Origin of the sequence: Pseudomonas sp. FSL W5-0299, from assembly GCF_005930655.1 — a bacterium.
GTDB classification, from domain to species: domain Bacteria; phylum Pseudomonadota; class Gammaproteobacteria; order Pseudomonadales; family Pseudomonadaceae; genus Aquipseudomonas; species Aquipseudomonas mandelii.
Genome location: NZ_RXHX01000033.1, coordinates 1 through 57,671, shown reverse-complemented (window position 1 = coordinate 57,671; position 57,671 = coordinate 1). Strand labels below are relative to the sequence as shown.

General features: G+C 59.2%; 40 protein-coding genes and 2 pseudogenes. 18 read left to right on the top strand and 24 right to left on the bottom strand.

The annotated features are described in order from the left end of the window. Nucleotides 1–38: 38 nt before the first annotated feature. Nucleotides 39–704 carry a DsbA family oxidoreductase gene (locus FHL16_RS27280; protein ID WP_077749831.1) on the bottom strand — a complete coding sequence of 222 codons (666 nt, stop codon included), beginning with the start codon at nucleotides 702–704 and terminating at the stop codon, nucleotides 39–41. A gap of 534 nt (nucleotides 705–1,238) precedes the next feature. Here FHL16_RS27280 and FHL16_RS27275 point away from each other — a divergent pair. After that, a pseudogene (locus tag FHL16_RS27275) lies at nucleotides 1,239–1,605 on the top strand (DUF6124 family protein). A gap of 140 nt (nucleotides 1,606–1,745) precedes the next feature. On the opposite strand, the gene FHL16_RS27270 reads toward FHL16_RS27275, so the two are convergent. Both FHL16_RS27270 and metE read right to left on the bottom strand, forming a co-directional pair. Continuing rightward, the gene (locus FHL16_RS27270) at nucleotides 1,746–2,765 is read right to left on the bottom strand and encodes an alpha/beta fold hydrolase (protein WP_010457723.1); all 1,020 of its coding nucleotides are present in this window, start codon (nucleotides 2,763–2,765) and stop codon (nucleotides 1,746–1,748) included. 247 nt (nucleotides 2,766–3,012) lie between these two features. Continuing rightward, a complete protein-coding gene (gene metE, locus FHL16_RS27265; protein WP_077749829.1) occupies nucleotides 3,013–5,325 on the bottom strand; it encodes a 5-methyltetrahydropteroyltriglutamate--homocysteine S-methyltransferase in 2,313 nt (770 codons plus the stop codon). Between the two features lie 107 nt (nucleotides 5,326–5,432). On the opposite strand from metE, the gene metR reads away from it, so the two are divergent. Beyond that, nucleotides 5,433–6,350: a transcriptional regulator MetR gene (metR, locus tag FHL16_RS27260; RefSeq protein WP_010457725.1), complete on the top strand. Its 918-nt coding sequence runs from the start codon at nucleotides 5,433–5,435 to the stop codon at nucleotides 6,348–6,350. Nucleotides 6,351–6,471: 121 nt separating this feature from the next. On the opposite strand, the gene FHL16_RS27255 is transcribed toward metR, so the two are convergent. The 4 genes from FHL16_RS27255 to FHL16_RS27240 all read right to left on the bottom strand — a co-directional run bounded on the left by FHL16_RS27255 (nucleotide 6,472) and on the right by FHL16_RS27240 (nucleotide 9,656). Beyond that, nucleotides 6,472–6,969, bottom strand: coding sequence for a GNAT family N-acetyltransferase (locus FHL16_RS27255; protein ID WP_010457726.1), 498 nt, complete (start codon nucleotides 6,967–6,969; stop codon nucleotides 6,472–6,474). A gap of 2 nt (nucleotides 6,970–6,971) precedes the next feature. Further along, nucleotides 6,972–7,610, bottom strand: a complete 639-nt coding sequence (locus FHL16_RS27250; protein WP_010457727.1) for a LysE family translocator — start codon at nucleotides 7,608–7,610, stop codon at nucleotides 6,972–6,974. A 24-nt stretch (nucleotides 7,611–7,634) separates the two neighbouring features. Further along, the gene (locus tag FHL16_RS27245) at nucleotides 7,635–8,069 is read right to left on the bottom strand and encodes an NUDIX hydrolase (protein WP_077749828.1); all 435 of its coding nucleotides are present in this window, start codon (nucleotides 8,067–8,069) and stop codon (nucleotides 7,635–7,637) included. A gap of 207 nt (nucleotides 8,070–8,276) precedes the next feature. After that, a complete protein-coding gene (locus FHL16_RS27240; RefSeq protein ID WP_077749827.1) occupies nucleotides 8,277–9,656 on the bottom strand; it encodes an HD domain-containing phosphohydrolase in 1,380 nt (459 codons plus the stop codon). A gap of 259 nt (nucleotides 9,657–9,915) precedes the next feature. Here FHL16_RS27240 and FHL16_RS27235 point away from each other — a divergent pair, with 259 nt between their 5' ends. From FHL16_RS27235 to FHL16_RS27215, 5 genes are read left to right on the top strand one after another with little or no spacing between them, the layout of a single operon-like run. Further along, nucleotides 9,916–12,210, top strand: a complete 2,295-nt coding sequence (locus FHL16_RS27235; protein ID WP_042932615.1) for a putative bifunctional diguanylate cyclase/phosphodiesterase — start codon at nucleotides 9,916–9,918, stop codon at nucleotides 12,208–12,210. Then, entirely contained in the window at nucleotides 12,210–14,084 is a 1,875-nt protein-coding gene (locus FHL16_RS27230) for a putative bifunctional diguanylate cyclase/phosphodiesterase (protein WP_077749826.1), read from the top strand. The genes FHL16_RS27235 and FHL16_RS27230 overlap by 1 nt, the downstream gene beginning before the upstream one ends. Before the next feature lie 44 nt (nucleotides 14,085–14,128). Beyond that, nucleotides 14,129–15,088, top strand: coding sequence for a cytochrome-c peroxidase (locus FHL16_RS27225; RefSeq protein ID WP_077749825.1), 960 nt, complete (start codon nucleotides 14,129–14,131; stop codon nucleotides 15,086–15,088). Next, nucleotides 15,085–16,896: a DAHL domain-containing protein gene (locus FHL16_RS27220; protein WP_077749824.1), complete on the top strand. Its 1,812-nt coding sequence runs from the start codon at nucleotides 15,085–15,087 to the stop codon at nucleotides 16,894–16,896. Before FHL16_RS27225 ends, FHL16_RS27220 begins: the two co-directional genes overlap by 4 nt. After that, nucleotides 16,893–18,299: an ATP-binding protein gene (locus FHL16_RS27215; protein WP_077749823.1), complete on the top strand. Its 1,407-nt coding sequence runs from the start codon at nucleotides 16,893–16,895 to the stop codon at nucleotides 18,297–18,299. Before FHL16_RS27220 ends, FHL16_RS27215 begins: the two co-directional genes overlap by 4 nt. 126 nt (nucleotides 18,300–18,425) lie before the next feature. Here the strand turns inward: FHL16_RS27215 and FHL16_RS27210 are convergent, their stop codons facing one another. Together FHL16_RS27210 and FHL16_RS27200 are read right to left on the bottom strand one after the other, a co-directional pair. Continuing rightward, nucleotides 18,426–19,751, bottom strand: a complete 1,326-nt coding sequence (locus tag FHL16_RS27210; protein ID WP_077749822.1) for an APC family permease — start codon at nucleotides 19,749–19,751, stop codon at nucleotides 18,426–18,428. Nucleotides 19,752–19,974: 223 nt separating this feature from the next. After that, on the bottom strand, nucleotides 19,975–20,796 hold the full coding sequence (locus tag FHL16_RS27200; RefSeq protein WP_077749821.1) for a carbon-nitrogen hydrolase family protein: 822 nt from the start codon (nucleotides 20,794–20,796) through the stop codon (nucleotides 19,975–19,977). A 124-nt stretch (nucleotides 20,797–20,920) separates the two neighbouring features. Between FHL16_RS27200 and FHL16_RS27195 the strand changes: the two genes are divergently transcribed. Next, complete coding sequence (locus FHL16_RS27195; protein WP_059406091.1) at nucleotides 20,921–21,721, top strand: helix-turn-helix transcriptional regulator; 801 nt, start codon at nucleotides 20,921–20,923, stop codon at nucleotides 21,719–21,721. 177 nt (nucleotides 21,722–21,898) lie between these two features. Next, nucleotides 21,899–23,518, top strand: coding sequence for an FMN-binding glutamate synthase family protein (locus FHL16_RS27190; RefSeq protein WP_077749820.1), 1,620 nt, complete (start codon nucleotides 21,899–21,901; stop codon nucleotides 23,516–23,518). A 54-nt stretch (nucleotides 23,519–23,572) separates the two neighbouring features. Here the strand turns inward: FHL16_RS27190 and FHL16_RS27185 are convergent, their stop codons facing one another. The 7 genes from FHL16_RS27185 to FHL16_RS27155 all read right to left on the bottom strand — a co-directional run bounded on the left by FHL16_RS27185 (nucleotide 23,573) and on the right by FHL16_RS27155 (nucleotide 31,537). Beyond that, nucleotides 23,573–24,994 (bottom strand): glycosyltransferase family 39 protein, encoded by a 1,422-nt coding sequence (locus FHL16_RS27185; RefSeq protein ID WP_077749819.1) that lies wholly within the window; start codon nucleotides 24,992–24,994, stop codon nucleotides 23,573–23,575. Further along, nucleotides 24,984–25,952, bottom strand: coding sequence for a lysylphosphatidylglycerol synthase transmembrane domain-containing protein (locus FHL16_RS27180; RefSeq protein ID WP_077749818.1), 969 nt, complete (start codon nucleotides 25,950–25,952; stop codon nucleotides 24,984–24,986). Before FHL16_RS27180 ends, FHL16_RS27185 begins: the two co-directional genes overlap by 11 nt. Then, nucleotides 25,949–26,689, bottom strand: a complete 741-nt coding sequence (locus FHL16_RS27175; protein ID WP_077749817.1) for an SDR family oxidoreductase — start codon at nucleotides 26,687–26,689, stop codon at nucleotides 25,949–25,951. Before FHL16_RS27175 ends, FHL16_RS27180 begins: the two co-directional genes overlap by 4 nt. Further along, nucleotides 26,686–28,002, bottom strand: a complete 1,317-nt coding sequence (locus tag FHL16_RS27170) for an FAD-binding oxidoreductase (RefSeq protein WP_077749816.1) — start codon at nucleotides 28,000–28,002, stop codon at nucleotides 26,686–26,688. Before FHL16_RS27170 ends, FHL16_RS27175 begins: the two co-directional genes overlap by 4 nt. Nucleotides 28,003–28,071: 69 nt before the next feature. Next, nucleotides 28,072–29,511, bottom strand: coding sequence for a UbiA family prenyltransferase (locus FHL16_RS27165; protein ID WP_077749836.1), 1,440 nt, complete (start codon nucleotides 29,509–29,511; stop codon nucleotides 28,072–28,074). A gap of 26 nt (nucleotides 29,512–29,537) precedes the next feature. Next, complete coding sequence (locus FHL16_RS27160; protein ID WP_077749815.1) at nucleotides 29,538–29,912, bottom strand: GtrA family protein; 375 nt, start codon at nucleotides 29,910–29,912, stop codon at nucleotides 29,538–29,540. 119 nt (nucleotides 29,913–30,031) lie between these two features. After that, entirely contained in the window at nucleotides 30,032–31,537 is a 1,506-nt protein-coding gene (locus FHL16_RS27155; protein WP_077749814.1) for a glucosyltransferase domain-containing protein, read from the bottom strand. 249 nt (nucleotides 31,538–31,786) lie between these two features. Here FHL16_RS27155 and FHL16_RS27150 point away from each other — a divergent pair, with 249 nt between their 5' ends. After that, nucleotides 31,787–32,914: an OpgC family protein gene (locus tag FHL16_RS27150; RefSeq protein WP_010457751.1), complete on the top strand. Its 1,128-nt coding sequence runs from the start codon at nucleotides 31,787–31,789 to the stop codon at nucleotides 32,912–32,914. Nucleotides 32,915–33,026: 112 nt separating this feature from the next. Here FHL16_RS27150 and FHL16_RS27145 read toward each other — a convergent pair whose 3' ends face one another. Continuing rightward, a complete protein-coding gene (locus tag FHL16_RS27145; RefSeq protein WP_010457753.1) occupies nucleotides 33,027–34,448 on the bottom strand; it encodes an amino acid permease in 1,422 nt (473 codons plus the stop codon). A gap of 624 nt (nucleotides 34,449–35,072) precedes the next feature. Here FHL16_RS27145 and FHL16_RS27140 point away from each other — a divergent pair. The 3 genes from FHL16_RS27140 to FHL16_RS27125 all read left to right on the top strand — a co-directional run bounded on the left by FHL16_RS27140 (nucleotide 35,073) and on the right by FHL16_RS27125 (nucleotide 44,141). Beyond that, on the top strand, nucleotides 35,073–35,531 hold the full coding sequence (locus tag FHL16_RS27140) for an REP-associated tyrosine transposase (RefSeq protein WP_077749813.1): 459 nt from the start codon (nucleotides 35,073–35,075) through the stop codon (nucleotides 35,529–35,531). A gap of 270 nt (nucleotides 35,532–35,801) precedes the next feature. Then, complete coding sequence (locus FHL16_RS27130; RefSeq protein ID WP_077749812.1) at nucleotides 35,802–38,918, top strand: transglycosylase domain-containing protein; 3,117 nt, start codon at nucleotides 35,802–35,804, stop codon at nucleotides 38,916–38,918. Between the two features lie 150 nt (nucleotides 38,919–39,068). Next, complete coding sequence (locus tag FHL16_RS27125; protein WP_077749811.1) at nucleotides 39,069–44,141, top strand: NEL-type E3 ubiquitin ligase domain-containing protein; 5,073 nt, start codon at nucleotides 39,069–39,071, stop codon at nucleotides 44,139–44,141. 43 nt (nucleotides 44,142–44,184) lie between these two features. Here FHL16_RS27125 and FHL16_RS27120 read toward each other — a convergent pair whose 3' ends face one another. The 5 genes from FHL16_RS27120 to FHL16_RS27100 all read right to left on the bottom strand — a co-directional run bounded on the left by FHL16_RS27120 (nucleotide 44,185) and on the right by FHL16_RS27100 (nucleotide 49,848). Next, a complete protein-coding gene (locus tag FHL16_RS27120) occupies nucleotides 44,185–45,450 on the bottom strand; it encodes a hypothetical protein (RefSeq protein WP_077749810.1) in 1,266 nt (421 codons plus the stop codon). Beyond that, a complete protein-coding gene (locus FHL16_RS27115) occupies nucleotides 45,447–45,935 on the bottom strand; it encodes a CS1 type fimbrial major subunit (protein WP_042933024.1) in 489 nt (162 codons plus the stop codon). The genes FHL16_RS27120 and FHL16_RS27115 overlap by 4 nt, the downstream gene beginning before the upstream one ends. A gap of 5 nt (nucleotides 45,936–45,940) precedes the next feature. Continuing rightward, nucleotides 45,941–46,681: a hypothetical protein gene (locus FHL16_RS27110; protein WP_010457763.1), complete on the bottom strand. Its 741-nt coding sequence runs from the start codon at nucleotides 46,679–46,681 to the stop codon at nucleotides 45,941–45,943. Between the two features lie 38 nt (nucleotides 46,682–46,719). Further along, a complete protein-coding gene (locus FHL16_RS27105; RefSeq protein WP_077749809.1) occupies nucleotides 46,720–49,242 on the bottom strand; it encodes a TcfC E-set like domain-containing protein in 2,523 nt (840 codons plus the stop codon). 114 nt (nucleotides 49,243–49,356) lie between these two features. Further along, nucleotides 49,357–49,848 (bottom strand): CS1 type fimbrial major subunit, encoded by a 492-nt coding sequence (locus tag FHL16_RS27100; protein WP_010457768.1) that lies wholly within the window; start codon nucleotides 49,846–49,848, stop codon nucleotides 49,357–49,359. Between the two features lie 517 nt (nucleotides 49,849–50,365). Here FHL16_RS27100 and FHL16_RS27095 point away from each other — a divergent pair. Together FHL16_RS27095 and FHL16_RS27090 are read left to right on the top strand one after the other, a co-directional pair. Continuing rightward, the gene (locus FHL16_RS27095) at nucleotides 50,366–50,944 is read left to right on the top strand and encodes a PadR family transcriptional regulator (protein WP_010457769.1); all 579 of its coding nucleotides are present in this window, start codon (nucleotides 50,366–50,368) and stop codon (nucleotides 50,942–50,944) included. Next, entirely contained in the window at nucleotides 50,941–51,723 is a 783-nt protein-coding gene (locus FHL16_RS27090) for a siderophore-interacting protein (protein ID WP_077749808.1), read from the top strand. The genes FHL16_RS27095 and FHL16_RS27090 overlap by 4 nt, the downstream gene beginning before the upstream one ends. 173 nt (nucleotides 51,724–51,896) lie before the next feature. Here the strand turns inward: FHL16_RS27090 and FHL16_RS27085 are convergent, their stop codons facing one another. Both FHL16_RS27085 and FHL16_RS27080 read right to left on the bottom strand, forming a co-directional pair. Next, the gene (locus tag FHL16_RS27085) at nucleotides 51,897–52,547 is read right to left on the bottom strand and encodes a Pr6Pr family membrane protein (protein ID WP_077749807.1); all 651 of its coding nucleotides are present in this window, start codon (nucleotides 52,545–52,547) and stop codon (nucleotides 51,897–51,899) included. Nucleotides 52,548–52,549: 2 nt separating this feature from the next. Then, complete coding sequence (locus tag FHL16_RS27080; RefSeq protein ID WP_007903672.1) at nucleotides 52,550–52,780, bottom strand: VF530 family protein; 231 nt, start codon at nucleotides 52,778–52,780, stop codon at nucleotides 52,550–52,552. A gap of 283 nt (nucleotides 52,781–53,063) precedes the next feature. On the opposite strand from FHL16_RS27080, the gene FHL16_RS27075 reads away from it, so the two are divergent. From FHL16_RS27075 to FHL16_RS35120, 3 genes and pseudogenes are all read left to right on the top strand, one after another. Beyond that, a complete protein-coding gene (locus FHL16_RS27075; RefSeq protein ID WP_077749806.1) occupies nucleotides 53,064–54,446 on the top strand; it encodes a carbohydrate porin in 1,383 nt (460 codons plus the stop codon). Between the two features lie 210 nt (nucleotides 54,447–54,656). Beyond that, nucleotides 54,657–57,068 carry a glucose/quinate/shikimate family membrane-bound PQQ-dependent dehydrogenase gene (locus FHL16_RS27070; RefSeq protein ID WP_010457782.1) on the top strand — a complete coding sequence of 804 codons (2,412 nt, stop codon included), beginning with the start codon at nucleotides 54,657–54,659 and terminating at the stop codon, nucleotides 57,066–57,068. Between the two features lie 487 nt (nucleotides 57,069–57,555). Next, nucleotides 57,556–57,671 (top strand): annotated as a pseudogene (locus tag FHL16_RS35120) (DUF6124 family protein); the annotation flags it as partial.

Below are 57,671 nucleotides of genomic sequence, written 5' to 3'. Positions count from 1 at the left end.
GGGAGCAAGCTCCCTCGCCACAGACGCACTCCCGGTAATTAGCTCACGGTCCCGCCCTTCGATTCGCTCATGATCTGCCGAATCGCCCCGACAAAGGTTTCGACCGGCTGCCCGCCCGTCACCGCGTACTGCCCGTTGAACACCACCGTCGGCACCGAACTCACCCCGCGCGCCAGCCACAACTTCTCTTCTTCGAGCACCTCTTTGGCAAATTCATCGGACGCCAGAATCGCCTCCGCCCGCTGCCGATCCAGCCCCACGCTTTCAGCCATCAGCGCCAACTGCTTGCGATCCGACGGATTGCCGCCCTCAGTGAAATACGCCTTGAACAGCGCTTCCTTCAGATTGAACTGCAACCCTTCCAACCCCGCCCAAAACAACAACCGATGCGCATCAAAGGTGTTGTAGATGCGGCTGTTGCCATCAGTGCGAAACGCGAACCCGACCTCGGCGCCACGGGCGCGGATCATCTCGCGGTTCTTCTGCGACTGCTCCGGGGTCGAGCCGTACTTTTCAGTGATGTGTTCGGTGATGTTCTGCCCTTCCGGCCCCATTTTCGGGTTCAGTTCGAACGGCTGGAAACGGATCTCGGCCTGGACCTCATCGCCCAGCAAATCCAGGGCCCGGGTCAGGCCATACAGACCGACCACGCACCATGGGCAGGACACGTCGCTGACGAAATCGATTTTCAGGGGGGTACTCATCATTCACCTCGCAGGCTTGGATCGCGCGGAAAGCTGGAACAATACACCCGAAGACTGGCGCGCGCAGGTCCCTTGTAGGAGTGAGCCTGCTCGCGATTGCGGTCTGACATTCAACATTGATGTTGACTGATACACCGCCATCGCGAGCAGGCTCACTCCTACAGGGATCGGGGGTGTTTGGGAGGGGGTGTTTAGTTCTGTTTAAGGTTACTTCCTGAAAGCTACAGCGCCTTGCGCCGTCGCCTACAACAACGTCAGAATCCGCTGGCTTGTGCGCCTGGGTGGCCGTCGGTAACTTGGTTCGTGTCACTGATTCCCAGTGATCGGGTTTAGTAGCCCGGCTAATACGCTTACGGTTGCACAAGTGTCATCCCGTCAGGTTTTCACCTGCACTTGATGGTAGCTGTGCGCATGGCGCCCTCGGGCGCGCCGGGTTTTGGGCGTATTTTACCGGTCTACTAACTTGCGCACAGCTGCCACCCCTCCGTTTAGTAGCGAGACAGGTTGCGGCTCTACTATTAGGAAAAATACCCCATGTTCAAAATTACTCCGAACCCACCGGAATCCGACGACGTCTCCCCCTACGAAACCCCGGACTCCAAAAAACTCAACGAAGCCGCCGACCGCGCCCTCGATTACTACCTCAAACCGGTCATCCCCAAAGACACCCCGCGCCGGCCCAGCACCATCTACACCATCGCCCCCGACATCGATCAAGAAACCCTGCTGGCCAACGCCTGTGAATCCCTGGCGTCAGCGAGCGTGATGCTGAGTGATTTCGCCGGGTTGCTGGAAGGCCCGCAGCGCAACACTGTGCTCGGCATTCAGCAGTGTCATGCTGGGTGAACTGGCGGTGAACCGGATGCTGGATAACTTCGTTCCACCAAGCGCCGCGACCTGATTGGCTGACAAGGTTCCACTAACGAAGAAGATCCAACTGTGGGAGCGAGCCTGCTCGCGATGGCGGTGTGACATTCAGCATTGATGTTGACTGACACACAGCCATCGCGAGCAGGCTCGCTCCCACATTGGTACTGGGTACTACAGGAGGTTCGGAGTGGGCACCGGATCGATCTGTGCCCAATGCGAAGTGTCTTCGCGGTGGGCCTGCAAATACGGCAACACCGCCGCCAGCAACGGCGCCTTGAACGCCTCCTGGAACCGATGCGCCAACCCCGGAATCAGCTTCAACTGACTGCCACGAATATGCGCCGCCAGATGGACGCCATGCATCACCGGCAACAGCGGATCCGCCGTGCCGTGAACCACCAGCGTCGGCACGCGCAACTGGTTAAGCAGCGCCACGCGGCTGCGCTCGGCGAGGATCGCCATGATCTGGCGCTTCACGCCCTCCGGGTTGAACGCCCGGTCATAGGACAACGCCGCCTGATGCAGCAACGCTTGCCGATCATCACTGACGGTCGGGCTGCCCAGCGCTGCCAGCAAATCGGCCTGCTGTTCCAGCGCCACTTCGCGATTCGGCGCGCTGCGCCGCGACAACAACTGCACCAACGCCGCACTCGGCGCCGGCAAGCCTTCGGCCCCGGAACTGGTCATGATCAGGGTCAGGCTCTCGACCCGTTGCGGCGCCATCGCCGCCATGTGCTGGGCAATCATCCCGCCCATGCTCGCGCCCAAGACGTGAAACTGCTCAACCTTCAACGCATCCATCAGGCCAAAGGCGTCGTCCGCCATGTCGGTCAGGGTGTACGGCGCCGCCACCGGCAGACCGAGTTTGTAGCGCAGCACTTCAAACGTCAGGTTGGCGTCGGCGGGCGTTTGCCGCCAGGTCGAGAGGCCGACGTCGCGATTGTCATAACGAATCACCCTAAAACCCTGCTGACACAGCGCGACCACCACCTCGTCCGGCCAGTGAATCAACTGCCCGCCCAGGCCCATCACCAGCAACAACGCCGGGTCGGACGCACGGCCGATGCTCTGGTACGCCAGGCTCACCTGCGCCAGATCGGCCTGTTGGGTGGGAACATTGACATCGCAACGAGACGCCGCCAAAGACGGCAGGCCAAACAACAGCAAGGCCAGAAAAATGAATGCACGCATGAAAAAACACCGAAACGCAGAACCCCAGTAGAGCGCGAGTCTGATGAAGTTTGATCAAGCGCGCTGCCACAGTTACGTGACAGTTTGATGAAGATTGCCGAGCGGTCATTTTCGGGACCGCGTTATCGTTCATCGCGAGCAGGCTCACTCCCACAGGATCGATGTCGTACACAATATTTGTGATCGACCTAGATCCAATGTGGGAGCGAGCCTGCTCGCGATGGCGTCCGAACAGACGCTACATCGGCTAAGCCAACTGACTGCGCAACTGCCGCGCCGCCGCCACCATGTTCACCAGCGCCGCCTCAGTCTCCGGCCACGCCCGGGTCTTCAGCCCGCAATCCGGATTCACCCACAACCGCTCCGCCGGAATGCGCTTCACGGCTTTACTCATCAACTTGACCATCTCAGCCGTGTCCGGCACCCGTGGCGAGTGGATGTCGTAGACGCCCGGCCCGATGTCGTTCGGGTAGTCGAACGCTTCGAAGGCTTCCAGCAATTCCATGTCCGAACGCGAGGTCTCGATGGTGATCACGTCGGCATCCATCGCCGCGATGGACTCGATCACGTCGTTGAATTCGCTGTAGCACATGTGGGTATGGATCTGGGTTTCGTCGCGCACGCCGGAAGCGCTCAAGCGGAAGGCTTCCACCGCCCAGTCCAGGTATTCCTGCCATTGCGCCCGACGCAGCGGCAAGCCTTCGCGGAACGCGGCTTCGTCGATCTGCACGATCTTGATGCCGGCACTTTCCAGGTCGACCACTTCATCACGCAGGGCCAACGCCAACTGCTGCGCCTGGATTTTGCGCGAGACATCTTCACGCGGGAACGACCACATCAGCATGGTCACGGGACCGGTGAGCATGCCTTTCATGACCTTGTCGGTCAGGCTTTGCGCATAGGTGATCCAGTCGACGGTCATGGCGTTCGGACGGCTCAGGTCGCCGTAGATGATCGCCGGTTTGACGCAGCGCGAACCGTAGCTCTGCACCCAGCCGAAACGGGTGAACAGGTAGCCGTCCAGTTGCTCGGCGAAGTACTCGACCATGTCGTTGCGCTCGGCTTCACCGTGCACCAGCACGTCCAGGCCCAGGCGTTCCTGGACTTGCACCGCGTGACGGATTTCGCTGTGCATGGCATCGGTGTAATCGTTGGCCGACAGCTTGCCTTGCTTGAACGCCTGGCGGGCCAGACGGATCGAACCGGTCTGCGAAAACGAGCCGATGGTGGTGGTCGGGAATGCCGGCAGTTTCAGCCGAGCGCGTTGCTGCTCGATGCGCTTGGCGAACGGCGAGTGACGTTGGCTGTCCGCTGCGCTGATCGCATTGATGCGTGCCTGCACGTGGGCTTTATGGATACGCGGCGACTCGGCGCGGCTCGTCTGAATCACTCGGCTCTGGGCCAGAGCCGCTTGTACTTTGGGCGATTGCGGGTCGTTCAGGGCATCGCGCAGTACGGCGATTTCACCGCACTTCTGCACGGCGAAGGCCAGCCAGCTTTTCAGTTCAGGATCGAGTTTGTCTTCCCGTTCCAGGTCCACCGGGCTGTGCAGCAGCGAGCAGGAACTGCTAACCCACAGGTTGTCGCCAAAGCGCTCTTGCGCCGGTTGCAGTTGCGCGAGCACTTGCTCCAGTTCGCAACGCCAGACGTTGCGACCGTTGACCAGGCCCACCGAAAGAATCTTGTAGGTCGGCAGACGGTCCAGCACCTGACCGAGTTGATCCGGCGCCCGCACTGCGTCGATGTGCAGGCCTTGCACCGGCAGGCCGACTGCCAGGCCGAGGTTGTCTTCCAGGCCACTGAAGTAGGTCGCCACGAGCTTTTTCAGCGGCGAGTATTGAAGGATGTGGTAAGCGCGCTCGAAGGCGTTTTTCCAGGCTTGTGGCAGGTCGAGGGTCAGGATCGGTTCGTCGATCTGCACCCATTCCACGCCTTGGGCGGCGAGGCGGCCGAGGATTTCACCGTAGATCGGCAGCAGGCGTTCGAGCAGGTCGAGCTTGTCGAAGTCGTTGCCTTTGGCCTTGCCCAGCCACAGGTAAGTCAGCGGGCCGATGATGACGGGTTTGACGTTGTGGCCGAGGGCCTTGGCTTCGTCGACCTCGTCGAACAACTGTTCCCAGCTCAGTTTGAACTGTTGGTCAGCTGTGAATTCCGGGACCAGGTAGTGGTAGTTGGTGTCGAACCACTTGGTCAGCTCCTGGGCATATTGGGCCTGGGTGTGTTCGCCACCGCAGCAGGCCGCCGAGGCGCCTCGGGCCATGGCGAACAGGGTGTCGAGGGTCGGCAGGCCGCGCGCATCCTTGGCGCTGTCGAAACGCTCGGGGATCACGCCGAAGGTCAGGGAATGGGTCAGCACCTGGTCGTACCAGGCGAAGTCGCCGACGGGCAGCAGGTCGATGCCGGCGTCTTTCTGCAACTGCCAGTGGGTGGCGCGCAGTTGGCGGCCGACGCTTTTCAGCGCGTCCTGATCGAGGTCGCCCTTCCAGTAGGATTCGAGGGCTTTTTTCAGTTCGCGGTCAGTGCCGATGCGCGGAAAACCAAGTGTGTGGGCCAGAGCCATGGTGAATTTCTCCCTGTAAAAGATGGCGCTATTGTCGACAGCCAACCCAACATGAGACAAACTCAACCTTTTCGTGTTGATCACAAGTTTTCCTCATGGAGCCCCCGGTGCTTGAAATCCGCCACCTGAAGACCCTGCACGCCTTGCGCGAAGCCGACAGCCTGGTCGATGCCGCCGACCGTCTGCACCTGACCCAATCGGCCCTGTCCCACCAGTTCAAGGAACTGGAGGAGCGCATGGGCATGCCGTTGTTCGTGCGCAAGACCAAACCGGTGCGGTTCACCAGCGCCGGGTTGCGCCTGCTGCAACTGGCCGACGCCACCCTGCCGCTGTTGCGCGGTGCCGAACGCGATATCGCGCGGTTGGCGGGCGGCACCGCGGGCCGTTTGCACATGGCAATCGAGTGCCACAGTTGCTTCCAGTGGCTGATGCCGACCATCGATCAGTTCCGCGATGCCTGGCCGGAAGTCGAGCTGGACCTGGCTTCGGGTTTCTCCTTCGCCCCGCTGCCGGCCCTGGCCCGTGGCGATCTGGATTTGGTGGTGACCTCCGATCCGCTGGAACTGGCCGGGATCACCTACGTGCCGTTGTTCACCTATGAAGCGATGCTCGCGGTGGCCAATCAGCACCGTTTGGCGAACAAGGCCTACATCGTGCCGGAAGACCTGCTCACGGAAACGCTGATCACCTACCCGGTGGAACGCGACCGGCTGGACATCTTCACCCGTTTCCTGGAACCGGCCGACATCGAACCGGCGCAGGTCCGCACCTCGGAACTGACGGTGATGATGATGCAGTTGGTCGCCAGCGGACGCGGCGTCTGCGGCATGCCCCATTGGGCGCTGCATGAATACAGCTCGCGGGGTTACGTGAAGGCCAAGCGGCTGGGCGAGAAAGGATTGTTTGCGACGCTGTATGCGGGGATTCGTGCGGACATGCTGGATGCGCCGTACATGCGCGACTTCTTGCTGACGGCCAAGGACACATCGTTCTCGACACTCGACGGCGTCAGCGCAGTCCGCTGACACACCGCAACCGCTGTAGGAGCGAGGCTTGCCCGCGAAAGCGGTGTATCAGCCAAGTAGATATCGACTGTCACGACGCCTTCGCGGGCAAGCCTCGCTCCTACAGGGGTCTGTGGTGGGTTTAGAGCTCGCGCCACATGTGGATTTTGTCGAAGTAGTCTTCGCCGACGCGCACCGCCATGGGTTCGAGGCCGAACTGTACGAAGCCGCAACGCTGGTACAGGTTGAACGCCGCCTCATTGCCGGCGGTGACGGTCAGCTGGATCAGCCGCAGGCCTTTATGGTTCTGCGCTTCATCCAGCGCGGCTTGCACCAGTTGCTGACCCAACCCGCGCTGCCGGACTTTGCCGGACACATACATGCCAAACAGCGTCGCCTTGTGCCGGGCCTTTTCCCGGGGTTCGAAGGCCAGGCCGACGATGCCTGACAACGCGCCGTCCTCGAACGCCCCGAACACCACATCCAGCTTGCTGGTCAGGCGCGACTCCCACCAACTCAGCGGCATTGTTGCGCGTTCGCGCACACTCGAAGTGAAGGCCTGCGGGTGCAGGTCGTAGGCTTCCAGCATCAGCGCCCGATAGTCCAGCGCATGGCTGGCATCCAGTCGTTCAATCCACATGGTCAAGCCGTCCGTCGTTGCTCAAGCATCAGCCGTACCGCCAGCGCGGACAGGACAAACCCCATGAAATAACGCTGCAGCGCCAGCCAGGTCGGGTTGTTGACGAACCACGACGCGATGCCTGCCGCGAAGATCGCGATCAGCAGGTTGACGCAGAAACTGACGCTGATCTGGGTCAGGCCCAGCACGATGCTCTGGGTGAACACCGAGCCATGCTCAGGCGTGATGAACTGTGGAAACACCGACAGGTAAAACACCGCGATCTTCGGGTTCAGCGCGCTGGTGAGAAACCCCATGGTGATCAGTTTTCGCGACGAGTCCGGCGGCAACTGCTGCGCTTCGAAGGGTGAACGTGCGCCGGGTTTGACCGCCTGCCAGGCCAGCCACAACAGATACAGCGCGCCGGCCCATTTCAACACTTCGTAGGCCATCGGCACGGCCAGAAAGACCGCGGTCAAACCGGCCGCAGCGGCGAACAAGTGCACGAAGAATCCCGCCACCACGCCGAGCAACGAAGTCACGCCGGCCTTGCGCCCCTGGCAGATCGAACGGGAGATCAGGTAGATCATGTTCGGCCCCGGCGTCAGCACCATCAGCAACGCGGCAGCGGCGAAAATCAGCAAGTCTTGAAGTGGGATCATGGGGCAGTCCTAGTCCGTGGATGATCAGGCGATTGCAGTCAGCGAAGCTCGATAAAACGGCAGGATCACGTCCCGTGTCAATGGCGCCAACGAGAGATCGCCGTCGGTGGCCGGATCGATCCAGCGCACCTCTTCAATCTCCGCGGCGGGCGAGACGTCTGAATCGATGGTCAGCAGAAAGAGTTCAGCCTGGACGACAAAACCCGGCTCGTTGGCCGCCGGTGCCGAAAAGGGCCCCAGGTAGGTGGCGTGCGCGGGGTCGATGACCAGTCCAAGCTCTTCTTCCAGCTCACGGGCCAGGGCGTGAACCGGTTGTTCATGGGCCTCGATCTTGCCGCCGGGTTGCATGAAGGCTTCGGTGCCGCGTTTGCGGACCAACAGCGTGCGACCGTCAGGGCCGATCAGCAGGGCGGCGGCGATGCGGATGGTGCGGGGGGAAGGGGCGGATGAAAGTGTCATGGATCTGAGTGTGCCTTGAGTGAAAGGCGCAAAGGATCACATGGGTGTCGCGCCGGCGTCACGGGGGAAAATAGCGATCTAGCCCTTTGTGGGAGCGAGCCTGCTCGCGATAGCGGTCTTTCAGTCGACATCCATGGTGAATGTCAGGCCGTCTTCGCGAGCAGGCTCGCTCCCACAGGGGTCAGTGTTGAGTCTTCCAAAGGGGGATCAGGGCTGAGTTTGAACCACCAGCGGCGCTTCGAGGATTGCGGCTTCCACCTCATCCGGCACTTTCACAAAAACGCTGTATTTCGCCCCTTCCATCGCCTCGAACGCGATCAGTTTCTCCACCAGCGGCCCGCTCAGCACCTTCCCCGCATTGAGCAACAGCATGCCGTTATCGGCATTGAGGTTGCGCGCCAGAATCATGCCGGCCGCCAGGTCCCGGGTGGTCAGTACCTTGACCGTCGGATCGGCCAGTGACACATCGCTCTGGTAGGCGGCGCAGACCTGAATGAAGTCCTCCACCAGATCAGGATCGTAGAGACGACCGGCGTACTGGCGGATATAGACCAGGGCTTCATCGCTGTTCATCTGGCGCTCAAGGATCAGCCCACGCTGCAACTCGATGAAATCCACCGCCAGTTTCAGCCACCGCGACCCGAGCGGAATCGCCTCGCCCTTGAGCCGGTCGGGGAAACCGGTGCCATCCCAGCGCTCCTGATGGTGAAGGATCAGGCGCGCCGCATCCTTCATCGGATCGAGGGTCATCAGCAACGATTCGCTCTGCTTCGGATAACCGCGATAGCGTTCCTGATCGTTGTGGTGCAGCAAATCCGCAGGCGCGGTCATCATGCTGTCGGTCCAGCTCAGCTTGCCGATGTTGTAAAGCGCCGCGGCCATGGTCAGGTCGCGGGTACTGCCCTCGTCCACGCCATGGAGTTTGCAGTACACCCGCACCAGTTCGATGATCTGCCGGTTCGTCTGCTTGGCCGGTGGCAAACGCAGGTTGGCCAGCAGCGAGAACACCTCGGTGCCGGTGACATAGCTGTGTTTGAGCTCTTCGTAGGCCAGGTCGAGCATGTCGGCCGTCTGCTGCAGCTCGGCGGTGCGGGACGCGACGTGTTTCTCCAGGGTCGCGTTGAGCAACCTCAATTCTTCGTTTTGCTCCCAGGTCTCCTGCACCAGATGCAGGCGTTCGCGCTCGGAACGCTGGTAGGCGAGGGATTGTCGCAACGTCAGCAGCAATTCCTCATCGTGCCAGGGTTTGCTGATGTATCGGTCAATCTGCCCGTCGTTGATTGCTTTGACGATCATCGTCAGGTCGGCATAACCGGTCAGCAAAATGCGCAGCGTGTCGGGATGGCGCTGGTGAATGTGCGCCAGCAGCGTGGCGCCGTCCATGTTAGGCATGCGCGCATCGCTCATCACCAGGTCGACGGGCTGTTTCGCCATGATATCCAGGGCTTGCTCCCCGCTGGTGGCCAGCAATACTTCGTAGGGCTGGCCGCGCAAGAGCCGGCGCAGACTGTTGAGGATAGACTCCTCGTCGTCGACCAGCAGAATCGTGGGTTTATCGGCAAAAGTAGTGGGGAGTTGCTCTTCCATGGCATTACCTCAAGCAAAACGGGCGTCGTCGCGTCAATCATCAGCCAGAACATTCCGTTTCTGGCGCTGCCTGAGCTACAGGCTAGATGATTTCCAGCGACGCCCCTGGAAATGATTCGTTTCAGGCGACCGGGCGAAGTGCTGCACAGGCGACTATGCTCAGTTCACTCGGATCCACTTTATGCGCTTGGCCACGTGATCAGGGAAAGGATGCCCCTATGAGCACACCGCACCACCACATTGCCACCGCTCCCGGCGTATGCCTATGAATACGCTGCTGGCACGAACCAACCGTCGGATACTTATCGTCGACGACACCGCGTCTATTCATGCGGACTTCATCAAGATCCTCAGCCCGCCATCGCCCGAAGACGACGACCTGATCAGCGCCGAAAAAGCCCTGTTCGGGACGCAAGCGACGGCAACCCTGCAAAGTTTCATGCTCGATTCGGCGTTTCAGGGGCTGGAAGCACTGGACAAGGTTGAACGAGCGCTGGCCAACGACCTGCCCTATGCGATGGCTTTCATCGACATGCGCATGCCGCCGGGCTGGGACGGCCTGGAAACCATCGAACGGCTGTGGCAGGTCGATCCCAAGCTGCAAGTGGCGCTCTGTACCGCTTATTCCGACTATTCCTGGGAAGACATCGATGAACGCCTGGAACTGGGCGATCGCCTGCTGATCCTGAAAAAACCGTTTGATGCCATCGAAATCCGTCAGCTGGCCAGCGCCCTGACCGCCAAATGGCAAATGACCGAAGACGCCGAACTGAAGATGTCGTTGCTGGAACAGGCCGTGGAAGAACGCACCCGGGAGCTGTCCGACGCCAACATCATCGTGCAGAACAGCCCGACCATTCTGTATCGCCTGCGGGGCGAACCGTCGTTTCCGCTGATGTACATCTCCCACAACATCACCAAGTACGGTCATGTCGCGGCGAATCTGGTCGCCTCGGCCAACTGGGCCCGGGAGTTGATCCATCCCGACGACCAGCCGAAAGTCGACACGGCCATGGCCCGAGTGCTGGATCGCCATGCGGGCGGCGCGTCCATCGAGTTTCGGATGCGCACCGGCGACGGTGCCTGGCGCTGGGTCGAAAACCGCTATATTCCGGTGCGAGACGCCGAAGGACGTTTACTGGAAGTCGAAGGCATCATCATCGACGTCACTGAACGCAAGGTCGCCGAGGAGAAAATCGCCCTGCTGGCCCGCACCGACGGGCTGACGGGGCTGGCCAACCGTGCCACCTTGATCGAGCGCCTGCATCAGGCCTTCGCCGCTGCGCGCCGGGGTGCAACACCGTTCGCGATGTTCTACCTGGACCTTGACCACTTCAAACGCATCAACGATACCCTCGGTCATCCGGTGGGCGATCTGTTGCTGCAGGAAGTGGCCCGGCGCATCAAAGCCTGTGTGCGCGAAAACGACGTGGTCGCCCGCCTCGGCGGCGACGAGTTTGCCATCCTGCAACTGGACGTCAGCGACCCGACCCAGTCCGCGTCCCTGGCGGCTAAGGTCCGCGATGCACTGGTGCTGCCCTACTCCCTGGACGGCAATGACGTGCGGGTGTCGGTCAGCATCGGCATCAGCAGCTATTCGCCGCGCATCACCAGCGCCGACGGCTTGCTCAGCCAGGCTGACATGGCGCTGTATCGCTCCAAGGAAAAGGGCCGCAATCAGTATCACTTCCACTCCGAGGAGATCAATCAGGAGGTGGTCGAGCGCATGACCATCGCCAGCGAACTGCGCACGGCCATCGACCATGAAGAACTCGAACTCAGATACTGGCCGGAAGTCGACCTGAGCAGCGGCAAGATCCTCGGCATGGAAGCTCAGGTCTGCTGGAACCACCCCGAGCGAGGCCTGCTGGAAGCGTCGGCGTTCCTGCCGGCCGCGGAAAAAACCGGCGCCATCATCCCCCTCGGGCACTGGGTGCTGGATCGCGCCTGCCAGCAAATGCGTCTGTGGCGCGACGAAGGCATGGCGCCCCCGGTGATTGCCATCAAACTGTCCCTGGCCCAACTGAAAAGCGGACCCGAACTGATCTATGACGTACTGCGCACCACCGCGCGCTGGGAATTGTGCGCCTGGGACCTGCGCTTCGATGTCACCGAAGCCACCCTGGCCCAGACCAAATGGACCCACAACGACGTGCTGCCACGCCTGCGCGAGCTGGGGGTGAAGATCGCCATCGACGACTTCGGCACCGAATACTCCTCGTTCGACTACCTCAAGACCTACCAGGTCAATCACCTGAAACTCGCCCAGGCTTTCATCGACACCGCTGCCCGCGACCCGGCAAGTGCCAACACGTTGCGCGCAATCATCAATTTCGCTCGAGAAGTAGGGATCGGAATCATCGCCGAAGGTGTCGAAACCCAGGAACAGCGTAGTTCGCTGATGGCCACAGGCTCGCCAATGAACGCACAGGGTTACTTTTTCAGTAAAGCGGTCAGCAGCCAACAAGCCGCCCAGTTGCTCAAAGCCGGCAGCATCGTGCCCGCAAGCCACGGACCGATCCTGGACAACCCGCACGCCACGGAGGACAAGTGATGAAAACGTCGTCCGTCCGGACCAACCGGCGCATCCTGATCATCGACGACACGCCTTCGATTCATGAGGATTTTCGCAAGATCCTCGGCCCTGACTCTGAAGATGAGCAGACCCTGGCCGGCACGGAAGAGGCGCTGTTCGGCACGCAACAGCCGGCTCGGCTGACCTTCCAGCTCGATTCCGCCTACCAGGGCCAGGAAGCCCTTGAGCTGGTCCAGCGGGCCCAGGCCGAAGGTCGCCCCTACGCCATGGCGTTCACCGACATGCGCATGCCGCCGGGTTGGGACGGGCTGGAAACCATCGAACAGCTCTGGAAGATCGACCCGCACCTGCAAATCGCGCTGTGCACCGCCTATTCGGATTACAGCTGGGAGGACATGGCTGAACGGCTGGAGTTCGGCGACCAGTTACTGGTGTTGAAAAAACCCTTCGACAGTCTGGAAATCCGCCAGATGGCCAGCGCCCTGACCTGGAAATGGCAGATGACCCAGGACGCGGAGACAAAAGTGCAAAGCCTGGAGCAAACCATCGAGGCGCGGGTCCACGAACTGCTCAAGGTGTCCCACCTGTTGCAATACGACGTCTTGACCGAGCTGCCCAACAGCACGTTGCTCGGAGATCGACTGAACCAGTCCCTGGCGTTGTCGCGCCGCCATGACAAGCAGCTGGCAGTGATGTTCCTGGGCCTTGATCGCTTCAAGCGCATCAACAATGCCCTGGGCCATCCGGCCGGTGACGAGATGCTTAAACGGGTCGGGCAAAGCCTGGTGTCCACGGTGCGCGAATCCGATTCGGTGTTTCGCTACGGCGCTGATGAGTTCGTGGTGATCCTCGCTGACATCCGCCATCCCCAGCAGACCAAAGGCATCGCCGAAAAACTCTTGAACGCCATTGGCACGACCCAGCACATCGCCGGCCATGACCTGAGCGTAACCGCCAGCCTGGGCATCAGCATCTACCCCGATGATGGCTTCGATGCGATCGCGCTGATCAAGAAAGCCGAAACCGCGATGCGTCACGTCAAGGAAAGCGGCCCCAACGACTTCCGCTTTTTCATTGAAGAAATGAACCAGCGCGCCCGGGACCAGCAGACCATCGAGTCGGGCATTCGCCTGGCATTGGAGCGGGACGAATTTGTCCTGCATTACCAGCCCAAGCTCGACCTGGGCACCGGTGAGGTAGTCGGCGCAGAGGCCTTGATTCGCTGGCAGAAACCGGGGCATGGCTGGGTCTACCCGTCGGACTTCATTGGCGTGGCCGAAGACAGCGGCTTGATCGTACCGTTGAGCAAATGGGTGCTGGCCCAGGCCTGTCGGCAAGCCTGCGCCTGGCAGGCGGCGGGGCTGCCGAGGCTGTGCATGTCGGTGAATGTGTCGGCCATCGACTTTCGCCAACGAGGCTTTGTCGAAGGCATTGAACAGGTCCTGAAACAAACCGGTCTGGACCCGTCATTGCTGGAGCTGGAAATCACCGAAGGCGTGCTGATGCAGAACGTCGATGCCACGGTCACCGCCCTGAACCGGATCAAGGCCATGGGGGTGCGGCTTGCCATCGACGACTTCGGCACCGGTTATTCCAGCCTGAGTTACCTGCGGCGTTTTCCCATCGACGTGCTGAAAATCGATCAGTCGTTCATTCGTGGCCTGAGCCGTGACATCAACGACGCAGCGCTGGTCAGCGCCATCATCAGCCTGGGCAAGAGCCTGAAACTGACCATCATCGCCGAAGGGGTGGAAACCCTCGAACAACTGGATTTCCTCAAGGCCCATCAGTGCGAGGAAGGCCAGGGCTACTACTTCAGCAAAGCCGTGGCGCCGGATGACTTCGTGCACTACCTGACGTCGGTGAAATCCCCTCCCCCTGCCGCCACATGACCGATAAGCAGCGACACACGGGCTATCCGCCAAGGAATTACAGGATGTCGCCATTTCTCTACAGCTTGCTCTTGATGCCTCTGCTCGGAGTCTGTCTGACGGCCAGCGGCGCGCCACTGGACGAACCACTCAAACCGCTGCCGGCCGTGCCGCAGCAAAACCCTCTGCGTGTCGAACTCGGTCGCCAGTTGTTCAACGAGCCACGTTTGTCGGTCAACGGCAGCCTCTCGTGTGCCAGTTGCCATCGCCTGGAAAGCGGTGGCGCCGATAACAAGGCGTTTTCCATCGGTTTCAACGGCCAGCCAGTGGCAGTCAATACTCCGAGCGTGTTCAACGCCAGCCTGAACTTCCGGCAATTCTGGAACGGCCGCGCCGACACCCTGGAAACCCAGGTCAACGCCGTGGTGCAAAGCCCCAGTGAAATGGGCAGCAACTGGGAACACGTGGTGCAGACGCTGTCCGCCGACGCCGCTTATCGAACCGCGTTCGGCAACGCCTACCCGGATGGCGTGACCATGATCAATGTGCAAAACGCCCTGGCAACCTACGAGCGCACGTTGATCAGTGCCAACTCGCGTTTCGACCAATACCTGCTGGGCGACACCGACATTCTCACCCGCGAGGAGAAATACGGTTACCAACGCTTCAAGGATTACGGCTGTATCGCCTGCCATCAGGGAATCAATATCGGCGGCAACATGTTCCAGAAATTCGGGGTGATGGGCGATTACTTCAAGACACGAGGCAATCCGACCGACACCGACCTGGGCCGCTACCTGCTGACCAAGGACGAAGAGGACCGCAACGTGTTCAAGGTCCCGAGCCTGCGTAACGTCGCTGTGACGGCGCCGTACTTTCACGACGGCTCGGCCAAAACCCTCGAAGACGCCGTGGAGGTGATGTTCTCATTTCAACTGGGACGCATCCCCTCTGTCGAGGACAAGGTGCTGATCATCAAATTCCTCAAGACCCTGACCGGTGAATGGGAGGGCAAACCATTATGAAAATATCCCGCCGACGCAGTGTGGCACTCCTCGGCATCATGGCCCTGATACTGGCCTCGACACTGCTGTTTCTGTACCTCAAATCCAACTCCAATCAGACGTCGACCTACACCGAATCCCGGGATCTGATTTCCCGGATGAAACAGCTGAATGCGCAGTGGGAAACGGAAATCCTCAAGGCCAGGATTGCGATCAACCACAACTACGATCCGCTGGTCACACCGCTGACCGAGATGACGCGCCTGTGGGAACGGTTCGACACAATGTCGTCGAATCACAGCCGCAACACCTCGCCCGTCTGGTTGACCAGCCATGATGCGTACCTGAGCGCCTTCGAGGAAAAGATCCGGCTGGTTGAGCAGTTCAAGTCTCACAATGCTGTGTTGCGCAACTCACTGGCGTTTCTGCCGACCGCCGAAGACGACATTCAGGAACCCCTCGCCCAGTTGCAGGACGGCGACAAACTGCAACTGCAGAACATCGCCAACGACACCTATGACCTGGTACTCAGCACCATGGAGTTCGCCATGGTTACCTCTGACGACAAGGCCGCCGAAATCCTGGTGGGATTGAGCAAACTGAAAGTGAACAAACTGCGACTGCCGGAGGAGTTCCACAGTCCGCTGGATGTGCTCAATAACCATATTGAGCTCATTCTGCGTGAGCAACCGGTGGTCAACCGCTTGCTGGAAAACATCGAGGCGATTCCCGTGGCCGAGCGGCTCGACGGCATCACCGATCTGCTGAACAACGATCAGCAGCGCACCGATGCGGTCGACCAGCGTTATCACTTTTACATGCTGGTGTTTTCGGTGCTGCTGGTGCTGTTGCTGGTGTACCTGGCAATTCACTTGATGCGCAGTTTCACCGTAATCAATCGCGTCAACAAGGCCCTGAAAACCGCCAATGATGACCTCGAAAAACGGGTCGAAGAACGCACCCGCGAACTCAAGGATACCCAGAGCGAACTGCTGGACACCGCGCGCCAGGCCGGCATGGCGGAAATCGCCACCAATGTGTTGCACAACGTCGGCAACGTACTCAACAGCGTGAACATCTCCGCAGACCTGGTCAGCCGCAAACTGCGCAGCAGCAAGGCCCAGGGGCTGGGCAAGGCGATGCAGCTGATTAACGAGCATCAAGGCGACCTCGGAGCCTTTCTGACCCAGGACGCGAAAGGCAAATTGCTGCCCGGCTATCTGAATCAACTGGTCGACGCCATCGCGCTCGAACAACAAAGCATGACCGACGAACTCGCCCAACTGACCAAAAGCGTCGACCACATCAAGGACATCGTCGCCACCCAGCAGTCCTACGCTGGCGCCAACAGCCTGATGGAACCGCTGCACATCAGTGAACTGCTGGAAGACGCCCTGCGCATGAACTCCGGTGCCCTGACCCGGCACCACGTCACCGTGGTCAAGGAGTACAACGAGGTGCCGCAGGTCATGGGCGACAAACACCGGTTGCTGCTGATCCTGATCAACCTCATCAGCAATGCCAAATACGCCATGTCCGACCTCAGCAATCGTCCGCGACAAATGACCCTGGGTGTGAAAATCGTCGAAGACTCCACCCTGCAAATCAGCGTCAAGGATGATGGCGAAGGCATCGCGCCGGAGAACATGACGCGCATCTTTGCCCACGGTTTTACCACCCGCAAGGAAGGCCACGGTTTTGGTCTGCACAGCTGCGCACTCGCGGCGATAGAAATGAACGGCCATCTCAGCGCCCACAGTGACGGGCCCGGCAAGGGCGCGCAGTTCACCTTGCAGATTCCGCTGAAAACCGTCCCGGAGGAGGCATGAGTGAGCATTCGAACCGACGCATTCTGTTGATCGACGACACACCGTCGATTCATGACGACTTTCGCAAGATCCTCACCCCGGTTCCGGTGGAGCACCTGGAACTGGACGAGATGGAAGCCACGCTGTTTGGCCGTGAAATCAAAACCACCACGGCCCTGTTCGAACTGGATTCGGCGTATGGCGGCCAGGAAGGCCTGGGCAAACTCACTCAGGCCTTGCAGGAAAGCCGGCCCTACGCCCTCGCGTTCGTCGACATGCGCATGCCTGAAGGCTGGGACGGCGCGCAAACCATCGAACATCTGTGGCAGGAAGATCCGCACCTGCAAGTGGTGGTGTGTACCGCGTATTCCGACTATTCCTGGGATGAGCTGTTGGACCGACTGCAAGCCCATGATCGGTTGCTGATCCTGAAAAAACCGTTCGACAACATCGAAGTCCAGCAGATGGCCAACACCCTGCTGACCAAATGGGAGATGACCGAACGCGCCTCCGTGCAGATGAGCCATCTGGAGCATCTGGTGGACCAGCGCACCACGCAGTTCAAACAGGCCAGCGAGGCGTTGCAGCGGGAAATCGACGAGCGCAAACAGCTTGAATCGCAACTGGTGCAATCGGAAAAACTCGCGTCCCTGGGGCAATTGGCGGCCGGGGTCGCCCATGAAATCAACAACCCCATCGGCTTCATTTCTTCCAACCTTGGCAGTCTTGATGGCTACTTCAAGCAACTGCAAGACATGCTCGATGCCTATCGCGAGGCCGAAGAGGCGATTGCTTCAAATGAGGTGATCGAGCGGCTTGGTCAGTTACGGGAACGCATCGAACTGGAATTTCTGCGCGAGGACATTCCATTGCTGATCAAGGAATCCAAGGAGGGCATCAACCGGGTGGGGCAGATCGTCAAGGACCTGAAGGACTTCTCCCGGGTGGACTCCAACCAGGAATGGCAGTGGACCAATCTGCAACAGGGCATCGAATCGACCTTGAACATCGTCGCCAATGAACTCAAGTACAAGGCCGATGTGCTGAAGGAGTATCAGCCATTGCCCGACATCGAGTGCCTGCCATCGCAAATCAACCAGGTGATCATGAACCTGATCGTCAACGCGTCCCAGGCGATGGGCCCACAGCGGGGCACCATCACCCTGCGCACCGGGTTTGAGGGTGAACGGGTGTGGATTGAGGTGGCCGACACCGGCTCCGGTATCGCGCCGGACAGCCTGCAGAAAATCTTTGATCCGTTCTTCACCACCAAACCGGTGGGCCAGGGGACAGGGCTTGGGTTGTCCTTGTCCTATGGCATCGTCAAGAAGCACCGGGGGGATATTACGGTGCGCAGTGAAGTGGGCGTGGGCAGCACGTTCCGAGTCGAACTGCCCGTGCACCAGACACACTCAGCCACCTGAACTCCGTAATAAATGCAGGAGTGAGCCTGCTCGCGATGGCGGTATGTCAGTCGCCCTTGATGTTGACTGACATGGCCCTATCGCGAACAGGCTCACTCCTACAGGGGGTTTTGCAGGGATCCGAGGTCAGGTGGCTTCCTGGAAATCCATCTCCGGTGGCTGGCGGCGGAAGCCACCGGTCAGCACCGCCAGGTACACCACGCCAATCGCCAGCCAGCTCAGGCCCAGGTAGATCGCCAGGTGATCGAGGCTGACCATCAGCCACAAATCTGCCGCCAGGCCAATGAACGGGAATAACAGGAACAGCACGAACTCGCGCAGCCCTTTCTTTTCCCCTCCTATCCAGTAATGAAAGATCACCGACAAATTCACCAGACTGAACGCCAGGAACGCGCCGAAGTTGATGAACGAGGTCGAGGTGGTGACGTCCAGTTTCAGCGCCAGCAACGCGACCACGGCGCACAACAGGATGCTGTTGACCGGTGTGCCAAAGCGCTCATGCAAGCTGCCGAAAAATGATTTAGGCAGCACGCCGTCGCGGCCCATGGCGAACAACAGACGCGAACCACTGGCCTGAGCCGACAGGCCCGAGGCGAACTGGCCGACGATCAGGCCGATCAGGAAGATCGTCACGAACAGGTCGCCACCGATGTTGCGGGCGATTTCATAAGCGGCCGAGTCGACGCTGTCGAACTGGAACGAGGGATGGGCGATCTGCACGAAGTACGAGACGCTGACGAAGATCAGGCCGCCGATCAGGGTAATCAACATGATCGCCCGCGGAATGGTACGACGTGGGTCGCGGGTTTCTTCGGTCAGGGTGCTGACCGCGTCGAACCCGAGGAACGAGTAACAGGCGATGGCCGCGCCACTCATGATCAGCGGCATCTGCATGTCGCCGTTGAAGAACGGCTTGATCGACCACAACGGCGTGCTCGCATCGCCCCCGACGTAGTGGATGCACAGCGCGACGAAGGCGATCAGCACCAGGAACTGCACCAGCATCAGCAAGGCATTGATGCCGTTGGCCAGTTTCAGGCCGACGATGTTGATCGCGCTGGTGATGCCGATGAACGCCAGCACCCAGATCCACTGCGGCACGGCCGGGAACGCGGAATTGAGGTAGGCCGCACCGATCAGCCAGATCGCCATCGGCAGGAACAGATAGTCGAGCAGCACCGCCCAACCGGCGATGAACCCCAGCTTCGGGCTGATGGCCTTGCGGACATAGCTGTAGGCGGAACCGGCGACGGGGAATGCCGAGGCCATTCGGCCGTAGCTCATCGCGGTGAAAAACATCGCCACCAACGCCGCCAGATACGCGGCCGGGACCATGCCGGCGGTGGATTGAGCGAGAATGCCAAAGGTGCCGAGCACAATGATCGGCGTCATGTAGGCGATGCCGAACAGCACCACCGAACCCAATGACAGGGTGCGTTGCAAACGAGCCATGAGCGACTACTCCGAATTTATTAGATTTATGGCAGAGCCGAGTTCGGCGCTAAATATCGGGTGTTTCGTTGTTGTTTTGGGTGATCGGTCAAACAGGTGTGTTGTCTGTCAGGACCTCTTCGCGAGCAGGCTCGCTCCCACAGGGGTTCTGCAGTGGACACAAATCCAATGTGGGAGCGAGCCTGCTCGCGAAAGGGCCACTCGGAGCAATGCAACATCCGGATCAGCGCGAAGGAATCAGCAACTCCCGCACACCAGAAGCCTGCTCGACAATCTCACCCGGCAACTTCAGCCGCTGGTCATCCAGATACCGGTAATCCTTGCGTGCCGCCTCCAGCCGGCTGAAATCCAGCTCAACCGCAAACTGCCCTTCATCGCGTCCGGCCTCGAACAACAGGGTGCCGAGCGGATCCACCAGCGCACTGCCACCGGCAAACACCAATCCGTCATCACTCTCTTTGACCCGATTGACCATCAGCGCAAAGGCCTGGTTTTCCTGGGCCCGGGCCATGATCGCGGTGCGGTGAGTGGGGCCGTAAGGGTCCATGTTGCCGTTGGTGACGATCAGCAATTCGGCGCCCAGTTGCGCCAGGGCGCGGGCAGTTTCCGGGAATTCGATGTCGTAGCAGATCAGCAGACCGACCCGCACGCCGTTCCACTCGCAAGTGGCGTAACGGTCGCCCGCCTCGAACACGCCGCGATCCGACGCCCACAGGTGCGTCTTGCGGTATTTCAGGGCGATGCCTTCGGGGGTAATCAGCAGCGTGGTGTTGTAGAAGCGGCCGTTGTCGTTCTCGGCCATGCCGATCACCACGGCGATGTTGCGTTCGCGGGCAGCCGCCACGACGGCGCTGACCGTCGGCCCGTCCAGCGGTTCGGCGGTCTGGGCCACGGTGTCGGCAGTCGGAAAGCCCATCAGGTGGGTTTCCGGGAAGACGATCAGTTGCGTATCCGCGTGGCAGGCAGCGATGGCCGCCAAGGCGCGTTCGAGGTTGTACGCTGTGCCGTTGTCACGGCCCGCCAACTGGGCGAGTTCGACTTTCATGGGTATTCCTTGTTTTGGGCCGAGCGGCAGAAAGATTGCCCGGTCTGTGTCTGTGCGCCAGTATGCGCAGCAAGCCACCGGCCGGGGAATCACGCCGCTGGGGTAACCCGATAGGGGTAGAGGCATGACACTTTCGTTAGACGACATCGCGTGGCACCGCTCGGTCGGGCAACTGATCGACGCCCTCGACAAGCCCAACTTCTGGACGCAGCTGGTGCGCCTGCTGGATCAGTACGTGACCTTCGACAGTTGGGTGGCACTGCTTTTCAGCGCTGACCAGCACCCGCAGGTCTTCGCCGAGTGCCCGGGCGAGGACGGCAGCCCCGATCAGTTGTTTCAGGATTACCTGCGCGGGCTCTATCTGCTTGATCCGTTCTACATCGCCTGCCGCGAGCAATCGCGCACCGGCCTCTATCGGCTGTCGGAAGTGGCACCGGAGCACTTCGAGCTGACCGAGTATTACCAACGATACTTTCGTCTGAATGTGGTGGCCGACGAAATCCAGTTCAATTGCCAGCTCGAAGGGGACCGCACCTTGTGCCTGTCATTGGGCAGCAAGCAGCGTTTCAGCGGTCAGCAGATTGCCTTGCTGTCGCTGATCCAGCCGTGGGTGCTCGGCCTGTTGCGCCAGCGCCTGCCCTACGAAATCAACGAAGTCGTGGCTCTCGCACCAGCACCGATCCAGGGCGATTGGCGCGTGCAGCTGGAAGCCTCGGTGCAACAACTCAAGGGCGCGCAGTTGACCGCCCGGGAACTGGATGTCGGGCGCTTGATGCTCAGCGGTTGCTCCAGTAAAGAAATCGCCCGTAAGCTGGAAATCTCCGTCGAAACCGTGAAAGTCCATAAGAAACACATGTACAGCAAGCTGGGGATCAAATCCCAGTCCGAGCTGTTTTCGATATTTCTCCAGGCGCAAAACGCCTGATTGCAACGCGGAGTGCTTTTTACTGTGGGAGCGAGCCTGCTCGCGATTGCGGTCTTTCATTCAGCATTGATGTCGACTGAACCACCGTAATCGCGAGCAGGCTCACTCCCACAGGGATCTGTGTGTATCCATGCACCTGCCGCGTTGAAATTATTGAGTCCGAACCAAGGAACCCGTATGAGCCTGTCACTCCTGAGCCGCTACGCCTTCTTTGCTGCCTGTGTGATTTTCACCCTCGCCAGCTTGCCCTTCCTGGAACACGACTGGCTCTGGCCAATCACCGCCGTGACGGGCGTCCTGAGTCTGGTGGGCCTGTTCGATCTGCTGCAAAGCCCTCACGCAGTGCGGCGCAACTACCCGATCCTGGGCAATATTCGCTATCTGGTGGAGGGCATTCGCCCGGAGATCCGCCAGTACCTGCTCGAATCCGACAGCGACGCCCTGCCCTTCTCCCGGGCCCAGCGCTCGCTGGTCTATTCCCGGGCCAAGAATGAAAGCGCCGACAAACCCTTCGGCACGCTGATCGATGTATACCAATCGGGTTTCGAATTCATCGGCCACTCGATGCGCCCGGCGCCGTTGAGCGACCCGAGCAATTTCCGCGTCATCGTCGGCGGCCCACAGTGCACCCAGCCGTACTCGGCCTCGGTGTTCAACATCTCGGCCATGAGCTTCGGCTCGCTGAGCGCCAACGCCATTCGCGCGTTGAACCAGGGTGCCAAACTCGGCAACTTTGCCCACGATACCGGCGAAGGCAGCATCAGCGCGTATCACCGGGAAAACGGCGGCGACCTGACCTGGGAACTGGGCAGTGGCTACTTTGGTTGCCGTACCGCTGATGGGCGCTTCGATCCTGAACGCTTCGCCGCACAAGCGCAGACGCCGCAAGTGCGGATGATCGAAATCAAGATGTCGCAAGGGGCTAAACCCGGGCATGGCGGCATCCTGCCCAAGCACAAAGTCACCAAGGAAATCGCCGAAACCCGCGGCATCCTGATGGGCGAAGACTGCATCTCGCCGTCTCGGCACAGCGCATTTTCCACGCCGATCGAACTGATGCAGTTCATCCAGCAGTTGCGTGAACTGTCCGGCGGCAAACCGGTGGGCTTCAAGTTCTGCCTCGGTCACCCGTGGGAATTCATGGGTATCGCCAAGGCCATGCTGGAAACCGGCATCCTCCCGGACTTCATCGTGGTCGACGGCAAAGAAGGCGGCACCGGCGCCGCGCCCGTAGAGTTCACCGACCACATCGGCGTGCCGATGCGCGAGGGCCTGCTGTTCGTGCACAACACCCTGGTGGGCCTGAACCTGCGGGACAAAATCAAACTCGGTGCCAGCGGCAAGATCGTCAGTGCCTTCGACATCGCCAGCGTCCTGGCCATCGGCGCCGACTGGGCCAACTCGGCGCGCGGCTTCATGTTTGCCATCGGCTGCATCCAGTCGCAAAGCTGCCACACCAACAAATGCCCGACCGGCGTCGCCACTCAAGACACCCTGCGCCAGCGTGCGCTGGTGGTCCCGGACAAAGCCCAGCGGGTCTTCAACTTTCACCGCAACACACTCAAGGCCCTGGCGGAAATGCTCGCGGCTGCCGGCCTCGATCACCCATCGCAGTTGTCGGCCAAACACCTGGTGCGGCGCATGTCGGCGACCGAGATCAAGTTGTTCTCGCAGTTGCATGTGTTCTTGAAGCCGGGGGAATTGCTCACCGGTGAAGTGAATGGCGAGTTTTATTCACGGATGTGGCAGATGGCGCGGGCGGACAGTTTTGAGCCTAATGAGGTGGTTGCTGCGTAAATCACACGCTGTCAGCCGCGTCGCTAAAGCGGCTGTCAGCTTCTCCCTACTTTTTCATAGACAAGGAGGATTGGACCGAAATTCAAGTATGACCGAATCACCTTTTTTTGTTTCCTTCAGTAAATCAACGCAGTATTCCTTCATAAACCTTTCGCCAGGAAGTTGTACCTCACGCGTTCCGAGAAAATAAAACACGGCCGGACGATCTGGCGACAGCAAGTCGCTTTCCAGCTGCTTGAAACTTCTGACTGTTGTTGACGAGCCTAATAATCTGAAGTACTGATCAAACTCTATAAACTGGCTTGCATAGAGTGGCTCACGGATCTGCTGTTCGATCACATCCTTAACCAGATCACGCATTTGACTGACGGGCTTTAACTGATTTTCAAGCGTAAATATGGGTCTCTCATGGGTATACAACGGCGTCATCGAAAAACATAACACGACAACTCCAACTGCCACCTGAGCCCATTGATCTTTAAAAAGACTGATGGCAAACGCGAGCACTATCAATAGCGCCGGCAGCAAGATTATCAAGCTTCGCATGGTCAAAACAGGTTGAACATAAAGGGAACGCACATAAGGAATGACGGTACACGTCACGAGCCAGAAAATAATTAGTCGAAGTACTTCACGGTGTCGTTCTGCCTTCATCAGGCACACACTGCCTATCATTAACAGCGCGGCACACATCACAGACAAAGGTAAACTTCCAAAATACAGGTTGAAGAGATCGATAAAAAACCGGTTATTGGGTGGTGGGACCCAAAATCCCTGACGGTGAAAATTTAAATAAACATACGAAACATGCGGTGCGATGCTCAGCAATATAAACAAACCTGCCAAGCCAAAGCGATACAAAAGCCTTTTATCGAATGACGTCTCAACCCATCTTGATAACACCAATAACGCTTGGGCGGTCACCACCAAAAATCCGAAATAGTGCGTATTGACAAGCAGTGCCGCCGATAGCGCATAAATAGCGACGTGACGTCCATCAAGGCCTCCAATCGCCTTGATGAAAGTGACGAACGAAACTGTGGTCAATAAAGCCAACAATTCGTAAGAGCGTGTCTCTTGAGAATACGTAATCAAATAGAAATTAACTGCCACAAGCCAGGCAGCAATCAACCCTACTCGACAATTGAACATTTGCCTTCCAAGAAGGAATGCAACCGGGATCAACAGGATCCCGAAAATAACCGACAGGTACCTTCCAACCATCTCGCCAAAACCAAACAACTTGTAAAAAAACCATAAAAACAACTGATAAAAAGGTGGATGCACGTCCACCAGTGATCGTTGATAGACCTCAAGAAAACTGTTATCGGGATGACTGGTGGCAACACTGAAAACCTCATCAAGCCACAGAGCATCAACCGTAATATTACGCAATCGTAAGTAACCACCAAAAATAATGGCCACTACCAAAATCATGTAAACCGTCAAACTTTCCCTGTTCAATCTAAGCTTCATCCGATAGGCGCCTATTGTTATTGTTGATATTGATTAACACCACACTCCCCAACCCCACCGCAAACCACAACGTCGCCAACCGCAGCAAAACAGTCGCCGCAATCGCATCAGCCACCGCGACATCACTGGACACCAACAACGTCACCATCACCGCTTCGGCACTGCCAAGCCCGCCCGGCATAAAACTCAAGGCGCCAGCCAGCATCGAAACCGCATAAACGAACATCGCGAACGTCAGCGGAACATCGACGCCCATCGCATTCAATATCCAGTAAAACGCCAGCGCTTCGAGGCTCCAGGCCGACAGGCTCAACACCACTGTGCCAATCAAACGCTGAGGGCTGTGGCAACGTTGGGATTGGCGCAGCACGTAAATAACGTTGTGCAACAGCCGAAACATCCATCCGCGTCCCCGGGAAATACGCCGTTCAACAGCGTCAATCAGTTGTTGTCGAGAGACGAGCAACAAACCGCAGGTCACCATCACCAGACAGGCGACAATCATCGAAAGCCACTCGGGATAGCGGCTAAGACCCAGCAAGGCCAATAACACCATGGCCATCAGGTCCGAAAGACGCTCACTGACAAACGCGGCGAAACTGCTGCCGTAAGGAACGTCCCAGCGCTTGAGCAACACCCCGCGCAGAGCTTCGCCGGCTTTGCCCGGTGTGGTCGTCAAGGCAAACCCCGCGAGGTAGATTTTCAGGCCAGGTCGCCACGGCAAAGGATGCCCCAGAGCATTCAGGTAAACCTGCCAACGCAAGAAGCGCAGGCCATAGCTGATCAGGATGAGTGCGGCAATCTGCGCCCCACCGAGCCACCCGACTCGGCTCACGGCACCGCCCACCGCCTGCCATCCGCCCCAAAGGGAAATGCCCAGGTAAGCCAGTGCCGAAAAGGCCACCGAACCGATCAAGACCCGATAGCGCCACCCGGAGAGGAACAGCACCTGGCTCACAGGTTCAACCTCTTAAACAATGGCTGTGGCAATCGGCAAATCAGCCACATGACCCAGGCCCAGAACCCCGGCACATACAGAACCGACACCCGACGCTCGATGCCCCCGACAATGCGCTGTGCGACCACCTCTGGTTGCGCAACCAGCAATGTCGGCAACGCCAGCCCCTGGGTCATCGGTGTATCGACAAAGCCGGGCTTGATGGTCATCACGTGCACACCCAACTTGAACATCTGTGCACGCAAGCCTTCGCAAAAGGTCGAGACGGCCGCCTTGGCTGAACCATACAAGTAGTTGGAAGGACGCCCTCGATCACCCGCGACGGAAGAAATAACTGCCAGAGTACCGCTACGCTGAACGGCCATTTGCCTGGCCAACACCGTCAATAGCGCAATCACCGAAGTGCCGTTGTTGGCAAACTCCGTCAGTGCCAGTTCGACGTTTTGTTCGCAAGCGGATTGATCCGGCAAGGTACCGTGAGCGATCAGGCAGATGTCGATCGATTGCAAGGCATCCAGACAGCATTCCAGCATGACGGCATGCGCGGCAGTGTCGGTGGCGTCCAACAAATAGGACGTCACCCCGCTCGCGCCTCGAGTCAACAGGTCGGCGCTGGTATGCTGCAGTTTTTGCGGATCGCGCGCGACCAGAAAAAACTCGCCGTGGTCTGCCGCCCAAAGTCGCGCGCAAGCGGTCGCGATGGCTGAAGTAGCCCCCACAATCAGTATTTTTTTCATCGGGTGACTCGCTCCCAAAAGCGAGAAATGAGGGCTGGATCGCGCATCGTCTCCAACTGCTCCCAAGCCGGATAGGCCCGGCGAAAATCGCTGCCGCTCATGTGCGCATCCTTGGCCGGATAGAGCCGGCCACCCGCCTCCCGAACGATGGCATCAAGACGAGGCAGCAGTGTGTTCGTCAGCACGCTGTTCTGTGGAAAATCCAGCGCCAGCGACGTCCCCGGCATCGGAAATGAAAGCAGCCCCGGCGAAACAAAATCGCCACAGCGCTTGAGTACCGCGAGAAAAGATCCCGTGCCGCTGGCGGCAATGGATTTGAGCAACTGAGCCAAGGCGACTTCGGCAACTGATTCAGGCAATACGCACTGAAACTGCTGAAAACCTTTGCGCCCGTAGACTCGATTCCAGCGCTCGATACGATCCAGCGGATAGAAAAACGAACTATACGGAGTGGTTTGGCGTTCTCGCCCCGCCGGCTGCAGATGCCAATAACTGCGATTGAAGATATTCAGAGAAAGCGGGTTGACCAGGGACAATGGCGGCCTGATCGGGATTCGCAACGAGCGGGACGACTCGACTTGGAGCGGCCCCTGTTCGCTATGCGTGCCAACGGTAAAGACACCACGCCCTTGTTCGCGTCCCTTTGCCAGGCAATCGATCCAGGCCACGCTGTACTCGTGCACAGGATCCAGTTCAGCGGACAGCGCGAAAAACTCGCCCAAATGATCAAACCGCATCCGAATCGTATCGATAAGACTGGATTCGATTTTGCGCAGACGGATGCTCACCCAACTGATGATGCCCGTCAGGCCCAATCCGCCGATCGTGGCGGCAAACCACTGCGGGTTTTCCACGGGTGAGCACACCATGGGCGGTTGCGCGGAACGATGCAGGCCAAAGCTCAGCACCGAGGAGGCAAACGTTCCGCGCCGGTGATGATTCTTGCCATGAACGTCATTGGCCAGAGCGCCTCCGAGCGTGACATGGCGCGTCCCCGGCGTGACGTCCAGAAACCACCCACGGGGGATCGACAGTTGCAAAATTTCACCGAGCGTGACCCCCGCTTCGGCACAAATCTCTCCTGTTTGCCAGTCCGCTTCGACAAAACGGTTCAAGGAGCGCAGGTGCAGCACGTGATCGCTGCTGGCCAGGCAGCTGTCACCGTAACTGCGACCATTACCAAACGGCAACGTCGTGCCGTAGGTATCGTTCAACCGTTGCAGGTGTTGTTCCAGATCACTTCGCCATGCGCATGAATGGCCTGTTTGCGGTGCCGAAGGGTAATGCCCCCACGAGGTCAATTGATCATTCATCGTTCGAACCGGCATCGGTAAAAATGGAAACCGCCGCCGAGCAAGCGCGCATACGCCCAAAGCAGCGCTTCATGCCGCTAACCAGAAAATCAGGCCAAACATCGCGCCCATCGCCAGACTCAGGCGATCCCTAAGCGCAAAGATCACAGGGTCGTCGTTCATCCTGCCGCGATGAGTCAGCATCCAGATACGGGTGATCCAGAACAGCAACAATGGACAGGCGAACCAGATCATCCGCGGAAAGGCATAGAGCGCGATTGTGGCGTTGTCATGGATGTACAACGCAAGAACCATCACCGACAGGTATCCCGACGCGGCCCCTAATGAGGAAAGCATCGCCAGGTCGGCAGGATAGTAATCACGGCCACCGGTTTTCCCGGTAATGCCATTACGCAGTGCCGCCTGGAGTTCGGCATAACGCTTGACCAGTGCCAGGCTCAAAAACATGAACATCGAAAACGCCAGCATCCAGACCGTCAGCTCCAGTTCGAGCGCCGCACCGCCGGCAATGATCCGCAGGGTATAAAGCAAGGCCAGAGCAATCACATCCAACGCCATGATCCGTTTCAACACCAGCGAATAGATCAGCGTCAACACGTAGTAAGTGGCCAGTACGGCGGCAAACTGCCGGGGCAGCCACCACCAGGCGCCAGCAAAAGAGATAAACAATAAACAGGGGAATGCGACCAGGCCGGACTTGATCGACAACCGTCCACTGGCAAAGGGTCGATTGCGTTTGCTCGGATGTCTTCGATCATCCTCCAGGTCCAGCAGGTCATTCAGAACATACACCCCGGAGGCGCATAACCCGAAAAATACGAAAGCCAACAAACTGTGCAAGAGCAGGAGCGGATTGCTGATCTGATGCGCGGCCAGCAGCGGTACAAATATCAGGGCATTTTTCGCCCATTGATGAATGCGAATCGCCTTGTACCAATCCCTGAAATTCGTCGCGCCTGAACGAACCACTTCAACGACGTTGTCCAGACTCTCGATGGCCAGCCCGACGCCTGGCAGAGGATTGACGACATAGGCCCGTTCTGCCGAACGCCATATCGGCAGATCATCAAGAGCATTGCCAACGTAATCAAAACCGCTCTCACCGTACAACGCGACCAGCAAATCACGCTTGTGCGTGCCCGATAGATTGCACTCCAGGCTCGTAGCCAGGACGTCATCAAACACCTTCAAGTGCTCGGCGATACGCATCGCCAGTAAATGATGACTGGCTGTGGCCAACACAATTATCCGCCCTTGCTTGCGCTGCTCCTCGATCATGGCCAGCACTTCAGGATCGAAGGGCAGCAAGGTGACGTCGATATCCGTCGCCTCGGCCAACTGTTCTTTCAAAAACGCTTTGCCGCGACATAGCCAAACCAGAGGTTTCAAGCAGTGCCAGGGATTGCTACGAACAAAAGCCATGGCGCTTTCGAACAGAAGATCGGACCTTAGGAGTGTTCCATCCAGATCGACAACAAACGGTCGGGGCGGCACGGTGAGTCGATTCATTGGGTGCGCCGCGCGCTGAAAACCGTTCACGCTTCGCGCTCGCCATACAGGACAAATCTCGAAAAAAAGAGCCCGCAGATCAGACTCAACAGCGAGAACGACCCTACGGTCACCAGCCCGTGGATTTTCCAGACATCAGCGTAATGTCCGACGACGAAACTCATGCCCCCCATGAAAAACACATACAGCAGATAACGAAGTACCGACGCCCCGGCCTCAAACGTGTAGAGCGCATGCACATAGAATGAGAACGTCGCGGCCACACAAAACGCCGAAAAATTACTGGCAGCCTGACTCAGCTCGGCCGCGATGGTGAGTACGTAAAATATCTGCCAATGGATCAACGTATTGGCTACGCCAACAACCGCATACGTGGAGAACTCTTTCCATAAGGCTTTCATGTTCGGTCCTTGAACTGTCGTTGTTTCAGGTGCGGTTCAAACCTAAAGTCGAGTACGGGTGCGCGTCTACTGTAAGAACTAACAGGTAGCGCGGCATTCCAGACCAATGGTCACGGGGTTCACCACTGGAGAGAGCGGACCCGGGCGGGTTCTTTCATGACAATAAAGCCGTAGTCCCCCAGCAGATAAATCCGATAAAACAGACTGTCCACCAGCGGTGGATACCCCTGATAACCCACCAGCGTCGCGTTACGCCGTTCCTTTTCCCTGACCACATTGGTGATGCCTGTTTTCGGCAGATTTTCCGCGAGCATGTAGAAATCGATGTTCAACAAGTAATGCAAAACCGGCATCTGCTTGAACGACCCGGCGGCCCCCACCAGCCAGTGATCGGAGTACGTCACCGACATATAAATGCGCTTGGCTTCGCGCAACGCCGGGCGCGAAGCAATGTCGGCACTCAAGGCGTACAGCGCATTCGTCGCGAAGGTTTTTTGTAACGTCAGCACCCGTCCATACGCGAAGGAAAGCGAAAGCATCGCCAACAATGGGACCAGCAACAGCAGCGGCAGCTTTCCGTGGACCGACGCCAGCGCCAGATGGCTCAGGTAGAACAGCAATACGAGCACGACAGCAAAGCCCATCAAGGTGCGGGCGCCTTCATTGAAGTCGCGGAAAAACAATGAGACGCCCGGCACCAGCACCATCAGGACGGGCAAGATCAACAGGCACAGCAGGCCGATCATGGTTTTGTTCAGCCCAGTACCCGCACGCTCCAGCACGCGCTGTCCCACGCGCACGGCACCGAACAGGGCGCACAGCAACAGCGCGGCGAATACCCAGGCAAAGCCGCCATGGAACAGCAGCACGATTTTTTCCAGCACCCAGCCCGCGCTGGTTTCAATTTGCTGCAACGGCGCTGCTGCCCCGTTCAACAATGAGGTGCGCTTCTGAGTCATGAAGGAATAGGCGGTGGCGTAATAGATCAACCCTGCCAGACCCACCTGTACAACTTTGCAGCCGATCAATCGCCACCACGCAGGCCATGCCAATGGGTCGTCCGTGCGCCGCAGCAACTCCATACAACACAGACCGAGAAACACATTAAAGCTGACCTGATAAAGCCCGATGGCCAAGGCGATCAGCGCGGCCGGTATCAGCAGGTGCTGAACACGCGAAGGGCTTTGAAAGGTGATCGCGTAGATCACCGCCACCAGGCTGAGCGCCATGCTCGGTCCGTCGTATTGGTACGACAGGTTTTGCAGGAAGAACGGGTTGTACCAAAGCGGCAGCACCACCAGGCAATGGGCGAACGTCGGTTCGGGGAAATAGTGAAACGTCAGCCGGGTCAGGGCCCAGCTCATCGCCAGCGTGGCGATCAACAGCGGCAGCGGGAAGATGTTCGGCGCGGCGCCGCTGAAGGTCAGCAGGTTGTAGAACCACTGCGCGAACAGCCGGCCGTCCTCCGCCCAGCCGGTACCCGCGGCCAGGGCACGCCAGTTGTCATCGATGTAGGGATAATCCGCGAGGATCAGCGGCAGGATGTACACCAGCGTCGCAAAAAGAAACAACAACCAGACTTGGCGGCCGGTGAGTTCTTTGTCGAGCCATTCGCTGATCTGCATGCCGGCGCCTCAAGGGAATTCCGCCTTCAATCAATAAAGCTTTGAACCTCGACGGTCGTCAGAGATCGCCGACCTGCGTGTCTTTTAGACAGGCGGTTGTCGCCTCGGCAGTGCACAGAGACACTCCGTAATATCCGCACTTTGCAATTGCCGCCGAATCCCTGCACCCTGCGCGCCGCCAATGTGCAGCGCGCAACCTTTTGTGTCGCCGGCGCTCCTACTTCAAACCCCGTTCCAGAGCCCGCAGCCATGACGACTGAACGCGATCACCGGATCGACTTTTTCCGAGGCCTGGCGCTGATCTTCATTTTCTGGGATCACGTGCCCCACAACCCGCTGGGTCAAATCACTCTGCGTAACGTCGGCTTCAGCGATGCCGCCGAAGTCTTCGTGTTCCTCGCCGGTTACGCGGCGGTCCTGGCCTACGGCAAGATCCTGGCCCGCGACGGTTACCTGATTGCCTGCGTGAAAATCCTGCGCCGCGCCTGGGTGCTGTATGTGGTGCATATTTTCCTGCTGGCGATGCTGATGGGCATCGTGTTCTTCGCCAACAGCCATGTGGAGACCCGAGATCTGGTGGAGGAGATGGGCATGCACCACTTCATCAGCAATCCGCAGCAAGCCTTGATCGATGAGTTGCTGTTGCGCTTCAAACCGAACCTGATGGACCCATTGCCGCTCTACATCGTGCTACTGGCCGGTTTGCCGCTGGTGCTGCCGATATTTGTGCGCAAACCATGGGTGGTGGTGGCGATGTCGTTTGCGGTGTACCTGACGGTGCCGTTGTTCGGCTGGAATCTGGCGGCCATCAAGGACGGCGTGTGGTACTTCAACCCCGTCGCCTGGCAACTGTTGTTCGTACTCGGCGGTGCCGCTGCGATTCACACGCAGCGCCCACGCTTGCCCGACAGGCGCCCGTTGCTGCGCCAGCCATTGTTTGTGAGTGCGGCGTTATACGCAGGCGTCGCCGGTGTACTGACCGTATTGTGGCGGTGGCCGCAACTGCATGATGCGATGGTTCCGACCAGCCTGAGCAATCTGTTGTACCCGATCAGCAAGACCGACCTGTCGCCGGTGCGACTGCTGCACTTCCTGGCGCTGGCGTATGTCACGGCGAAACTGTTGCCGGACACTGGCTGGACGCAGAACTGGCTGGCCCGGCAATGCAGTCGCATGGGCCGTTATTCGCTGGAAGTGTTCTGCCTCGGGGTGTTGCTCGCGCCGCTGGCAGACATGATCAATGCCCTGACCGACGATGCGTTTGCCATGCAAATCTTCACCGCGCTGGTGGGTGCAGGATTGATGGGGTTGTTGGGGGTTTGGCTGGATTTCAACAAGCGCCTGACCGCACCGATTCAACCGGTCGCCGTCCATTAAGAAACTCCGCGCCTTTGTGGCGAGCCAGCTCGCTCGCCACCGGAGATTTCGTCAGCCAATAAAAAAGGCCCCGGCCAATGGACCGGGGCTTTTGCGTTTCAGGCGTTACGACTTACGCAGCCGAACGCACCGCACCTTGCGACACATTGGTCGGTTGCAGCTTGAACACGTAGAACAACACCGTCAGCAGCACCAGGAACGCCGGGCCGACGTACAGCGCCACGCGGGTTTCCGGGAAGTAAGCCATCAGGCCGACCACCAACACCAGGAACGCCAGCGCCAGGTACGAGCTGACCGGGTACAGCCACATCTTGTATTTCAGACCGGCACGTTCGCTGGCACTCAGGCCTTTGCGGAACTTGAGCTGGGCCAGCAGGATCATCACCCAGGTCCAGATCGCGCCGAAAGTGGCAATCGCCGTCACCCAGACGAAGACTTTTTCCGGGACCATATAGTTGAGCAGCACGCCCAGCAACAGCACGAAGATCGACAACAGCAACGCGCGACGGGGCACGCCGTTGCTCGATGTGGTGGCAAAACCGGCCGGGGCCTGGCCATTCTGCGCCAGGCTGTAAAGCATGCGCCCGGTGCTGAAGATGCCACCATTGCAGGACGACAGCGCTGCGGTGATTACCACAAAGTTGATGATGCCGGCCGCGGTCTTGATCCCCAGGCGTTCGAACGTCATCACGAACGGACTGCCCTGGGTGCCGATTTCGTTCCACGGGTAGATCGACAGGATCACGAACAACGCGCCGACGTAGAACAGCAGAATCCGCCAGAACACCGAGCCGATCGCGTTGGGAATGGTCTTCTGCGGGTTCTTCGCTTCACCGGCGGTCAGGCCGATCATCTCGACACCGAGGTAGGCGAACATCACCATCTGCAGCGACATCAATACGCCTTGCACGCCGTTGGGCATGAAGCCGCCGTGGGCCCAGAGATTGGAAATCCCCAGCGCCACGCCGTCATTGCCGAAACCGAACGCGATCACGCCGATACCGCCGATCACCATCGCAATGATGGTGACGATCTTGATCAGGGCGAACCAGAACTCGAATTCACCGAAGGCTTTCACCGCGATCAGGTTGATCGAACCCATGCTGATCAACGCGGCGAGTGCCCAGATCCAGCGCGGCACATCAGGGAACCAGACGCCCATGTACACCGCCACGGCGGTGATTTCCGCGACACAGGTCACCAGCCACAGGAACCAGTAATTCCAGCCTGTCAGGAAGCCCGCCAAGGGGCCGAGGTAGTCTTGAGCGTAACGGCTGAAGGAGCCGGCGACCGGGTTGTGCACGGCCATCTCACCGAGGGCGCGCATGATCACCAGGATCGCCAGACCGCCGATGATGTAGGACAGCATGATGGCGGGGCCGGCCATTTCGATGGCCTTGGCCGAACCGAGGAACAGACCGACGCCGATACACGCTCCGAGCGCCATCAAGCGGATATGCCGTTCGCCGAGTTCGCGTTTAAGCGGGCCGCCCTGAGCGGTCTCGCCATGGGGCAGATGATTGCCGACTGGCATAGGGGTACAACCTCGTCTTGTTATTGGATATGACCACCGAGTAACAAAGCGCTGACCGGTAAGCCATTGCTTCTGAGAAACCGGGCCTGCTTCGTGAGCAAACCCGTCTTGCAGGACAACACCGGCAAGATCAGCGGGGCGTGCAGTATAAAAAGCTTCGTACAGGGTTTTTCACTCTATAAACCACAACATTCAGCCAGAACTCTCGGGAAAAGCCCGGTTAGCGGAGGGGCATTACCTGACTTTTGTAGGATCTTTCACCAACTGAAACGCCGCCGAGTATTGCACAGCATTGGTGCATCGTCATGCCCCTGGCCGGGCCTTATTTGCTATTCGACGTGTCTAGGAAGGGCATTTCAGGCAGGCACTACCTGTGGCGAGGGAGCTTGCTCCCGCTCGGCTGCGCAGCAGTCGCAAAACCTGTGATCGCGGTTCTGCTGAAAGACCGAGATGGCAAATTCGGGTCTGCTCCGCAGCCCAGCGGGAGCAAGCTCCCTCGCCACAAAGCAGTGTTTACGGGTGAATCCTTCAAGAGTTCCGGAAATTTCAGTCAACAAATGCAGCTACATGTAGGCAGATCAGCGATTAGGGTTAGCGGGATCCAGTCCAAAAGGAAGCAACGGAATGCATCCACACCCGAACTCACACCGGCTACGCCATGGACGTTTTTCAGAACAAGGTCGGGCCTATCTCCTCACCGCCGTTGTGCATCGACGACTTCCTCTGTTCGATGATTGGCAATTGGGACGCCTGCTAGTCGCCGAGTTGAGACGAGTTCATGATCAGGAGTGGGTCAACTCTATTGCTTGGGTGATCATGCCTGACCATTTCCACTGGTTGGTGCAGCTGGAGCAACGCTCTTTGATGCGGGTCATGCAAGCCATCAAATCCCGCAGTACGCTCACGATCAACCGGGCTTTGAACAGTGCAGGCGCATTCTGGCAAAGCGGCTTCCATGATCGAGCGATCCGCGACGGGGAAGAACTGCTGCCGTTCGCCCGTTACATCGTCGCAAATCCCTTGCGCGCAGGGCTTGTGGATAAAATCGGTGACTACCCTTTATGGGACGCCTGCTGGCTCTGAAACTCCGAATTGAAACTACCTGTCCCAATGTGGCGAGGGAGCTTGCTCCCGCTCGGCTGCGCAGCAGTCGCAAAACCTGTGATCGCGGTTCTGCTGAAAGACCGAGATGGCAAATTCGGGTCTGCTCCGCAGCCCAGCGGGAGCAAGCTCCCTCGCCACAGGGAATGGGGAATATTTGAGATCTGTGCGTCCACAATTTCTTCACCATCGCCAACCACCGACTAAGCTTCAGACAAGTCAGATCAATCTGCGTGAATGGATCAGTCGACTATGGGCGCGTTATGGCAAACCGATACGAGTAAAACTGTGGTCCCGACTGAACGTGTGGATGAAGCGCCTATTCCTGAAAAACCCCCTGGCAGTCGCACAAAGCATGGCTGGGGGGCGTTTTGGTTGTTGCTGATTATTATCCTGATTGTCCTGGGGCTTGCCGCTGCCAAGGAAATGCGTACCTCGAAGTTTCAATCCCGCGAGGTCAGCAAATTCGCCGCCTCCCTGAGTTACGAAATGAAACCCGGCCCCAGCGACGCGATTCGCTATCCAGGCGCAGGCCCTTTCGACTTGCGTCTGGGCTACAGCTCGCTGGGTGAGTTTCTGCCGCGATTGCTCAAGCGTGACTACGTCATTGCGTCGCAAATCCGCTTCTCTGAAAAGCTGATGAACTACACCGACAAGGGCTTTTTCGTGCCTTACGCGGAGAAAATACAGGCTGGACTGTCGATCACCGATTGCCGTGCGGCGCCGCTGTACCAGTACAAATACCCCCAACAGCTGTATTCAAGCTTTGAGTCGATTCCGCCCGTGGTGGTCAGCAGCCTGCTGTTTATTGAAAACCGCTTTTTGCTCGATCCTCGTCAGCCCCTGGCCAACCCCGCCGTGGACTGGCCACGGTTCGGCATGGCGATCTGGTCCCAGGTTGCCAAGCTGCTGCATATACCAGGGCAGTCGGCGGGCGGCAGTACGCTGGCGACACAACTGGAGAAATACCGGCACTCGCCCGATGGCCTGACGGTGTCAGGCGCGGAAAAGATCCGGCAGATGATTTCCGCCACCGTGCGTGCTTATCAAGCGGGGCCGGAAACCTTGCAGGTCCGGCAAAATGTGGTGCGCGATTACCTCAATAGCGTGCCGCTGTCGGCGGTACCGGGACACGGTGAAGTGCATGGCATGGCCGAAGGGTTGCGCGTCTGGTACGGCGCCGACTTCAACAAGGCCAACGAACGGCTGGCCAGCACCGACACGGACCCCAAGAGCATGGCCGAAAAAGGCCTGGCGCTGCGTGAAATGCTCTCGCTGATGATCGCCCAGCGCCGCCCTTCTCACTACCTGACCAAGGGTCATGATGAACTGGCCGACCTCACCGACAGCCACATCCGCCTGCTGGCGGCGAATGGCGTGATCGACGCACCCTTCGCCGCCGCCGCCCTGGCCAGCCAGGTGACCTACCGCGACTGGCAGACCCAGCCGACCATCCAGCCGATTGAAACCAACAAAGGCATCAGCGTGGCGCGCAGCCGTCTGGGCGGGTTGCTCAATCGTCCGCTGTACGATCTCGACCGCCTCGACCTTTCCGCCACCAGCACCCTGCAAGGTGAATTGCAAAGCCAGGCTACCGAGTATCTCAAGCGCCTGGCCGACCCGGCGTTCGCCACACAAATCGGGCTGATGGGCGAACGCTTGCTCACCCCCACCAGCACCACTCAGGTGCGCTACAGCTTCACATTGTTTGAGCTGACACCGGACGGCGCGCGTGTGCGGGTACAGACCGACAGCACCGACCAGCCGTTCGACATCAATGAAGGCAGCAAGCTGGAACTGGGCTCTACCGCGAAAATGCGCGTGCTCACCACCTACCTGCAAATCATGGCCGAGCTGCACGATAAATATGCCGAAATGACCGTCCCGGAACTGAAGAAAGTCGACATCCCCGATCAGGATCGCCTGAGTCGCTGGGCCATCGACTACCTGATTGAGAACAAGGACCGCAACCTGCCGGCCATGCTCGGTGCCGCGCTGGATCGTAAATATTCGGCCAGCCCCGGCGAAGCGTTTTTCACCGGCGGCGGGCTGCACACCTTCGTCAACTTCCGCAAGGAAGACAACGGTCGCATTCCAACCCTGCGTGATGCGTTGCGTGAGTCGATCAACCTGCCGTTCATTCGCCTGATGCGTGACCTGGTGCGCTACACGACGTACTCCGGCCCCAACAACAGCGCCGAATTGCTCAAGGACGATCGCGACCCGCGGCGTCAGGAATACCTGGCCAGTTTCGCCGACCGCGAAGGGACTTCGTTCCTGCTCAAGTTCTGGAAGAAATACAAAAACAAGGACACCCAGGCGCGGCTCGACACCTTCCTCGACAGCATGCGTCCGACGCCGATTCGCCTGGCGGCGGTGCACCGCTATTTGCTGCCCCAGGCCAGCCAGGAAAGCTTCAATGCCTTCGTGCGCGCGCACCTCAAAGGCGCCAAGCTCACCGAAAAACTCACCGACGAACGCCTGCAACGGCTCTACGAAAATTACAGCCCCGGCGCCTACGACTTGCCGGATCAGGGTTTCATCGCCAAGGTTCACCCGCTGGACCTGTGGCTCATGGGCTACCTTCTGAACAACCCGGATGCCAAGTGGAGCCAGATCGTCAAAGCCAGCCAGTTCGAGCGTCAGGAAGTCTACAGCTGGCTGTTCAAGAGTCGTCACAAGGGCGCCCGCGACAGCCGTATTCGCACCATGCTGGAAATCGAAGCGTTCCTGGACATTCATCAGCGCTGGCAGAAAGTCGGTTACCCGTTCGATCACCTGGTACCGTCGCTGGCCACCGCCATCGGCAGTTCCGGCGATCGCCCGGCCGCCTTGGGCGAGTTGATCGGCACCATCCTCAACGATGGTGTGCGCATGCCGACATTGCGCATCGACACCCTGCACTTCGCGGCGAACACCCCGTATGAAACCAAACTGATCAATGACCCAGACGCCGGCAAACGAGTGATGCCGTCCGAAGTGGCCACGGCCATGCGTGAGGCGTTGTCGCAGGTTGTGGATGCCGGTACGGCCAAACGGGTGTCCGGCAGTTTCATCACCCCCGATGGCAAACCCCTGGCGATGGGCGGCAAGACCGGGACCGGGGACAACCGCATCGAAGCCATTGGTTCCGGCGGGCGGATCCTGAGTTCGAAGTCGATCAACCGCACCGCCACTTTCGTGTTCTATATCGGTGATAGCCACTTCGGTACGTTGACCGCCTTCGTGCCCGGGCGCACCGCCGAAGCCTTCAAGTTCACCTCGGCGCTGCCCGTGCAAGTGCTCAAAGGCATGGCACCGATTCTCACGCCCTATCTGCAACCGGGTGCGCATACACAATGCCTGCCGGTGGAGGTCGCACGGCGCTGAAAAAAGGCGGTAATTACCTATTTTCGGCATTGGTAATTCCAATGTTTATGGGCGGCTGACACTGATTAAGCAGCGGTAATTCAGGCTTTTACTTTGAGCCTCGGGCGTTAGGCTGGTCATTCCACTTAACGCTCAAGGTTTATTAAAAGCATGACTGACTTACACGGACGTATATCAGCGCGACCGACACGGGGGGCGGATGACAATAAAGGTCGCCACTACGATTTCATCAAAAGCCGTATCCACCCCACGTTCAAGGACGCGTCACTGCGACGGATCCGGGAACTGAGCCTCACGCAAACGGCTTCAGGGTATTGGGTACAGAGCACCAAGGGTTTCGATCACTCCCCGCTACAACACGCCAACCTCGAACTCTGGTCCGCTCAAAACACTGTCGACCGGGTCATGGACAAGGTCCAAGGCGTTTACGAATTCGCCGAACCGTTGCTGACCAGGGCGTTGCTGGAACAGTTCGGTGTCGACGTCGATGTAAAGACCACTTACCTGCACCTTTATCTACCCAAACAGCTTCCCTGGTATGCCAGCAACCTCAACGGCGTGGTGACCCGCACCGTTTCGCTGCTGGACGCGGCCTTGCATAACTTCGCGAGCCACGAAACCTGCGAGGCGGACTCGAACTTCATCAGCCAGCCCGATGCCCGCGGGCATTTCGACACCCTGGCGATCAAACGCAAAATGTCCATCGCCCAGTTCCAGATCCTGTGTCGCACGCTGGACATTGGCGCGCGCTACACGAAATACCTCGAGGAACAATTGCGGCCCAGGGATGGCCTCGCCCAAGTGGTTTTAAAACACAAGATCATCGAGAACGAGAAAGCCGCGTTTAAAGCCGCCGCCAGGCTGGCCGTCCTGAAGGGCGACATCGACGCCGATGCCGGTGACCTGATCCTGATGATGCTCGATGGCCAGCGCAACCTCACCCGCAAAGGCCGAATCATGCAGTTCGCCAAACTGTCCATGCTCGACAGCCTGCTGACCGGCATCGTCTTGATTACGCCGGATCTGAACCGGGTCCATAAGGTAGTGCCGATCTTCGCGTATGTCCCACAAGACCCCGAGCACCCGCTGAAAGAGTACCCCTCGACCCTCGCGCTGATGAAAGAACTGACGCGTCAGCTGCGCGACAACGCTGTCATCTCCTCCACCGGCATGACCTACCAGCAATTCTTCAGCCGGTTCGTCGATCAATCCGATCGGGGGCATTTTTTCGGCGGGCTGCAACAACGCCTGTTCCAAGTGAAATGGCATCGCAAAGAGCCGCTTGACCCGAGGCCGAGCTGGCGCGAAGAGGCTATCACTGCCCCTCGTCTGCAGTTCAACACCGCACCGATCAGCGGCGAACTCTGGCAGTACCTGTTCGAGCAAAAGCTCAACAAGGTCCTCAATGACGCCCGTCACATCGCCGTGTCCACCGCCGATGCCGATACCCATGCACGATGGGCCTGGTGGGAGAACTTCAAGAAAATCGTCTCGGACATCTTCAACATCGCCCTGATGGTCGTCACGCCGTTCGTGCCCGGACTGGGCCAGCTGATGATGGGCTACATGGCTTATCAGATGGCCAGCGACGCCATCGAAGGCCTCGTCGACATGACCCTGGGACTGTGGACTGAAGCCACCGAACACATTGTCGGCCTGGTCACCGATGTTCTTCAGCTGGAAGCGTTCGCCGCCGGTGCGCAGATCGGTGCGCTGGCACGCCTGAAACTGTCGCCGCTGATCGAAGGCATGAAACCGGTCACCCTGCCCAATGGCGAATCCCGGTTGTGGCACCCCGACCTCAAACCTTATGAATGGCCGGATGTGCAGTTATCGCCGGACTCCAGACCTGACGCGCTGGGGCTGCACGCTCACGAGGGCGAGGCTGTTCTGCCGCTGGATGACAAGCACTACGCCGTGCAAAAGGATCCGCAAACCGGCAACTACCGGGTCAAACACCCGCATCGCGACAATGCTTACCTGCCCGAGTTGAAACACAACGGCCTCGGCGCGTGGACCCATGAAGCCGAGAACCCGCGAGCCTGGGATCGTCCGACGTTGATGCGCCGTCTCGGCCACACCGTGGAGGGCTTCAGCGACGCGGAACTCGAAGCCGTTCGCATCGCCAGCGGTACCGACGACGGTGCGCTGCGCCGGATGTACGTCGACAACACGGCCCCGCCACCGTTACTCGATGACAGCCTCACCCGCTTGAACATCCAGCGCCAGACCCGCCAGGCCATCGAGCGAATTCGTTCAGGCCAGCCTCTGGATCCCTCCTCCTACTGGTTTGAACCGCTGGCGACTTACCTGGACGGCTGGCCCGCGGACAAAGCCCTGAAGGTCTACGAAAACGCCGACATGAGCGGCCGGTTCCGCCAGTACGGCAATGCCGACGCGACGGCCGAACAGACCCTCTCCACCAGTTTGTCCAACCTCATGAGCGAGCAATTTGCGCCAGACCTTGTCGAGTTTCTCAACGAAGAAGAACTGCACGCCGTGCTCGGTCGGTCCACCGCCCAACGTGAACGGGTGCAAGCCTTGCGCGATCGACTGGCGGACGAAGCCGATCGGCTGACCCCAGACATCATCAATCAGCTTTACCAAGGGGCCCAGGCGTTCGACGATCCGCCGCTGCGACTCATGCGCCACACCTTTCCCGAGTTACCGTCCCGTGCCGCCGCGACGCTGCTGAACACCACCGACGCTGCCGACCTCAAGCGCATGACCCAAACGCAACGACTGCCCTTGAGCCTCAAGAGCCGCGCCCGTGAGGCGGCCTTCGAAGCCCGGACCAACCACGCCTATGAAGGCTTCCAGGACGGCGCGCAGTGGGTGGCGCAAACCGAAAGCCTGGTGCTGAACGCCTTGAGGATTCATACCGACACGTTCGCGCAATTGCGCGTCGAGGTTCGTGAAGGCAACGATGCCGGTCCCTTGCGTAGCCGTGTAGGGGCCGAAGACGCGTCGATGGTCCGGGTGCTGGTCAAGGACGATGGCAACCGGTTCGAAGTCTGGGACGGTGACAACCGAAAACTGCACGACGCCACTGACTTTTACGAAGCCGTTCTCAACGCCCTGCCGAAAAACAAACTGGCGCAGTTGGGTTATCGGCCAGGCCAGGGGGGCTTCTTCAAGCAATGGGTGATGGCCAAGACCGAGACACCGGCGCAGCGCCGCACGGCGCTCGCTGCCCCGCCGATCCGTCCGCTGGCTGACCATGAAGACATGATCCTGTTGCGCGGTCCCGGCTTCTCCACCGTCGCCCCCACGCTCACCCAACGGGTGCAGGACATTTACCCTCACTTCAACGACCGCGAGGTCAATACCTTCGTTCGATCCCTCGGTTCGCAGGAGCAAGGGCACCAGACACTGACCCGACTGGACCGCGAACTGGACGACCTGCGAGTGCTGTTGAATCGCTGGCGCTACCAGCAGCCGGATAGCTGGGGTCCGGATCAGCGCGGGTTCGTCAGCAGTGGCGGGTTGCACATTGCCGAACGCTTTATCGACTGTTTCAAACGCAAGCCTACGGTTTTTGGTGAACGCAGCATCACGGCCGACGGCGGGTATGCGCTGGACCTGTCCACAGAGTTTCAGGTGCTCGACCTCGAACGCTGGTGGAAGGAACTGCCGGATATCAAACACTACCTCGATCAGATCAGCACCTTGAATCTGGACCGCACGACCTTTTCCGAAACCACCTCCGGCCTCTTGGGCGCCTTCCCTCATCTGCGACAACTGAGCGCCCGTAGCTGCGGCCTGACGCGACTTCCCGACACCATCGGCAAGATGCACCACCTGCGCACGTTGCGACTGATGAACAACGACATCACGTTGACCCCCTCCGCTGTCGAGCAACTGCGAAATCTGACCCGCCTGGAAACCCTCAGACTCGATGACAACGCGAAGCTGGGCCTGCTCCCGGACGTCGGACGCATGCCCAGGCTGAGAATCCTGAGCTTGAGCAACACGGGCGCCACCACCTGGCCCGACGGCCTGTTCGGGCCCTCCAACAAACGTCGACCGCGCGGCTTCTTTCTGGATTTGCAGGAGAACCCGATCAAGGTCATTCCGAAAGTCGTGCCCGGCTCGGAAGATGCCTTCCTCCTGGCCCGGACCCGCTTGTACGAAGAGCAGCTCTCGGACGCCAACCTGATCACCTTCAAGGCGTATCGACGGTCAGTCGGCCTCGCGCCCGAGCAGGTCTACATCGATGCGGCGCGTGACGCGATAGAACTGTGGCCGATGCAAGACGATTCGGTCTGGTGGAGTGCCGAGGTCTCAGGGCTGGGGACCTTCCGCGAGGAAGCCTGGCACGAATTGATGACCGAGCCCGGCGCCAAGGATTTCTTTGCATTGATCCAGAAGCAGACCCGCTCGGCCGATTACAAGGCCGGTGGTGAATTGCGCCAACAACTCAGCAGCCGGGTATGGCGCATGATTGAAGCCATCGACCTGGACACCGAGCTGCGCAAGGATCTGTTCGAAATGGCCAGGGCGCCTACCACCTGTGCCGATGCCGGGGCCCAGGTGTTCAACCACATGGGTATCAAGGTGCTCGCCTCCGAAGCCTATGCCTTGTCGACGTCCAACGCCGTGCTTGAAAGCAAACTGGTGAACCTGGCCAGAGGTGCCGCTCGCCTCGCGCGCGTGGATGACATTGCCCGTGCCGATTTCGGCAGCCGCCCGGGCAATCCGGATGAGGTCGAGGTGTACCTTGCCTACGAAACCGGCCTGGCTCAACGCCTCGGTTTACCGTGGCAATCGGAGACGATGCTGTTTCGCACCATCGCCGGTGTGAACACCAAAACCATCGACACCGCCTTCGAGACGGTGATGTCGATGGAGGCCGGCGATGGGTTGGTCAACGACATGATCGAACAGCCGTTCTGGCAGAAATACCTGCAGGACACTTATCCGAACGAATTCCGGCGCAATACCCGGTTTTACGAAACCAAGAGCGACGTGCTCGATGAGTTACGCGAAGTCCAACACACCTGGGCCAGTTCCAAGGGCCAGCAAATTGCACAACGACGCGCCCTCAAACAGCGTCTGCAAGACCTCGCCCGGCGCCTGAATATCGATGACAGTGTGGTGTTGACGGACCAGGACATGACCGATGAGGTCTACGGCCAATTGCTGCACGACATGGGTTACGAAGAAAAAGAGCTGAGCAGAAAACTCACCCGCGCAGCGCTGCAAAAAGACGCACAGCCGTAATCGGCAACCCCTGATGCATCGGGTGATGTATCAGGGGTCACGCTTAACCCACTTCCGAATCCCAAACCACCGTGACAGTGCCCGAGTACGTTCTGGCGACACCGGGCTTGATCATTTCCTCGACCTCATCCTGCGCAATCTCGAAGTGCAACGTGCCCGGTTTGCGATCGACATAAAAGCGCGGCTGGAACAGCTCGGTACCACTGCCGTCGCGCCGTAACAGCCGACGGCTGACCGGTTGATCGGTGGCATCCACCAAGCCATTGGGCAGGGTCACGCTGACGTCGAGCGGCACGACATGGCCTGAAGCCGGGTCGCGCACCGAGCAGCGGTTGCCATCGGTGCTGTACTGGCAGTCCAGGTTCATCTTGAAGCGACTCGATGAAGACACATTGAACGTCTGATCACGAAACAGCCGTGTGGGCTTGCGCCCTTGGGTCAGCCAGGCTTGCCAGCCGCCCTGCGGAACCAGTTCAACGCGATTGCCACCGGGTGGAATCTCGACCTTGAGGGTGTGCCGAACATCCAGAGAGAAGTTGAGGGTCAGTTGGTTGTCACTGGGGATCATGACATCGCCCATGTCGAAGTCCTGACGCGGACCGACGGTGTACGGCATGGTGCCGGTGTATTTGCCCGTCTTCATGGTCAGGGGGTTAGGCGTGCGCAGCTCATAAGCGAACACGAAGTACAGGTAGCGAAAGGAAAGCGGAATATCGAACCTCGCCGTCTTGCTGCACACGCCCACTCCTCTGGCGACTCGCCAGAAACTGTTGTAGCCCGAGGGCCCTGCCGAGTGCCAACCCACACTTGAACAGGGTATAGGCGCATAGGCCCAACCGCCACCTACCCACAAGTCATCCCACCAACCTCCTCCGGTCAGTTCAGTGACAGGGCGGGGAATTGCGGCTTCGTGCCCGATCCCGCCGATACGAATGGAAAGCACCTCGGTATCACCCGACTCGTGGGTGACCACCACCTCTCTCCAGTCCGAGGGAACGCGGGCCATTCCTCCTTGCCGCGGGTCCGCATGGTTGGCCAGGATTGGCGCATTCGCCGTGAAGGAAATAGGCGCAATAAGGCTGAACAGCTTATAGGGCGCACAGGCCTGTGGAATCTGCCGGCAAAAACCTTCGGACGGGGTCATGTTGACGAACACGTTATTATTCGGATTCGAGGAATCCGGCTCGAATACCGCTTCGATGTCCATCACAGCGGCCTGTATGGGCAGGGCAAACACCGCACACAGCAGGCTGGCCGATGCAGCACCCTTCAACGTCCGGGCTGATCGCTTATTCAATAAATTCATCATTTGGGCAACACCGCGTTGAAGACCATGTTGACGCTTCCAAAATAGTTGCCGGGTTTGTAAACCCCATCGGCGGGTGGCACAGGCAGCACTTCCAGTAAAACCCGCTTGCCCTGCGCGGCGTCGACCAGCGAAACCACCTCGCGGCTTTCCCCCTCGCTCAACAACTTTTCGTTGAACAGCACGCGCAATCCAATGTCATGGGCCTGCGTCCCGTTAGACAAGTAAGGCCGGCCCTCAAGGCGGGCTTCGATGGAACCGGCTTCGCTCTTCACATCGAAATACTTGCGCAAGCCGCCCAGGGTCGAGGTCGTCAGATTCCATGGCAATGACTGTTCGCGGTGAATCCAGCCGGGGTCTGCGGGAATGACGTAGAACGCCTGGCTCGGGATCGTCACGAATACTTCAAAGTGCTGCACTTCGCGGGCCGCGAACGCACCATGGCAGGCCATCGCCGACACCATCAGGACCGTCAGTTGTCTGAACATAGTCATCAGCCCTTCACATCGAGTTTCTTGCGGCTCTCGCCTTCAACCAGGGTGAAGCGGTACTCGCGGCCAGCCTGTTTCTCGAACTCGAAATGGCGGCCGGCCAGAACATGATGCTTGGTGGTCGGCTGGCAGTCCTGGTCGTTCTTGACCGAGCAATCCTTGAACTCATCGATCACCACCACGGTGTTGCCGGTATTGCGAATCCGGTACCTGGCCGCCTCGTTTTCGATCACGCTGGCGTAACGCGGGTCCTTGGGGCGAACGAAAAACACCGCGCCATACCCGGCCAGCACCGTGACCCCGGCGGACAGGGCTTTCCTGTACTGCTCACGCTCCTCGCCGGAGACGGCGAATTCGTCTTCCTTCTCGGGCACCACCGGTATGAAACGCACACGGAAATAGCGCTCTTTGTCGCGCTCGCCCATGTACAGCAACCGCGTGCCCTGCATGCCACTGGCGGGCACGATCAGTCGCGCCGGGCTGGCCATCAAGCCATCCCGGGAATTGCCCTCGGCATTGGATTTGAGCGGCACCTCCCGCGACTTGCCATCGGCGTCGTAGAGAATTTCAAGGATGTTGACCTTGACGAAAGCGGTGCTGTCGCCGCCGTTATAGACGCGTTTCAAAAAGGTACTTTTGTCGCCGTCCAGGTAGTCGTAGACCGTGCCGATATTGATGTTCGGCCCGGCGTGTGCCGTCTGGGTGAACAAACAAAAACCAATCAGTGCCAACCGACGTTTCATCGTCATTTACCTCATAAAAAAATGCGGGGTGCCGGGCATCAGCCTGCCGTCGGCGTCTCAAGCGTCAGGTCCGCCAGCGTGTCCGGCGTGCAACGCAAATCACCAATCATCAGCACGTTGTTTTCCGTGTGGCCACGGCTCGGGTCGAGGCGGAACTGGCACAGCAACTGGTTGCCGTGGCGCACTTCCAGGGTCGGTGAACCGGCGTTCATTTCCATGGAGAAGAAGCCGTCCACCTCACTGACCCCGCGACTGGCGTGGTTGATGATGTGATGGCCCTTGAGCGGGTTGCCCTGGGGGTCGATCAGGCGACCGAGGACAGTGAGGGTTCGCATCACGCGAATCTGGCGATAGTCCACGCCGCCCTTGTTCAGGTGATAACTGGAACGGGCCGGCTGGATGGTCGCGGCAGGCACGTGATTGCCTTCGAAATCGAAACTGACGGAGCTGCTTTTGTAAGCCGTGATCGGCACAAAATTGCGTCCGGGCTTGAGGACTGCGCTGCCACCGCTCAGATCGTCGGCGCGTAAAGTGATGTCGTCGATGTCTGACTCGACATCGATGATCATGCCCGCGCCATTGCGGTGGTATTGGCTGGTCACGATCATCTTTTGCCCGCCGACCGCCACGGTGCTGTCGAGGTTGAGGCCGCCGGTGAGGTCGTTGTTGTAGGACGAGCGCTGGATAAATCCGTCGCCGTTGACCCGGTCCGATTGCATCGTCGCCAGCGCATTCAAACCGAGGCCATAGGTGTCGGTGATGGCCGTGGCGGAAACGCTTTGCAGCAGGTGGTCCTGCAAGTCTTTGCGGTAAGTGATCGAGGCATTGTTATCACGCCCGCCATCGCGATCGGTGCGGGTGCCGATGCTGCCGGAGAGCTGCTCTCCCGGGCCACCCAGCGCCACGCTCACGCTCAGGTCAAGGCCGCGATTTCGATCATTGCCCGAACTGAAGCTGCCCGGCCTGTCGAACAGCGACAGGCGCCAATTGGCGTCGCTGCCGAACAGTTGCGTGCGTTGAGTCCAGCCCAGATCCACGCCGACCCCTTCGGTGTTGCCTTCGCTGTGGGACACCCGGGCATTGACCGAACTTTTGCTGGTGAGGCGATGATTGAGTGACAAGGACGAGTTGCTGGTCTGGCCGATAAATACATTGCGCTGCCGCACGCGCGTGCCGTCGGGCAAGGTGTCGTAGAGCCGGGTGGTGTCGAGCCAGCTGCGGTTATGGCTGGCGACGAGGCTGCCGCTGCCGTAGGAATAAAGCCCCTGCACGTCGAAACCGGTGCCGTAGTCCTGAGTCTTGTAGACGTTGGCGAAGACGCTGGCGTTGTTGACGATGGCCCAATCGACCGACGTGCCATATTGCAGGGTGTCTTTCACTTGCCGACCCGACAGGCCGAGAATCACCCGCGGGTGCAGCAGGAAGTTGAAGGCGGCGCCGGCAGTCATGTCGCCATCGGCCTGCTCATCCCAGTTGCTGAGCATTTTCGATTCACGCCCGGCAAACAGGTTGTAGCGCCAGCGCTCGTCATGATTGCGCCAGTTGTTGGGTTTGTAGACCAGCTCCTGCGTGCTGGAGGTGATCTGGCCGTCTTCGATCAGCCGCACTTCCACTTCATAGATGCCGCCGGGCAATGGCCGCGTATCGAGGGTCTGCAAACCAGCCGGTATCGCCTGAGTATTGATCAGCAAACCGTCGCGATAGATTTCCACCGAGCCCTGGCGATTGGCCGTGACGTAGATCGGGTAGACCGCCGGTTTCGGGTTATTGATGGCCAGGCTGTCGGAGCTGCCGTACATGACGCCGAGCGCGGTGTCAGGGCTGGCGCCGAAGGAGCGCGGCTGGCGCGTCAGGCCTTCCGAGGTGGGCGTGAACAAGCCCAGGCGCAGGAAGTTGCCTTCCAGTTCACGCTGGGTAAAGAGCTCATGCACGGCGTGATAGAGCTGATTGTCCACACCGCCCAGGCGGGACAACTGCATGTTCACCGCCTGGGTCCAGTTGCCCAGGCTGCTGCTCGCTTCCAGACCGTATCGACCACCGAGGTCCTGGTTCTGGCCGCCATTGAGGTTCAGCTGGTTGCGCACGATCAACCCGGTGCTGCCGTCTTCGGGCTGGTTGTAATAGCGCTGCACCTGATCATCGTGCTCGGCGTTTTCCGTGAGGATCGACACCAGCGAGTTTTCCAGGCTGTAGTGCACGGCCAGCAGTTGTTCGGGGCAATTGGCCTGGCAGGCGCCCAGCACCACGCCATGTTTGAGGTAGTTGGCCCAGATGTCGCGCTCGCTGGCTTTGATCGTGCTATCGCTGACATCGGTGAAGTCAACGAGGGTGATGCGATCGTCGCGGGTCAGCACAACCATCGCCTCACCGAGAAACTGCTGATCAAGTTCCACGCGCACCGCCAGCGGCACATCAAAGAAGTGCTCTTCGAACTCGCTCGGTAATCCCTTGGCTTGCGCAAGCAGACTTCGGGGTGTGTGGCCGTTGTCCGCTGGCGCAGCCAGGGCAGTCGCACAAAAACATAGGGCAAGCGCCGTCGCGATGGGAGTCATCGGGAACATGAACGAAATACTCTGAAGATAAATTCGTTGAAACCCGATCGACAGGCACAACCTCCCTGGCGATCGGTGAACGTTGCCAAGTAAGACAGAACTTACTTACAGCACGCGTTTGCTTCAGATGCGCGGAATGGCATCAAAGATGACGACCGGGTTGGCGGTATAGATCCCCACCTGACTGTTGCCCGGCTTCTCTGCCGTAATCACCAGGTCGGCGCGCATGCCGCCGTTGGACTCGGTGTCGCCGACCACTTCCTGAGAATCAGCGGTCAACTCCGTGCCATTGAAGGTATAGGTCAGAGGAATGTTCAAGGCTGGATTACCGTTGAACAGCGGAGTAGGACCGCCCACGACATAAGCGCCGACCGAGCCGTTGGTGTGTTGAATATCATAGGTGCCACGGACTTCCGTCAGGGTGCCGGAGCCGACGAGATACTGCATTTTCTCGTCTTTCCCGAAGTCTTTGTCTACAGGCTGAGCGTGGAAGACCTTGCTCGGAATATCAGCGGTAATGTTGATGGAGGTGCGCGATTCTTCCGCCGCGAACGCCATCGAAGTGCTCAGGGCCAGGAGGGTCATGGGAACGGCGATTGCAAACGTCTTGAACATTATTGAGTACCTGTATTTTTTCAAAGGATTGGGCCGAGGAAAGTCTGGAAAGCCGACATCTCTCCATACGGTGATGGCGATTTCACTTAACTTTCGACGCCGAAGAATGATCGTTCAATCCCTTGAAAAAGTAAGTACGCAACTTCCCAAGAACATGTAGTAACAATGGCGTTCGAACAATAGGAAAAACATTGAAAAAACGCCAACTCGATTGTTTTACCCTCAGAGAAAGACTACACACAGTTCTAATTGAAAAAGCACACAGATACGAACTAGTTGAATTCCGTCAGACGAAGACTACTTATCTTGCGACAGTGGAATAATTATCAATCGATGAACTTTCATGATTAGTTCAATTGCTCTAAAAGAGCAACCGATACCGCATTCCTCATCGCTGATCGCTGATCGCTTCTGGACCTCCAGCGGTGGCCGAGAACGACCGTTGGTCCAGAACGCTTGCGTCTGTCTAAAGATATATCTTAAGTTGTATCTAAACACGACGAGAGAAGACGCAGAAATGAGAGACCATCATTCCCATCGCGACCATAGCGACAGCCGAGACGGCTTCGAGAAACGCCCAGGCCCCGGCCGTGAACGCGGCGGCCGCGGCCCCCGGGTGTTCGCCCCCGGCGACCTGAAACTGCTGCTGTTGGCGTTGATCGCGGAGCAGCCCTGCCACGGCTATGACCTGATCCGCCAGATCGAAAGCATGTTCGACGGCGCCTACTGCCCCAGCCCCGGTGTGATCTACCCGACCCTGACCTTTCTCGAAGAAAGCGAAATGATCCTGGGCGATGCCGAGGGCGGCAAAAAACGCTACACCATCACCGACGCCGGACGTCTGTCATTGACCGAACAGGCTATTGCGCTGGACGGCGTGCGAATGCGCATCGAGGTCAGCAAGCGCTCATTGCGCGGCCATGATCGTCCGGCCGAGATCCACGAGGCGGTGCACAACTTGCGTCACGCCCTGCAAATGCATCACGGCCGCTGGAGCCCGGAAGAAATCCTGCGGGTTCGCGACCTGCTCAACAACACCGCCAAAGCCATCGTCGATGGCCCTGCCGTTCAACCCGTCCAGGAGAAAGCCGAATGACTGAAGTTGTGCACACCATTCACCGTGTCATGCACGAGGTCAAACGCCGTCGTCTGCAAGTGCTGCGGGTGGTTGACCTGACCCCGCGGATGCGCCGGATCACCCTGGGCGGCCCGGAGTTGGCCGGCTTCGTCAGCCTGGGCACGGACGACCACGTCAAACTGCTGTTCCCGCAAAACGCGGCCGAACACGCCGCACTGGAAACCCTGGTGCTCGGCGCCGGCAAAGACAACGGGCCGATGCCGGCAATGCGCGACTACACGCCGCGTCGCTACGACCTCGACACCCTGGAACTGGACATCGATTTTGTCCTGCATGGCGACGGCCCCGCCTCGACCTGGGCCGAGCAGGCCACGCCCGGCCAGTTCCTGCACATCGGCGGGCCGCGTGGCTCGATGATCGTGCCGGACATGTTCGACAGCTATTTGCTGATCGGTGACGAAACCGCCCTGCCCGCCATCGCCTGCCGGCTCGAAGGTCTGGCGGCCAATCGTCGTGCGCTGGTAATTGTGGAAGTGGAGAACGGCGCCGAGCAGCAACGCCTGGAAAGCGCCGCGCAGGTCAGTGTGATCTGGGTCTTGCGCGAGGGTGGCAAAGACAACTTGCTGACCACCGTGAAGCAGCTGCAAGTGCCGAGCGGCAACCTGTATGCGTGGGTGGCGACCGAGACCAAGGTGTCACGGCAGATTCGTCGTGTGCTGCTTGATGAGCACGGTTTGAATGAACAATTCGTCAAGGCCGTGGGGTACTGGCGGGCGGAGGGCAGCGACGAGGAATAACTGCAACTCGATAGTGTGGCGAGGGAGCTTGCTCCCGTTCGGCTGCGAAGCAGTCGTAAAATCAGCCTGCGTGGTGACTCAGTTAAAACCCGGTTGCAGGTTTAAGCACTGCTGCGCAGCGCAGCGGGAGCAAGCTCCCTCGCCACAAAAGTCCTTCACATCACCCTCAGTATTCACCGACCGCGCCACCGGTCCAATGCGATCATTATCAGAGCAATCACCACAAACCCCGCCAACAATCCACCCGCATTCAAAAACACCTGTGGATAACCCAAGGTGCCGACGTCAATGAACGGATAGGGATAAACCGCCAACTCATGCCCCCTCAGCAATGAATAGGCGAAATACACCAGCGGATAGATCACCCACAACCCGAGATGCCGCAGGCGCAACGTGCCCTTGGGCACGCACCACCACCAATATGCCAGGAACAGCAGCGGCATGACGTCGTGCATCAACTCATCGGCCAGAAACTGCCAGCCTTCGGGATGCCACAAATGGCGCAACAACAGGCTGTACGCCAGACCGACGACCACGATGCTCACGGCAATGGCGCTACTGACCCACGGCTGCAAAAACCAGCGTCGCGCCGCCGACTCGCGAGAGGTCCACTCACATGTCAGCACCACCGCCACCAACGTATTGGTCAGCACGGTGAAATAGCTGAAAAAGCTCAGCAGCCCACCGATCAAGCTCGCTTCCAGTGTCCAGCGCGAGTACAGAATCAGGTACAGCTGAATGGCCAGTCCGGCCCAGCCCAGCACAGCGGCCACCGCCACAAAACGACGCCTCGCGGCAGAACCTGGCGTCGATAGAAAGCCCATGTTCAGAGCGGGCGCTTGGTGCGCATCAACTTCACATACAAGCGTTCGACCTTCTCCCGCGCCCATGGGGTTTTACGCAGGAAGGTCAGGCTCGACTTGATGCTCGGGTCACTCTTGAAACAGCGGATATCAATGCGCTCGGCCAGCCCCGACCATTCGTAATGTTCCACCAGGGCGTTGAGGATTTGCTCCAGCGTCACGCCGTGCAGCGGGTTGTTGTTCTGTTCGGTCATGCCGGGCCTTTGAGCGATGAAGGGGATTGGAAGCCGCGCACCTTAGCCGAGGGTGTCGCCGGGTGGAAGCGCTCTGTGCGCTCTCTGGTAAATGTAGGTGAACTTGAACCGATCGCTGTCCGGCACTGTTACCGAATACGAAATAATTCATGTCACGAAAAGCGCTTTCTCTATTTGTAACAGAACATTATCCTTGCGCCCGTCAAGCTGAAACGCTTCATCCAGGCGCGACATAGTGCCGCTTTCAGTTCACCCCCCAGAAAAGATCAAGAATTCCTTCTCTATGCCTGATTTCCCAACTCCGCGAGACAGCGCTGTCTGCATCGCTATTGCCAGTCGAAAAGCCCTGAACCTGATCGGTGGTTTCACTGCTTTTGGCCTGGCTACCTGCACCCAGGCCGCGCCCGCCTTCGATAGCGAATCGCCCTGGATGCTCGGTGACTGGAATGGCACGCGCACCGAACTTTCGGAAAAAGGCTACGACTTCAAAGTCGATTACACCGGCGAAATGGGCAGCAATCTGCACGGCGGCTACGACCACGATCGCACCGCACGCTACAGCGACCAGTTCGGTTTCGGCACGCACCTGGACTTGCAGAAAATCCTCGGCTGGGACGACGCTGAATTTCAGCTGACCGTCACCGAGCGCAATGGCAACAACATCAGCAACGACCGGATCAACGATCCGCGTGTCGGCGGTTTCACTTCGGCGCAGGAAGTCTGGGGCCGTGGGCAAACCTGGCGCCTGACGCAGATGTGGTACCAGCAGAAATTTTTCGACCAGAAACTCGACATCAAAGTCGGCCGTTTCGGCGAAGGCGAAGACTTCAACAGCTTCCCATGCGACTTCCAGAACCTGGCGTTTTGCGGCTCGCAGGTCGGTAACTGGGTCGGCGGCATCTGGTACAACTGGCCCGTCAGCCAGTGGGCAATGCGGGTGAAATATCACCTGACGCCGGAGCTCTACGCGCAAATCGGTGCGTATGAGCAAAACCCGTCGAACCTTGATCGCGGCAACGGCTTCAAGCTCAGCGGCAGCGGCACCCAGGGCGCGATTCTGCCGGTCGAACTGGTGTGGTCACCGACACTCAACGGCCTGCCGGGCGAATACCGCGCCGGTTATTACTACAGCAACGCCAAGGCCACGGATGCCTACAAGGACAGCAATGGTCAGCCGGCAGCCCTGAGCGGCGAGGCTTACCGCAGCGCATCGAGCAAGCACGGCGTGTGGCTGGGTGTGCAGCAGCAGATCACCAGCCGAGCCAGCGACAATTCGCGCGGCCTGAGCGTGTTCGCCAACGGCACAATGCACGACAAGAAGACCAACGCCATCGACAACTATGTCCAGGCCGGCGTCGTCTACAAAGGCCTGTTCGATGCGCGCGCCAAGGACGACATCGGCTTTGCCCTCGCCCGGGTTCACGTCAACCCGGCCTATCGCAAGAACGCCGAAGCGACCAACCAGGCCCGCGTCGTCTATGACTACGACGATCCCTCGTTCCTGCCGCCCCAGGACACCGAATACAGCGCCGAACTCTATTACGGCGTGCACGTCACGAACTGGCTGACCGTGCGCCCGAACCTGCAATACATCCGCCACCCCGGTGGCGTGGACAAGGTCGATGACGCGCTGATTGGCGGGATAAAAATCACCTCGTCCTTTTAAGACACACACAAAACCTGTGGGAGCGAGCCTGCTCGCGAAGGGCCGTCAGCCTGAACATCAATGCCGACTGTCCCATCGCTTTCGCGAGCAGGCTCGCTCCTGCAGGGAACGCACCAACCGAACCTTTTTTATCTGAACCATGCCCGCACAGGATCGTCATCTACAGTGAACTTGCGCGGGACTACTTGAAACGTCACGGAGAACCACACTATGAGCACTGATGGTGCTTTGAGTCGAAGCCGTCTACTGCCGACCCTGCTCGGCATTCTGCTTCTGCTAATGGGCCTGGCCATGCTGGCCGGCGGGATCAAGCTGAGCCTGCTCGGCGGCTCGTTGTATTACCTGCTGGCCGGTATCGGCCTGACGCTGACCGGCGTGCTGCTGATCCTGGCCCGCCGCGCTGCACTGGGCCTCTACGCACTGGTGCTGTTTGCCAGTACCGTGTGGGCCTTGTGGGAAGTCGGCCTCGATTGGTGGCAACTGGTGCCGCGTCTGGCGATGCTGTTTGCGCTGGGCCTCGTCATGTTGCTGCCGTGGTTCCGCCGTCCGTTGCTGATCACCGGCCCTGCGCCGATGGGCACCGGCGCACTGAGCGTGGCAGTGGTACTCGCGGGCGTTGCCGCACTGGCCAGCCAGTTCACCAACCCGGGTGAAATCAAAGGCGAACTGGACCGCGACAGCGTGCCCGGCATGACCAACACCGCCCCGGCCATGCCCGACGGTGACTGGAATTCCTACGGCCGCAGCGCTCATGGTGATCGTTACTCGCCACTGGCGCAGATCACCCCGCAGAACGTGAACAAGCTCGTTCCCGCCTGGACCTATCGCACTGGCGACCTGCCAGGGCCGAACGATCCGGGTGAAACCACCGCCGAAAACACCCCGCTGAAAGTCAACGGCATGCTCTACGTGTGCACGCCGCACAGCCAGGTGATCGCGCTGGACCCGGACACCGGCAAGGAAATCTGGCGGTTCGATCCGAAGCTCTCCACGCAAAACGCGGCGAACTTCAAGGGTTGGGCGCACATGACTTGCCGTGGCGTGACCTATCACGATGACGCCGTCTACGCGTCCGAGCAAAGCCCGACCGGCACCGCCAGCCCTGCGCCGGTCAGCACCGTCTGCCCACGCCGGATCTTCCTGCCGACCGCCGACACCCGCCTGATCGCCCTCAATGCCGACACCGGCAAGATGTGCGAAGACTTCGGCGACAAAGGCCAGGTCGACTTGACTGCCAACATCGGCGGCTTCAATGCCGGCGGTTACTACTCCACCTCGCCTCCAGCGGTCACTAAAGACCTGGTGGTGATCGGCGGCCACGTCACCGACAACGTTTCCACCGACGAGCCCAGCGGCGTCATCCGCGCGTTCGACGTGCATACCGGCAAACTGGTGTGGAACTGGGACAGCGGCAACCCGGACGACACCACGCCGATTGCCGAAGGCCAGGTCTACACCCGCAACTCGCCGAACATGTGGTCCATGTTCGCCGTCGACGAAAAACTCGGCATGCTTTACCTGCCGATGGGCAACCAGACCCCGGACCAGTTCGGTGGCGATCGCACCCCTGAGTCGGAACTGCACGCCGCCGGCCTGACCGCCCTCGACATCGCGACCGGCCAGGTGCGCTGGCACATGCAGTTCACCCACCATGACCTGTGGGACATGGACGTCGGTGGCCAGCCTACCCTGATGGACCTGAAAACCGCTGACGGCGTGAAGCCAGCGGTACTCGCTTCGACCAAGCAAGGCAGCATTTACGTGCTGGACCGCAGCACCGGCAAGCCGATTGTGCCGATCAACGAAGTGCCGGTGCCCCAAGGCGCTGTCGCTGGTGATCACACCTCGCCGACCCAACCCAAATCCGACCTCAACCTGATGCCGCCGCCGCTGCAAGAGCGCGACATGTGGGGCGTGACGCCGTTCGACCAACTGATCTGCCGGATCGACTTCAAATCCATGCGCTACGACGGCCCGTTCACGCCGCCATCGCTGCAGGGATCGATCGTTTATCCCGGCAACTTCGGCGTGTTCGACTGGGGCGGCATCGCGGTTGACCCGGTGCGTCAGATCGCTTTCGTGAACCCGAGCTACATGGCGTTCAAATCGAAAATGATCCCGGCCGCCGAAATCGCCGCCCAAGGCCCGCGTAAAAGCGAAACCGAAGGCGTGCAGCCGAACAAAGGCGCGCCTTACGGCGTCGTCCTCGAAGCCCTGCTCTCGCCAATGGGCCTGCCGTGCCAGGCGCCGGCCTGGGGTTATGTGGCCGCGGTCGACCTGACCACCCAAAAAACCATCTGGAAACACAAAAACGGCACCGTGCGCGACAGCTCACCGGTTCCGATCCCGCTGAGCATGGGCGTGCCTAGCCTGGGCGGCACCTTCACCACCGCTGGCGGCGTTGGCTTCCTGAGCGGCACCCTCGACCAGTACCTGCGCGCCTACGACGTGAAAAACGGCAAGCAGCTGTGGGAAGGCCGCCTGCCTGCCGGCGCACAAACCACGCCAATGACCTACACCGGCAAGGACGGTAAGCAATACGTGCTTGTCGTTGCGGGCGGTCATGGGTCGCTGGGCACCAAGCAAGGTGACTATGTGATTGCGTACAAACTGTCCGAATAAGGTTTAGCGGCGGTTAAAGGAAAGGCGACTCCTGCGAGGGGGTCGCCTTTTTTTTGCATCGCTGCAAATCAAAATGTAGGAGTGAGCCTGCTCGCGATAGCGGACTGTCAGCCACCCAGGATGTTGAATGTTAAACAGCTATCGCGAGCAGGCTCGCTCCCACATTGGGTCGTGTCGGGCCTGAATATTTTTTCCAGCGTCCTACAGCCGTTGCTGTTCTGGCGGAGAATTCCGACAAGTTTTATCGATTGTTGTGTCAGAAGCCCGTTCGATCGGCTTTCGGGGGCGCTGCAAATTCAGCGGCCGGGTTTGGTCGCCCGGGTTTAGAATGGCGCACTTTTCGTGCTTGCTTCATGGCGAGCTGTGCGTGGGAGGGCTCCGGCCCTGCCGGGTTCCATTCCCTGGTCGACCAACCTGCGTATGGTTCGCCACCCAACTGCTTGGTCGCAGTCGTGGCGAACTTCCAGCCCCCGAATGGAGCTTCACCATGTTCAAAGAAACCCCGAATCCCCCGCAAACCGACGACGTTTCCCCCTACGAATCCCTCGACTCCAAAAAACTCCACGATGCCGCCGAGCGCGCATTGGATCACTACCTCAACCC

Bases quoted from the DNA above. Each gene is read 5' to 3' on its own strand.
- FHL16_RS27075 (WP_077749806.1), top strand. From the start codon at position 53,064: ATGCCTGATTTCCCAACTCCGCGAGACAGCGCTGTCTGCATCGCTATT.
- FHL16_RS27170 (WP_077749816.1), bottom strand. From the start codon at position 28,002: ATGAATGATCAATTGACCTCGTGGGGGCATTACCCTTCGGCACCGCAA.
- FHL16_RS27185 (WP_077749819.1), bottom strand. From the start codon at position 24,994: ATGAAGCTTAGATTGAACAGGGAAAGTTTGACGGTTTACATGATTTTG.
- FHL16_RS27130 (WP_077749812.1), top strand. From the start codon at position 35,802: ATGGGCGCGTTATGGCAAACCGATACGAGTAAAACTGTGGTCCCGACT.
- FHL16_RS27210 (WP_077749822.1), bottom strand. From the start codon at position 19,751: ATGGCTCGTTTGCAACGCACCCTGTCATTGGGTTCGGTGGTGCTGTTC.
- FHL16_RS27115 (WP_042933024.1), bottom strand. From the start codon at position 45,935: ATGTTCAGACAACTGACGGTCCTGATGGTGTCGGCGATGGCCTGCCAT.
- FHL16_RS27160 (WP_077749815.1), bottom strand. From the start codon at position 29,912: ATGAAAGCCTTATGGAAAGAGTTCTCCACGTATGCGGTTGTTGGCGTA.
- FHL16_RS27245 (WP_077749828.1), bottom strand. From the start codon at position 8,069: ATGACACTTTCATCCGCCCCTTCCCCCCGCACCATCCGCATCGCCGCC.
- FHL16_RS27215 (WP_077749823.1), top strand. From the start codon at position 16,893: ATGAGTGAGCATTCGAACCGACGCATTCTGTTGATCGACGACACACCG.
- FHL16_RS27225 (WP_077749825.1), top strand. From the start codon at position 14,129: ATGTCGCCATTTCTCTACAGCTTGCTCTTGATGCCTCTGCTCGGAGTC.
- FHL16_RS27255 (WP_010457726.1), bottom strand. From the start codon at position 6,969: ATGTGGATTGAACGACTGGATGCCAGCCATGCGCTGGACTATCGGGCG.
- FHL16_RS27150 (WP_010457751.1), top strand. From the start codon at position 31,787: ATGACGACTGAACGCGATCACCGGATCGACTTTTTCCGAGGCCTGGCG.
- FHL16_RS27235 (WP_042932615.1), top strand. From the start codon at position 9,916: ATGCCTATGAATACGCTGCTGGCACGAACCAACCGTCGGATACTTATC.
- FHL16_RS27070 (WP_010457782.1), top strand. From the start codon at position 54,657: ATGAGCACTGATGGTGCTTTGAGTCGAAGCCGTCTACTGCCGACCCTG.
- FHL16_RS27155 (WP_077749814.1), bottom strand. From the start codon at position 31,537: ATGCAGATCAGCGAATGGCTCGACAAAGAACTCACCGGCCGCCAAGTC.
- FHL16_RS27280 (WP_077749831.1), bottom strand. From the start codon at position 704: ATGAGTACCCCCCTGAAAATCGATTTCGTCAGCGACGTGTCCTGCCCA.
- FHL16_RS27110 (WP_010457763.1), bottom strand. From the start codon at position 46,681: ATGAAACGTCGGTTGGCACTGATTGGTTTTTGTTTGTTCACCCAGACG.
- FHL16_RS27105 (WP_077749809.1), bottom strand. From the start codon at position 49,242: ATGTTCCCGATGACTCCCATCGCGACGGCGCTTGCCCTATGTTTTTGT.
- FHL16_RS27145 (WP_010457753.1), bottom strand. From the start codon at position 34,448: ATGCCAGTCGGCAATCATCTGCCCCATGGCGAGACCGCTCAGGGCGGC.
- FHL16_RS27140 (WP_077749813.1), top strand. From the start codon at position 35,073: ATGCATCCACACCCGAACTCACACCGGCTACGCCATGGACGTTTTTCA.
- FHL16_RS27090 (WP_077749808.1), top strand. From the start codon at position 50,941: ATGACTGAAGTTGTGCACACCATTCACCGTGTCATGCACGAGGTCAAA.
- FHL16_RS27270 (WP_010457723.1), bottom strand. From the start codon at position 2,765: ATGCGTGCATTCATTTTTCTGGCCTTGCTGTTGTTTGGCCTGCCGTCT.
- FHL16_RS27250 (WP_010457727.1), bottom strand. From the start codon at position 7,610: ATGATCCCACTTCAAGACTTGCTGATTTTCGCCGCTGCCGCGTTGCTG.
- FHL16_RS27085 (WP_077749807.1), bottom strand. From the start codon at position 52,547: ATGGGCTTTCTATCGACGCCAGGTTCTGCCGCGAGGCGTCGTTTTGTG.
- FHL16_RS27125 (WP_077749811.1), top strand. From the start codon at position 39,069: ATGACTGACTTACACGGACGTATATCAGCGCGACCGACACGGGGGGCG.
- FHL16_RS27165 (WP_077749836.1), bottom strand. From the start codon at position 29,511: ATGAATCGACTCACCGTGCCGCCCCGACCGTTTGTTGTCGATCTGGAT.
- FHL16_RS27080 (WP_007903672.1), bottom strand. From the start codon at position 52,780: ATGACCGAACAGAACAACAACCCGCTGCACGGCGTGACGCTGGAGCAA.
- metE (WP_077749829.1), bottom strand. From the start codon at position 5,325: ATGGCTCTGGCCCACACACTTGGTTTTCCGCGCATCGGCACTGACCGC.
- FHL16_RS27200 (WP_077749821.1), bottom strand. From the start codon at position 20,796: ATGAAAGTCGAACTCGCCCAGTTGGCGGGCCGTGACAACGGCACAGCG.
- FHL16_RS27100 (WP_010457768.1), bottom strand. From the start codon at position 49,848: ATGTTCAAGACGTTTGCAATCGCCGTTCCCATGACCCTCCTGGCCCTG.
- FHL16_RS27095 (WP_010457769.1), top strand. From the start codon at position 50,366: ATGAGAGACCATCATTCCCATCGCGACCATAGCGACAGCCGAGACGGC.
- FHL16_RS27230 (WP_077749826.1), top strand. From the start codon at position 12,210: ATGAAAACGTCGTCCGTCCGGACCAACCGGCGCATCCTGATCATCGAC.
- FHL16_RS27175 (WP_077749817.1), bottom strand. From the start codon at position 26,689: ATGAAAAAAATACTGATTGTGGGGGCTACTTCAGCCATCGCGACCGCT.
- FHL16_RS27120 (WP_077749810.1), bottom strand. From the start codon at position 45,450: ATGATGAATTTATTGAATAAGCGATCAGCCCGGACGTTGAAGGGTGCT.
- FHL16_RS27240 (WP_077749827.1), bottom strand. From the start codon at position 9,656: ATGGAAGAGCAACTCCCCACTACTTTTGCCGATAAACCCACGATTCTG.
- FHL16_RS27220 (WP_077749824.1), top strand. From the start codon at position 15,085: ATGAAAATATCCCGCCGACGCAGTGTGGCACTCCTCGGCATCATGGCC.
- FHL16_RS27190 (WP_077749820.1), top strand. From the start codon at position 21,899: ATGAGCCTGTCACTCCTGAGCCGCTACGCCTTCTTTGCTGCCTGTGTG.
- FHL16_RS27195 (WP_059406091.1), top strand. From the start codon at position 20,921: ATGACACTTTCGTTAGACGACATCGCGTGGCACCGCTCGGTCGGGCAA.